This is a genomic window from Caulobacter sp. S45 (genome assembly GCF_009765965.1).
Classification (GTDB): Bacteria; Pseudomonadota; Alphaproteobacteria; order Caulobacterales; family Caulobacteraceae; genus CAHJWH01.
Genome location: NZ_LMUL01000014.1, coordinates 314557 through 372227, shown reverse-complemented (window position 1 = coordinate 372227; position 57671 = coordinate 314557). Strand labels below are relative to the sequence as shown.

Genomic DNA, 57671 nt, shown 5'->3' with positions numbered 1-57671 from the left:
GCGAGGCGCGCATCGCCTACGACTTGCCGTCGACCTTGATGAGCCATCTGCACAACGACGCCGTCGATGCAGCCGCCCGTCCCATCGACGAGAAGGTGGTGGCTTTCTTCACCGACATGGCCGGTGCGCCCGCCTGAATCCAAAGTCACCTATCCAAGTCCCGCTGACGCGCCCGCGCCGATGGGATCGCCCCAAGCGATCGAAAGGCTGAGAAGGCTATGACCCAATTGCACGCGCCCGCCGTGCCGGCGGACTTCGAAGGCGTCGGCTACACCAAGAGCCGCGACGGCTTCCCTCTCGAAGCGGTGAAGGTTCCGGTTCCCAAGCCCGGCCCGGATCAGGTTCTGATCCACGTCGTCTGCTCCTCCCTCAACCCGCTGGAATACAAGCTCGCCCAGTTGAACTTCTTCGGCCGGTCTCCTCCGGTCGTCCTGGGGTTCGATATGGCTGGCGTGGTGGTCGCGGTCGGTGAGGGCGTGACCCGCTTCTCTGTCGGCGATGCGGTCGCCGCCATGGCGGATTCGAACGGGGATGGCGGCTGGGCCACGGGCGGGCAGGGCGGCTACGCCTTGGCGCGGGAATGCTTCACCGCCTCCAAGCCCGGCTCGCTGAGCTTCAGCGACGCCGCCGCGCTGCCCTTGTGCTTCATCGCCGCCTATCTCGGGCTGCAACCCAACATCTCCAAGGGCGACACGGTCTACATTCCCGGCGGCGGCGGGGGCGTGGGACACCTTGCAGTGCAGATGGCGGCCCGTACGCTCGGGGCCGGTCTAGTCGTCAGCAGCGCGGGCGGCCCGCAATCGCTGGCGTTGGCGCGGGCCTCCGGTGCGCACCAGGTGTTCGATTACAAGCAGGAGGATGTCGCCGCCGAGATCGATCGGTTGACAGATGGCCGCGGCGTCGACCTGGTGTTTGACGCGACCTACAGCGAGAAGGGCTTTGTAGAAACGGCGGCCATGGTGCGCGAGGGCGGGACCTGGGTGGTGCTCGGCGTCGGACCCGGCAAGACCACGCGGACCGGCGAGACCGAAAGCCCCGTCGACGCCATCCTGGCCGAACGCGGCGCGCGGCAGGTGAACGCCAACATGCTGCGCTACTTCTCCCAGCCGGAGCTGATGGACGCCGCCGCCCAGGCCTTCTTCGGCCAAGCGATGCAGGCGGCCATGGCCTGGGCGCTCGATGGCCGTGTGACGCCGCACATAGGCAAGCGGATCGATAGCGGCCCGGCCGAGATCAATGCGGAACTCGCGGCGATGGCGGCCGGACACGGCCCCGTCGGCAAGGTCGTGGTGAACGTCGACCGAGAGCGGGCCGCCTGATTTAGTCCCAAGCAAACAAGGGAGCGTTTGCAATGATCTACATGTGCGTCATGGACTATGGCGATCTGGCCGCCATAGCGCGGGTCCGGCCTGAGCATCGCGCCTACATGCACCAACTCATCGGGGAGGGGCGGGTGATCTGCGCGGGCTCCTTCGTCCCTGAGGACGATGGAGGCCTGTTCCTCTACGACGCCGCCACCCTGGAAGACGCCCAACGTCTCGTGGATGAGGACCCCTATATCCGCGCCGGTGCGATCCGCAGCTACAAGCTGCGGGCATATGAAGTCCATGGCGCCGATCCCACGCGCCTTCACGTTACCGAGTAGGGTTAGATGTCCGACCTACTTGAGCTTGTGCTCGACGCCCACGGTGGACTCGTCAATTGGCGTGAGGTGACGACGATCGACCTTAGGTTGACGTTGAGGGGGCGGCTTCTCCAGGTGAAGCAGCAACCGCAGGGTTTGCAGGGGGCTTTGGTGAAGATCGCTACCCAGCGGCCCCGGACGCTGATCTCGCCGTTCCCCCATCCGGGCGCACGCGGTCTGTTCGAGAACCGCGCTGTGGCGATCCAAACGAGTTCCGGCCAGTCGATCGCCGCTCTAGATCGGCCACGGGAGACATTCGCCGGGCACGAGCGAACGACCCCCTGGACGCAGCTCCAGCTCCTCTACTTCATTGGCTATGCTTTCTGGAATTACTTCACCACGCCTTTTCTGCTAGCCGTTAATGGTGTCTCGGTCGTTGAAATTGAACCATGGGAGGAGAACGGCGAGACGTGGCGGGTGCTGCAGGCGAATTTTCCAGAGGACTTGGACACGCATTGCGCAATCCAAAACTTCTACTTTAACGACAAGGGTCTTCTACAGCGGCATGACTATTTCACCGACGTCGGACGTGGAAGCGCCGCCCACTACGTGTTCGATCACGCGACCTTCGACGGGTTCATCTTCCCTACTCATCGGCGAGTGGTTCCGCGCGGAGACGGAAACATCGCGACGCTGAGCGCGCCATCCACATTCATGATCGACCTGGAGTCTGTAATCGTCTCTACGGGCTGAGGGAAGCATCTCGCCCATTTTCGGATTTTGGCGCACGGGCAGAAGGCGGCCATGGCGGATGCTGAGCTGCGGGTGCGGCCGACTTAGGTAGACGTTTCCGTCCACGTCATATCAAGATGGAAAACCCGTCAGACGCGGACGGCGCCTGCAGCGAACCGCGGCTCGCATCGTGTCGCATCTCGTTGCTCGGACAGGAATTTAAGGACGAGAGATCGCATTATGTCTGTCGTCCAAACCAACGTTCTTGAGATCGCCTACGAAACGGGAGGCCCCCGGCCCACGCGGAGGTGGAACGGGTCGAAATCATCTCCTGCCGACCTGCGTGAAGTGCAACACTGCACCCGGGGCGGCCCACGAGACCCTGCATGGGCGAGCCATCTTCGCGCTCGACCCATAGGCACCGGCCAATGCACGCATTATCGATCTGAACAAAGCCCCTCGCGACAACCGTGGACGGGCGGTGTTCTCTACCGATTTCACGGTGCTGCGCCCAGTCCACCCCACAGCCGATTCCACCCTGCTGTACAGCGTGAGCAATCGAGGTGAGTCGGTCGCCGACGGCTTGGACTATGCCCTCGCGATTGTGGAAAGCGCAGCCACGCTGCCAGATATCGATCCTCGACGTATCGTCGTTGTCGGTCAGTCGGCCGGCGGTTTCGGCGCGATCGCTCTGGCCGACGCGCCCCCTCCAGGTGTGTTGGGGGTTATCAGTTTTACCGGCGGCCGGAGCGGTGATGATCACGAAAATATCTGCGGCGGGGCCGCTCGGTTGATCGAGGCGACCGCGACGCTTGGAAGAGCCAATCGCGTTCCGCAGTTGTGGCTCGTCGCGGCAAACGATCACTTCTTTCCGCCGCCTTGGCGCATGCCTATCAGGCGGGGTCGGCGCCCACGATCAAGTTTGTCGACCTGCCGCCCTTCGGCGATGACGGTCACAAGACTTTCGCTCAAGAGGACGCCTCGGTCTGGGATTCCGCTGTCGGTGCTTTCCTCGCCGAAGTGACGGCCACGCCGAAGAGGCGGCCATAGAAGGGGGGCAACCTGATTGATTGATGAAGGCCGAGGGTGGCACGTATCTTCGCCTTAGGATAGCATCGCCGAGTGAGCGGGTACGTTATGGGCGACCGTTGGGTATGCATCGGGCACAGTCATGTCGCGGCTCTCGCGCGGTCGGGTGATCCCGAGCTCGATAGCATCAACTTTTGGGACACGGGTGATCCGTGGCGGTACGACGGAGGAGCGACTCACCTCCGTCACGACTTGGCTGAGCGCGTTCTGAGGGGCCGCCGCGTGCTTTCCCTGATTGGCGGGTCGGCCCATACGGTACTTGGCATGGTGGAGCATCCCCGGCCATTCGATCTAATCGTGCCATCTGCACAGGATCTGCCACTTGATGAAACAAGAGAGCTAATTCCCGCCGATGCCGTGCGGGCGAAGTTGAGTGAGATGTCTGAGCCGTATCTTGCCATGCTTCCGGCTGTCGCGCGGCTTTGCGCGACGCCATTGGTTCACATCGGGCCCCCGCCGCCTGTAGCGGCCGAGGATCGCATAGCGCCTCACGTGCCTTGGATACTGTTTCCTGGACAACCCCATGCTATTGCCCCCAAGTGGGTACGCTACAAACTCTGGCGCGTGCATTGCGAGGTTATCGCGGCAATCTGCACCCGCCTCGACATACAATATGTGCCTGCGCCTGAGCGATCTAAGGACGAGGAAGGTTTTCTCCATCCTGATTATGATCGGGATGGCGCACATGCGAATGCTTCTTATGGGGCGTTGGTGCTGGAAGAATTGCGGGGCGCCATTTGAAGCATCCGTATATAGATGCTCTTCCGCATCAACGTTGGCGATCGGCAATGACGCGGGGGAGTCCGGAGGAAATTGATCCCGTCGTCGCGCAATCGTGGCGGATATCTGCACATGACCGCATTGCAACTGCTGGAAGTTGCTTTGCGCAGCACGTCTCTCGCCGCCTCCGTGGATCGGGCTTAGATCTACTGGATGTGGAGCCGGCGCACCCAATACTTTCTGCCGAGACGGCGGACGCATATGGGTATGGCCATTTTAGCGCAAGATTTGGTGCAATTTACACTGCCAGGCAGTTATTGCAGCTTCTTCGGCGCTCATTTGGCCAATTCGTCCCCGAGGAAGACGTTTGGTTCGGAATGGAAGGCCGGTTGTTCGACCCTTTCCGGCCAACAATACAGCCTAGAGGCTATCCTACTAGACGGGAATACGACCTTGATCGGGCTGGGCATTTCCGCGCTGTCCGGAAAATGTTCGAAACTGCGACGGTCCTCATCTTCACCTTGGGGCTTACAGAATGTTGGCGCTCAAAGCTTGATGGCGCAGTCTATCCGCTGTGCCCTGGGGTCGCCGCCGGTCAATTTGACCCTGAGCGACATGAATTCCACAATCTCAGCGTATCAGATACAATAGGAGATCTGGATGCGTTTGTGACGGAACTGCGCCGAATAAATCCGGACATCCGTATAATCCTCACTGTGTCGCCGGTGCCGTTAGCCGCGACGGCTGAACGTCGTCACGTTTGGACGTCCACTACTGCCTCCAAAGCTGTTCTGCGAGTTGCCGCCGAGGAGATGACGCGAACACAAAACATCATATATTTCCCCTCGTATGAAATCATTACCTCACCTACTGCTCGGGGGCGATATCTCGAAGAAGACCTCAGAACTATATCGGCAGCGGGCGTCGACCACGTGATGCGCCTTTTCTTCAAACACATGGTGGAAGGAGCGAGCGCCTTCGCGCCACCTTCCCATACAACTACCGATCCCTTCCTGCAGCGCGCAGAGCGGGCGGTCGATGTCATTTGCGACGAGGCGCGGCTTGATCCTGCGGATTGAGTGGTCGCGGTCGCGCGCCTTGATGAAGTCGGCTCCCTGGGGCCGCTTGTCGAAATTGGACGATTAAATCATTTATACTGTTAAGGGCGCACAGATGTGGGGCTTCAAACGCAAGTCGCGGGAAAGCCGGGAAATGATCGCCGAAGACTCGCAGCTGGCGGCTGCGAGCTTTGCGGACAAGGCGCGTCTCCTAGCCCGGGCGGGTCAATTTCGTGAGGCGATCGATCTCCTCTCCGCCCAGCCTGCTGGAAGCCTTGATGCGCCAACGCTTCGCGATCTGGTGCGGTGGCGCAATGCGGCGTTCGATCCGCAGCCGGGCCGTACGATATGGCCGCCTCGTTTTTCTGATCCGTTCCCGGGTGTCAAGGAACCCCCTGAGATTTCGGCCGCCGATCTTGATGTGGAAATCCTAGGCGGCGCCATTCAGCACCACGGCTGCCTTCTCGTCCGGGCGATGATCAGCCCGGAGCAAACAGGGCAGTTGACGGAAGTGGTTAGGAAGGCGTTCGATACGGCCGAACCCATCCGGTCTGGCGCACGGCAGGCAGAAATATCCCCGTGGTATTCGCCATACTCTCTAAGCCCCGAAGACGGCATGACAGAAGCTGGGCGTGAGTTTGGGAATGCGTGCGGAGCGATCTGGACTGGAGATTCTCCGCACGCACTGTCGAACTTTATTGCCTTCCTTAAGACGCACGAGATAATCCGGCTGATCGAGGATTATCTTGGGGAACGTGCCTTTCTCTCGCTCGGCAAGGCTACCCTCAGGATCGTGCCGCCGACTACCGGCACGAATTGGCACTAAGATGGGGCGTTCCTGGGCCCGGACATTAGAACAGTGAACGTTTGGCTGACATTGTCCGACTGCGGCGAAGATGCGCCTGGATTGGACATTTTCCCTCGACGCCTAGATCATCTAGTCGAAACGGGAACGAAGGGGGCTGTGGCCTGGTGGACCGTCGGTGAAGGGTTACTCGAGGAAATGACCCAGACGGTTCCTATGTTACGCCGCTGTTCAAGGCTGGCGATGCGATGCTGTTTGATCAACTCTTCCTGCATCGTACTGGCGTACGCCCGGGGATGACCCGAGAGCGTTTGGCTATTGAATCATGGTTTTTTTCCGGTTTCACATTCCAGATTAAGCAAATTCCTTTCGTGATATAAGAATTTAACCGGCAATTTCAAAGCAAACGGGCTTCTATCAGCTCAAATGTATCTTGCGGTGAGCGCGGCCGGGGGCAGGGAAGGGGCATGCCGCGCCGAAAACCCCCCGCCCAGCCCGTTTCGCTGGTTCGACTCATCGCCGGAAGTGATCCCGGCTGGTGGTAATGCTTTACGTCAAATACCCGCTGTCGCTCCGCAAAGTGGAGGATCTTCTGCACGAGCGGGAGATCGACATCTGCCATGAGACAGTGAGGCTGTAGTGGACCCGCTTTGGTCCGACGTTCGCCTCGGAGATCCGTAAGAAGCGGGTCGGGGCGATGCGCCAGCACACCCATTAGCGCTGGCGCCTGGATGAGGTCTATGTCCGCATCAACGGTGAAATGCGCTACCTCTGGCGAGCCGTCGATCATGAGGGCGAGGTGCTGGAATCCTTTGTCACCAAGGAGCGGGAAAAGGCTGCGGCGCCGAAATTTATCAGGAAGGCGATGAAGCGGCACGGCTGCGCCAAGACCATCACCACCGATGGATTGCGCTCCTACCGGGCCCCATAAAGGAACTGAACATCGCTGATCGCCAGGAGATAGGCCGGCGGGCCAACAACAGGGCGGAGAACTCCCACCAGCCGTTTCGACGAAGAGAGCGGGCGATGCTGAGGTTTCGGAGGATAAAGACACTCCAGTAGTTCGCCTCGGTCCATGCATCCCTTCCACAACCACTTCAACCAGGAGCGCCACCTTATCAGCCGCACAACCTACAAAGACCGACGCTCGGCCGCCCTGGCCGAGTGGCGGCAGGTCGTGGGGTAGAGCTGGCTCGGGTTTGGGCGAGCGACGTCCAAGTGGAGACAAGTTCGCGTTGGACTGACAGCACCCTCCGACGTCATGCCGCGGTTCAGGCGACAACGGCGCGCTCAAGCGGATCGGGTTCGAGCCGGGGGCTGCTGCTCGGCGAACCGTGGGGCGCTCCAACCTTGATCGTCAGCCTAACCGGACGAGGCGCGCTGGAAGGCAGTCCAGCTGTATCTACCAGTAGATACAAAAAATATGCGTATATTAAAGGTTATGAAGCTGACGGTTTCTCGACGCAGTGCTGACATGTCATGCGGGTTAAATTGCATAACGCTCTGGTTGTGTCTGTTGAAAATCCAATCGCCCGTCTAGTGGAGGTAAGTCGCGCTCAAGCCTTCCACGTTAGCGGGGCTGAGGCCCGCACCACATTACAAGTCGCCCTGTTTGTGGGGTTTTCCCATCCTGAATCGATTTGAGTGACCGAGGAATCGTTTCGAATGACGGCCGACAAATCGGTGTTGGATGTCATAGGGACCGATTCTGGCTGAGCCGCTAACCGATTGTTTTTTCAGGCAAGAAATTTAAACGATCAAACTCAAGATCGATTCAAATACCATTTGATTCGACTCGATCATGGCTTTCCGTCACCGCCATCGATTCGGTGCGATGCCAATGTCGCCTTTCCGGAGTGGGACTGATATCCACAGTGGCCGCTGTTTCGCATTTCGCCGACCCCACCCTGATCGTCTGGAGTGTCCGAACTCCTCGCTGGGAGTTCATTCGTTGCGCTTTGCTATTCACGGTCCGCGGCGCGCTCAGATTTCGTGTAGCTATGGTTAGATGCCAAAGCCCTGGGTTTCCAAGCTACGGACGTGGAAGACATGCGCACTCTGACATTTCTGCTCATCACCGCGAGCTTGGCCTGCACCACTCGTCTGGCGGCGCAGCCTGCGCCCTCGATCACCGGGGCCGGCGGGCCGGCGATGGCGACCGTCGCCCGTGAGATGACGTGGCGAATGATCGGCCCCTTCCGCGGCGGCCGAACTCGCGCGGTGACCGGTGTCGCGACGCAGCCGAACGTCTTCTACATCGGCGCCGTCAACGGCGGCGTTTGGAAAACCGAGGATGCGGGGAACACCTGGCATTCGGTCTTCGACGACCAGCCCACCCAGTCCATCGGCTCGATCGCGGTGGCGCCGTCGGATCCGAACATCGTCTATGTCGGTAGCGGCGAGGGACAGCATCGGCCCGACCTGTCCATAGGCGACGGCATCTACAAAACCACCGACGCGGGCAAGACCTGGACGCATCTTGGGTTGCGCGATGGACAGCAGATCCCCGACCTGGCGGTCGATCCAAACAATCCAAATCGCGTTTTCGCCGCCGTGCTCGGCCATCCCTACGGCCCCAATGCCGAGCGGGGCGTGTATCGCTCACTCGATGGCGGCAAGACCTGGGAACGGGTGTTGTTCAAGGATGAGGACACCGGCGCCTATTCGATCGCGATCGATCCCAGCCAGCCGCAGACCGTCTACGCCAGCCTGTGGGAGGATCGGCATGGCCCGTGGGAAGACAGGAACGCGTATCAAGGGCTCAACGGCGGCCTGTTCAAGTCCACCGACGGCGGCGCCACTTGGCGCAAATTGACGAACGGTCTTCCGGAGAACACCGCGCAGCTCATCGTCACCGTCAGCAGCGCCAACCCGAAGCGGCTCTTCGCGACGGTGTCGACCCGCTCCGACACCGGCGGAAAGGGCGCTTCAGGCAGTGGACTCTACCGGTCAGATGACGCGGGAGAGAGCTGGTCGCGCATTACCGACGATCCCCGACCGCTGCCGAGCATTGCGGACAATGATCTGCCGACAATGCGTCCACATCCGACCAATCCCGACATCGTCTACATGTCCGGTATCATGGCCATGAAGTCCGTCGATGGCGGCAAAACCTGGGGGCCAGTGCGCGGCGCGCCGGGTGGTGACGATTATCAGAACGTCTGGATCAATCCGGTCAATCCGGACATCATCATCTACGGCGTCGATCAGGGCGCCACCATCACGCTGAATGGCGGCAAGACGTGGAGCACCTGGTTCAACCAGTCCACCGGCCAACTCTATCACGTCACTACCACGACCAACACCTTCCCGTACCGCGTCTGCGGCGGCTATCAGGACAGCGGCTCGGTCTGCATCTCGAGCCGCGGCAACGATGGCGCCGTGACGGTGCGCGACTGGCATCCGGTCGGCGCCAGCGAATATGCCCAGGTGGCGCCGGACCCGCTGGATCCGGACGTGATCTATGGCGCGGGCCGCTCGCAGGTCTCGCGGTTCCACTGGTCCACGGGCCTGGTCGAGAACGTCACGCCCGTTCCCATCCTCACGGGGGCGGATCGTGTGGATCGTACCCAGCCGATCATGTTCGCGTCCTCCGATCCGCACGCGCTCTATTACGCCACCAGCAGGGTCTATCGTACCCGCGACGGCGGTACGAACTGGGAGGTCGTCAGCCCGGACCTGACCCGCGAGAAGCCGGGACTCCCCGCCAGCGTCGGCGCGATGCACGGCCCCGGCATGGAGAACCAGCGTGGCGTCATCTATTCGCTCGGCGTCTCGCCGCGCGACAGCAACATCTTGTGGGCCGGCACGGATGACGGCTTGGTGTGGACGAGCCGCGACGGCGGCAAGGCGTGGGCCAACGTCACCCCGCCAACGATGACGGCGTGGAGCAAAGTCACCCAGATCGACGCCTCGCATTTCGACGGAAACACTGCCTACATCTCGGTCAGCCGGATGCGCGTAGATGATCAGCGCCCCTATGTGTTCCGCACACGCGACGGCGGAAAGACCTGGGCCTCCATCGTCACGGGCCTTCCCGACAACGCCGCCGTCAACGCGGTGCGCGAAGATACGAAGCAGCCAGGATTGCTGTTCGCGGCCACCGAAAAGGCCGTGTGGGTCTCGCGCAATGACGGCGCCAGCTGGGATTCGCTCCAGCTCAACCTACCGCACACCTCCATGCGCGACCTTACGATCCAGGACGACGATCTCGTCGTCGGCACGCATGGCCGGTCCATCTGGATTCTCGACGATATCTCGCCGCTACGTCAGATGAAGGCCGCCACCACCAACAAGGCGACGTTGCTGAAGCCGTCGGCGGCCTATCGCGTGGCCCGCAGCACCTGGACCGACTCGCCGATGCCGCCGGATGAACCGAACGGCCAGAACCCTCCCGCGGGCGCGATGATCGACTATTACCTGCCACAGGACGCAAAGGGACTGGTCACGCTCGAAATCCTGGACGGCCAGGGCAAGCTGGTGCGCCGCTACCGGGGCGATGATCCCGCGGAGATAACCGAGGCGGAGATCAAGCAGGGGTTGGTCCCGCCATACTGGATAGCCCCACACCGGAGCCTGTCGGGAAAGAGCGGCATGCATCGGTGGCTATGGGACATGCACTATACCGCGCCGATGGGCGCCCGGCGGGGCTTCCCGATCTCGGCTGTGCCCAATGCGACGCCGCGTCTGCCCCAGGGCCCGATGGCGATCCCCGGCGATTACACCGTGCGCCTCATCGTTGACGGCAAGACGCTGGAACAGCCGCTGACGTTGCGGGCCGACCCGCGTGTTAGGGCCACCGCCGAAGCGCTGCGACAACAGCTCGACCTCGGCCTCACCATCAGCGACCTGTTGGCCCGATCTTCGTCGATGCTGACCCAAGCCCAGTCGCAACGGGGCCAGTTGAAGGGCGCGAGCGCCAATGATCCGGCCATCAGCCGCCTCGACACCGCGCTCAAGGGCGTCTTGGAAGGAGAGGCGAGCAGCAACCGCGATGGGGTGGCCCGGACGCAGCGTAACCTCGACCAGCTTTATACGCAGGTGACGGGTGGCGCGGCCGCGCCGACCACCGCCCAACTGACCGCCGTGCACGCCGCCGGCGAACAGATCGTGCGGTTGGAGGGCGAGTGGAAGCAGGCGCAGACGAATGTGCCTGAGGTCGACCAGAGCCTGCGAAAGGCGGGCCTCGCCATGTTGCACCCCGGCGCGGCGCCGGCGACCACTCCCGGTGACCAGGACGATGACGACGATCCGGACGACCTCTAAAGAAACCAGGCCTGCCCGGAGGCCGCTGGCGAACTTCGCCTTTCCAGGCCGCGGCCAACGTCTGCAATCCGGCAAGCCGCATGTCGGTAATGGCGCTTAGTAGCCGCCAGCGACCCAAAGGATACCGGCGCGACCTAGTTCTTCCGCCAACGCGCCTTCTAGCTCTAGTGCCTCCCAGCGTCGCAACGGGTTAAGGTGGCCCACCAAGTCGGGCAGTAGGCGCACGCCGAAGCGATTGACCTCGCGGCTGGCGTGGCTCCGGAAACTCGCCCTCCGCCACGTCCGCTATGCGGCTGTAGTGGCGAGTCCGGTTGACCCCCGGCTTCGGACATTAGGCCGGAGCTTGGGGCCTCTCTTCAGGCCCACTGGATGTCGTCTTTCTGGCAGAAGGCTGATGGGGGCTAGCGTCCCCTCCGGAAGCAGCGCTGCGGGGGCAACGCCAAGCGCTTCGGCTGCCCTCACCAAGATCGAAGTGGATATGCGGTTGGATACTTGTTCCTATTTTTAAATCTGTTGAAAAACGATCCCAAGCTTTTCTCCCAAGAACGTCTGGGATATGGCGCCGCGTTTCCGTATCTGGCCAGATGGAGCGCATCTGGTCATTCGTCTTCGGCGGTTCAACGCTGGCGATCTGGGTTTTGAAAGCGACCAGTTTCGTTGGTTCCCCCCGTCATGAGGACTGGGTGCGGACAGTCGCGTGGGTGAATCCCGCCGCGCCGGCTATGGGCAATAGCAGCGTGGTCGTGAGGCTAGCGGCGATCAGCGTACCCATACCGCCTTTGAAGGTGCGGCTGACCGCTAGGAGCCAGCTAGCTTCATCGTCTCGAGACGTCCCCGGGCCGTTGGATTGGAACACGAAGCCGGCGAGGCCCAGCTCCTGCCCATGAAACGCCCGCAGCGAATTTTTATCCACGCGCGCGAACACCGAACGGCAGAACGGCTTAAGGAGAGCGACATCTTCTTTGAGGTGGTCCACCGGTACGCCAGGGTCCAGGTCGGCAATTTCCCAGATTACCGATCTCGTCATTTCAGCTCGACGTTGCGCCGCTTCCCCTAGCAGCCGAGCGCGGGCGCGCGTGTTTGAGAGCGTCAGGTACGACATGGCCAATATCAACGACGGCCGCTCTACGCTGCTTTGCCCATCGCCTAAGCGCGCCAGGGCTCGACGTAGCGCCGCCAAGTCACCTTCCTGAACATCGCGGGGCAGAAGTTCGCTGCGTGCGCTCGGCGGCAGAGGATTTGTACTGTGCTCGAACGTGATCTTTGGCTCGACGCGATGTCCCGCCACCGCGCCCCGCGCCAAGTCGATGATCGGTTCTACGGAGACGGAGAATCGCAGGCGGCGACCTTGCAGCGTCGTTAGCGACCCTCCCGTCTGTGGATGTGGGGGCGCGCCCCTATCTGTGTGGGCGCCTATGAGGCCGGACGATTCATGTTCACGTTCACGTTTGTCGCCGCTCGCAAGCGCCTGCGAGAGGTCGTCACCCGAGAGGGCTCGGCATTGGAGACGCCCGCCATCGAAGCCTGTGGCGACCATGACATCGATATCATGCGTCTCGAGCGCACCCAGAAAGTGGGTCAGAAGATCTTTCAGCACCCGCACAGCCAGCACCCGGGCCACATTCGACCCCAGGGCCGGGGTCAAGATCAGGAAGGCGTCGTCGGTCAGTCGCGACACCAAGCCTTGCTCGCCGAGCCGTCTGCGGATCTGGCTTTCGGCCATTTCCCAAATGGTCGCCTTGCGCTCTCCCCAGCGCGGCCCGAGCGCCTCGCGCACGGCGCGTAGGGAGACGACATGAGCCTTGCCGTCGCCAAGAGCGCCGGCGGTTTGCAGGTCTTGAAGAATCCGGACGTTCTCGACGTCGTCGACGAGGGGAGCCGCATCGTTCGAACCTGTGGCGAGTTCCGCGAGCATGGGAACCTCTAAGCCGCCATCTTACTGCTGCCTGGGGTAGGCGTTTCGGCGCTACCGAGGGCGGCGAACAAGCGCTCGGCGGTGACTGGCTTGGCGACGTGACCATCTGCGCCGGCGGCCCGGCTTGCTTCGATATCTACGGGCGAGGCGTTGGCGGAAACCATGATAATCGGCGTCCTGGTCAATCCACGTTCGCTCTCTTCCGCACGGATCGCGGCTGTCGCCGACAGGCCGTCCAGCACCGGCATCTGGATGTCCATCAGGATGGCGTCGAAGAGGCCGGTCCGCCATTGCGTTACGGCCTCTTCGCCATTGTCCGCCAGCACCGTGCAGATCTCCGCCGCCTCCAGCATCAAAGCCAGGACCCGCTGATTGGTTGGACTGTCATCCACGATCAGAATGTGGGTGCTTTCCGGTTGAATCTGCACGTTTGGCGGAGCGTGCTCGGCGGGGCCGCATTCGCGAAGCGGCAGCGTCAAGGTGAAGACCGACCCGGCTCCCGCTGTACTCTCGCAGACGAGATCCCCGCCCATGCGGAGCGCCAGGTCGCGAGCGATAGAGAGCCCCAGGCCGCTTCCGCCGAACCGGCGCGTGATCGATCCGTCAGCCTGCTCGAAACGTGAGAAAATCCGGTGTCCAAATTCCGGATCGAAGCCGATGCCGGTGTCGGCCACCCGGAAGATCGCCGAAGCGCCATCGTGATCAAGGCTGATGTCGATAGAGCCATGCTCGGTGAACTTGACAGCGTTGGATAGGAGATTGCCGAGGATCTGCTTGATCCTAACCTCATCGCCACGGACGCGGTCCGCCATCTTCGCCGGAAGGCGAAGGCTCAAGCTGACGCCCTTTTCAACGGCTCGGGGCGTGAAGAGTCCGACGATGGCTTTGAGAGCGACAGTCAGGTCGAGTGGCGCTTCGGTGATCTCGACGACTCCCGCCTCCAATGTCGCCCCCTCGAGCAGGTCGCGCAGCACCCGGTCGAGCGTCGCCCCGGAGGCCTGGATGATGGAGACCAACTCGGTCTGTCGCGGCGTCAAGGCTTCCCGAGCCAGCAGGTCGGCGACTCCGAGCACGCCGTTCATTGGCGTGCGAATCTCGTGACTCATATTGGCCAGGAACTCGCTCTTGGCGCGGACGGCGGCTTCGGCGAGGTCTCGCGATGCTGTGAGATCATCCGCCTGCTGCTTAAGCGTGGTGACGTCCGAGACGACCGTGACCAGGCCGCCATCGTCGGTGCGATTGCTTTCGAAGCAGAGGAAGCGCCCATCGGACATGCGTTGGTAACGGGTGTTCGCCGCCCCTGCGCGGGCCGCCATCAGGTCGGCCAGCCACTCGGCCTCGCGATTGACCGCCTCCGGCACGCTACGCAGTTCCAGCGCGCGCTGCAGAATCTCCCGGTAGAGGAGACCCCGCGCGGGTTTGACGCCGTCGGCGCCCAAGCCAATGCGATAAGCTTCGTTTCCAAGGATGAAGCGATCGTCGGCGTCGAAATAGGCCACGCCGTGGGGGACGGCATCGATCACCGAGTGCAAAAGCTTCAACGAAGACCTGTGAGTGTGTTGATCGACCCAGGCGGTGAGGAGAGCCGATAGCAGGATCAGGGCCGCCAGGGCGCTCACCCAGATCGCCATCGTGGCGTGCGGCAGTTGCGCCTTAGGTATCGCGATGGTGGGGTCGGCGGTGAGGGTGACGGCGGCCATGCCGGTGAAATGCAGACTGCAGATCGCAACCGTCAGGCAGAGAGAGGCTAAAATGAACCCTATAAACGTCGACCATCTCAATTGGACGTACAAGGCCGCGGACGAAAGTATTCCGCCCAACAACACAGATGCGACGACATAGGGGATATTCCAAGACATCCGTCCGGGGATGTCCATCGTCATCATGCCGATGTAGTGCATGGCCCCGATGCTTGAGCCGAATAAGAGGCCCCACGCCACCAGGTTCCAGGGTCGCTTCAATCCCGCGGTCCACAGGGTGTTCAGCATCATGCCCGCGACGGCGACCGCCAGCGACGCGAGGGTCCCCGTCAGGTTATACCCGGTGGCGACGCCAGCATCGAAAGCAAGCATGGCGATGAAATGGGTCGCCCACGCGCCCGCCCCGACGATTGCGCCGGCCGCGCCCAGCCAGAACAGTCGCGATTGATGGTGTGAAGCTGCGCCGATGGCCTTCATCCGAAAGGCCGTGGCCGTCGCAACCAGGCACACCGCGCCGGCTAAGCCGACTAGGCGCAGGTCGTGTGCATGAACGACGCAATAGAGCGACTTGAGCATTCCAAGACGCCTCCTTTTTTCTTTATTTCAGACTTGATATAATTTGATACTAACGGCTGTTTGGCGGCACAACGCAATCTGAAAGCGAGTCCCGGTTCGCTGTCTGGCGATCCGTGGGCTCCGGCCGGTCTGGCGAGGCCACCGCTTGTGGCGATTGAAGGGAGAGATTTTTAGCCAGCGCGCAGATGAATAATGCGCCCCAGATGATAGATTTAAGAATCGGATAGAGCGAACGCGCCCAGTATTATCCTACGCGTAGTGGGCTTCGATTTGCAAAATCATTTCCAATGCTCAATATTATGAGTCAAAAATTGACGAAGTTATTTATTAACCTCCTGGGCTGAAGCTCTGCGAGCAAGGCGTGGAGCGCGTATGATGTTCCGAATATTTCTCTGCATCGCAACGCAACATAACTGGTGGCTGGTCGCCGTTGCGGCGATGGTCTGCGCTCCAGCGTCGCTGGCCACCCTGTATCTCTACTCAAAAGTTCCGCCGTTTCCGGCATGGCGGCGCTGGGCGTGGCTCTCCATGACGGGCTTGGTTGCGGGCTCAGGGATCTGGACCACGCACTTCGTCGCCATGCTGGCGTTTAAAACCGGCCTTCCGACGGGATACGCCGCCTTCTCGACGATAGGGTCGCTCTGTATCGCCGTGCTTGGGACAACCGGGGGCTTCGCCGTCAGCTCAGCGGGCGCGGGAAGGGAGCGCACGCCCGTCCTCACGCTTACAGGCGGCGCGATTGTCGGTCTTGGCATGACCCTTATGCACCATGTCGGCATGAGCGGCTATCGAACCGCCGGCTTCCTGCAATGGGACTTATCCTACGTCCTCGCCAGCCTCCTGCTGGGGACGGGGCTGTCGGCGGCCGCTCTTCTGGTGGTCGATTGGGGCAGGGGCTTCTGGCGCTTGCTCGGCGGGGCCGGCCTGTTCTTTCTGGCGATCGTCGCCATGCATTTTACGAGCATGGCTGCGATGACGATTATCCCTGACCGCCACATCGGCGTTCCGAGTTCGCTGATATCGGATTCTGTCATGGTCACCCTCGCCGTCGCGGTGACGGCTGTGATCCTCATCACCGCCATCGGCGGCGTCGCGTTCGACACAGCCAGCCGCAACGGCAACCTGCGGCGTTTGCGAGAGGCCCTGGACGTGATGCCGGAAGGCCTCGCCTTCTACGACGCGTCCGATCGGCTGCTGGCCTGGAACACGCAGTATGCGGATCTATGCCGCCCCTGCGGCGTGACCCTCTTTCTGGGCATGCCATATAGCGACCTGCTCGATTCGAGTATCGTTCACGGCGCCTACGCCGGAATGGCCGGGCGGGAAACGGAGTGGTTGGCGGAGCGTCGCGAGGCGCGCTGGGGCTCCGCGCCAAGCTTGATCCAGGAGATGACGGGAGGGCGATGGCTGCGGATCACCGAGCGTCGAACCGGCGACGGGGGCACCGTATCGGTGAGCGTCGACATCACCGACCTGAAGCGCGCTGAAGCCGCCATCGGAGACGCGAGGGACAAGGCTGAGGAACACGCCCGTCGGGCCGAATTCGCCGAAGCCTTGGCCGGACTTGGGCATTGGCGGGTCGATGCGCGGTCCCGCGAGATCGAATGGTCTGGCCAGATGTACGCCATCTACGGACTTCCGATCGATACGCACCTGGACCTTTCTGTAATCATGGCGATGGCGCATCCCGAGGATGGGGAGGCGGCGAGGGCCCGCATAGCCGGCCAGCTCGAACGGGGTGGGTCCGAGGAACATTTCATCACGCGGATCGTGCGCGCCGATGACGAGATCCGCTTCCTTTCGGGCAACTCCCGCGTTGAGATGGGGCCCGATGGCGAGATCGTCGCGGTCATGGGCACGATCGTGGACGTCACCGAGCAGAGGCTTCTTGAGGATCAACTGCGGTTGGCCCAGGCCGAGGCGGAAGCGGCCGCAGCCGTGAAAGGCGAATTTCTCGCCAATATGAGCCATGAGCTTCGCACGCCGCTCACCAGCATCATCGGCTTTACCGGATTGGCGGCGGAGCAGCCCGATCTAACCGAGTTGACGCGCACTTATGTGGAGCGGGTCGGCGAGGCCAGTCGAGCCCTGTTATGCACGGTCAACGATATTCTCGACTTTTCCAAGCTCGAGGCCGGTCAGGTAAGCTTCGAACCACAGCCTGTGTCCGTGTCGAAGTTGGCTCGAGCGACTCTTGACCTGTTTACACCGCAAGCGGGCGCGAAAGATCTGAATCTGAGCCTGGATATAGATCCGGTTACTGACGAGGCTGTAGTGGCCGTCGACCCGGATCGCATTCGCCAAATCCTTCTCAATTTGGTGAGCAACGCTGTGAAGTTCACATCCGAGGGAGGCGTGACGCTGCGGGTCCGCTACGATCCAACAGCTTTGAACCTAAGCGTCGATGTCGTCGATACGGGCGCCGGTATCTCGCCTGACAAACAGGAGCGCCTCTTCAAACGGTTCTCGCAGATCGATGGGTCGCTGACGCGCGTCCAGGGCGGTACGGGCCTGGGTCTGGCGATCTGCAAAGGGCTGGTCGAGGCGATGGGCGGCGAGATCGGTGTGGAGAGTCGCCCTGGCGAGGGGAGCCGCTTCTGGTTTTCCATTTCCGCGACTGTCGCCATCCTATCGGATACCGGGGTGGTGGACGCAGCCATCGATCGTTTGGCGTTCGAAGGGGTCCGGGTGCTTGTCGCCGATGATCATGCGACCAACCGCGAACTGGTCCGGCTGTTCCTCGCGGGGGTCGGAGCGGACATCACCGAAGCTGGCGATGGCGAGGAGGCCGCTCGCCTGGCGGGGGAGTGGCCGTTCGACGTCATCTTGCTGGACTTGCGCATGCCCGTCCTTGATGGCTTCGGAGCCTTGCAGCGCATACGGAGTTCCGAGGGTCCGAATGACGCTACCCCCATCCTCGCATTCACTGCGGACGCCGATGCGCAGACGCCGGGACGTCTAGAAGCGATGGGCTTCCAGGACGTCGTCTCCAAACCGCTGGAACCGGGCGCGCTCATCCAGGCGATCGCCCGGGCGACAGCGTGGGTCCCCGATATTCAGGCGCGGGAGTTGTCGGATGTCGCCTAAATTTCGTGTGGTGGTCGCCGAGGATGACGCCAGTATTCGCGATCTTATCCGATCCATTCTGGAGATGTCGGGATACGAAGTGCATACCGCCAAGACCGGCTTCGAAGCCGTTCAGAAGGTCGATATGCTGCGCCCGAATGCCGTGATCCTCGACATCAACATGCCTGAGCTGGACGGTTTTGGCGTTCTCGAAGCGCTCAAGGTCCGTCCGCAAGCGACCCGTACGCCCGTGCTCATGCTAACCGCCCGTCACGCAGGAGAGGATGTGCGCCGGGCGGTCGGCCTGGGCGCCAAGGACTACCTGACCAAACCCTTCAGCCAAGGCCAGTTGTTGGCGCGGGTGGCGAGATTGTTGCGTGCTCCCGTAGCGGCGCCATCAAGCCTTTAGCAGGCTCTGAGAGGTGAAATATACCTTGCGGTAAGGATGCGCCGAAGTAGGGGAAGTTACGTGCCCGTAAGAAGGCCCCGCCTGGCCCGTTCCGCTGGTTCGACAGCTCGCGGGAGGTGATCCGTCTGGTGACTGATGTACGTCAAATAACCCTTTTTTAGGGCAGATGGATCAAAATTGCAGGGCCCGTCGGTTGCGTCCCTCCTTGTTCTGCAACAGAATGTGATGAGGATCGCCTCCGAACAGGAAGCAAGCGGGGGCGGAGCCAGGCCCGGAACATTTGCGCTGACAATGCCGGCCGGACAGATGACCGCAACCCGACAGATTGAAAAAGCAACCCACCTTCACTGTTGCAGAGCAGGCCGTCCACAGATGACAGTACCCTCAGAAGCTGACGGTCGCCCGCCCCTGCGCCAGCCAATCGCCATCCCGGGTGCGCAGGCCAGCGGAGAGGACGCGGGCGACGTCGGCCGAGGCGCTGAAATGGGAGCTCAGCTGGTAGTCGGTCCCGACGCCGAGGGAGGAGGGGTGGATATAGGTCTGATGGCTCTGTCAGCGCAAATTCACACATGTCGATTATGAAGGGGTCGCCCAGCGGTCCGACCTCGCCAACGCCTTATGGTGTCCATGTTTTCTGCCCAAACCAAGCCCCGTAACTAAAGAGCGGGCCGCCAGAGGCTACGGAATTTCCAGTTTGGGCTGACAATGCCTTTGGCGGCCTTCTTGGCCTTGGGTCCGGGCTTGCCTTTTGCTGCGGTCTTCGCCGGGGCCTTGGTCGCGACTGGCGCTGGCGCCATCACGTGGGTCGATCAGGGCCATCGTCGAGAACAAGCGGCTCAGCGAGGCGCTGGAGATGTGTCGGGCCATGCAAGCCGAGCTGCCCCCCACAAACTTCGAAGCCGGGAGGCGCCGGCGCGAACGGCGCAGGCGGAGCATATGTTCAATGTTTGACGCCGGACAGCTCTGACGTAGGCTCAGCTTGAAGGAGCTTTCCCGTGGCGCTTTGGAACTTGTTCAAGAAAAAGCGCGAGGAGCGCCTAAACCCTGAGAGCCGCTGGGTGCTTTCTCTTCGGGACGGCGCAGTTGAATTGACTGCTCCGGAGGTCGAATCCCGGCGCGTCCAGCTCAGCGAACTGACCGGGGTCGCGGTAGAAACCAACGACACTGGGCCTTGGGGAGCCGACGTTTGGTGGCTCCTATTCGGCAAAGACGACAAGGTGGCCCTCGCGTTTCCGCAAGGCTCGACAGGCGAAAAGGACGTCGTGGACGCCTTGATGGCGCTTCCCGGATGCGATCACCAAGCCATGATCAATGCGATGACCTGCACCTCCAACCAAGTCTTCCCAATCTGGCGGGCTCCGGGCCTGTAACCTAAGCTTTTCGTAGCGCCCGCAGGGAGCGCCCTAAGTTCTCCCGCGCCTTGGCCTCGAACTGCTCGTAGCCCCACTCAGACATGTAGAGGCGGTCCCGGCTTAGAAAGCGCTCGAGTATTGCGGCTCGACCCTGCCTGAACGCGTCCTCTGGGACGTGCCGGTATTCGTGGCGACCCCCCGCCTCGTAGGCGTCAAACACCTCGTCGTTACTGCCCAAAACCGAGAGATCCATGTCGAGGAAGATGCGACAGTCCTCGGCCTCGTCCGCCGATGAATTTTCCGGGACTAGATGGCGCTCTGTCGCCTCGATCAGTTGTATCGCTCGCCCAACCGTGGGGTCCGGGACCACACCGCAGATCATTTGGCACTGTCAAACCAAACTACCGGAAGCCGCTGTTCACGCCTTTTTAGGGTGGATGGATCAGAATTGCAGGGTCCGTCGCCCGCATACCCCCTTGTTCTGCAACGGAATGCGATGATGGCTGCCTCCAAACAGGAATCAGCCGAGGCGGAGCTAGACCCGGAACATTTGCGCTGACAATGCCTATCCGGCGCCTATGGTCATTCCCGGGCTCGCGAATAGATTCTCGGCGGGGTCACCCGTGATTTGCTCGCGGGGTCGTCGATACCCCTACTTCTGTCGCATTGAGGAGGCGGGCTTTGTCAGAATAGCCGATTGGTAGGGGAGAGCGGCTAGAGGGGGTGGCCATGAACCCGTACCCGTTCCGCTACTTCAACAGCTCGCCGGAGGTGATCCGATTGGTTGTGATGATGCACATCAAGTACTCGCTGTCGCTGCGTAACGTCGAGACCTGATAGCCGATTTTCCTAGTCTAAGGTGCAACGAAGCGTAGCAGAGGTATTATTAATTTGATCGGAACAATTTAGTATTTATAAAAAATAATCTCTAATTTAGGGATGGCGAGCACCGTTAAGGCTTTTCCCAGCTGAATGCCTTCCTTTCCTCGCTCTAATTCTGAAATAAATCTCACTCCCACTCCCGATTTCACGGCTAATTGAATCTGTGTCAGCTTCTACACGATGCGTTCATTACGTATGGCTTCGCCAAATTCCATGGGGGCCACGGTACGCTCCTGCGCTGATGTAACGGAAAGGGATCATCCCGCTCGGGAGTGCGCAATAAGGATTCCAGCTGCCCGATAAACTAATTTCCCTTCGGGCAATCCCGAAACATGAAATCCCCAACAAAAACCCGCTCGAGCCATCCCGCGCGGGAATATTTGGATGATGTTTAGACGGTCGGTTACTCACCTGCTAACTGGCAGTTGGTCGCTGCAGTCCTGACATGTCCTGCAGGTAAGCTGACGGCTGACAGACCCTCAATGCAGTGGCGTCATGTTATCCATGCAAAATGGAACGACGCATTAGTTGCGCTCGTCGTTCTTGCAGCTAAAGGTTTGGCCTGCGCTGGGTGCAATTTCAGACGTATGGAATGGCGATTAGAAAATCCCTCTGTCGCCGATAAGTCCTCTTTTCAAAGGGTTTCCTCAGTGTGAGTCGTTTTGAGTGACCGAAGAATCGATTTGAATGACGCCCGACAGGTAGATCGTCAGGCTAGGCCGGCCCTTACCCGTACGCGCAGGACGTCGATCGGGGCCAAGCCCCGGTCGGTCTTCATGTGCCAGAAGGTCCAGCCGTTGCAGGCGGTGGCTTCGTCCACCAGGGCGCCCAGCTTGTGGATCGAGCCGGACATCTCGCCCGAAATCAGGCTGCCGTCGGCCCGAACGCGAGCCGACCGCTTGCCCTTGGGACAGTAGAGCTCGTCGCCGGCGTGCAGCAGGCCCGCTTCCAGGATCATGCCGAAGGGGATGCGGGGCTCGGACCGCTTGCTGGTGGTGACGGCAAGCTGTTCGGGGGGCGTGGGGATGACGTCGGCGATGCGGGCCTTGGCCACCTCGATATAGGCCTGTTCGCGTTCGATGCCGATGAAGCGGCGCCCCAGCCGCTTGGCCGCCGCCCCGGTGGTGCCGGAGCCGAAGAAGGGATCGAGCACCAGGTCGCCGGGGCGGGTCGAGGCGAGCAGCACCCGGTGCAGCAGGGCCTCGGGCTTCTGGGTCGGGTGGGCCTTGAGGCCGTCTACGCCCTTCAGCCGCTCTTCACCGGTGCAGATCGGCAGGGTCCAGTCCGAGCGCATCTGCACGTCGTCGTTGAACACCTTGAGCGCGTCGTAGTTGAAGGTGTAGCGGCGTTGGCCCTGCGATTTTGCAGCCCAGATCAGGGTCTCGTGCGCGTTGGTCAGGCGGGTGCCCTTGAAGTTCGGCATCGGGTTGGTCTTGCGCCAGACCACATCGTTCAGCAGCCAGAAGCCCAGGTCCTGCAGGGTCGCGCCGACGCGGAAGATGTTGTGATAGCTGCCGATCACCCAGAGCGCGCCTTCGTCCTTCAGCACCCGCCGGCATTCTTTCAGCCAGGCGCGGGTGAAGGTGTCGTAGGCCTCGAAGCTGTCGAACTGGTCCCAGGCGTCGTCCACCGCGTCGACCTTGGAATTGTCGGGCCGGTGCAGGTCGCCGCCGAGCTGTAGATTGTACGGGGGATCGGCGAACACCAGGTCCACCGACTTGTCGGGTAGGCCCGCCAGGATCTCCAGGCAATCGCCCTGCAGGATCGTTTCCGCCGCCTCGACCATAACGTTCTCCGCATACCAGACGTGACGCGACCGCTACGCCTTGGGCAGAGCCGAGGTCGTCGCAGAAGCACAAGGGAGAATCTGGGGCCCGGTTGGTTAAGGGCGATTCACCAAACTTGGCTAAGCAAAGGTTAAAGCGCGCCGACCACGTCGCGGTTGGCGTTGTTCAGCGCCTCGGCGTAGCGGCGGGTGGCGTAGGCCTCCTTGAGCAGGCCGACCACCTGCTTGCTCTCCGCGCCATCGACGACCGCCAGCGTCTCGGCCTCGGCCAAGCCGAAGGTGTCCATGGCCTGCTTGACGTTCATCTCGGGCAGCAGGGCCGTATCCTTGAGCTTGGCCAGGTCCGAGATGGGCCGGGCCAGCTTGTCGTCCAGTTCGGCGGCGAAGGCCTCGGCGGTGGCGAGCAGGCCGGCATAGTGGTCCTGGCTGTCCAGCACGATGACGAAGTTGCGCGACCCCAACGGATAGCGGCGGCGGAACTCGGCGATACTGGCGTTGTCGGGGATGGTGGCGACGTCCTTGCGCATCAGCCGGCCTACGGTCAGCGAGCGCACCCAGCCGACGTCGGCGGCGCTGCGGATGGTCTCGCCGCGCAGGTGAAGCCGCCAAGTCGAGAAGGAGTAGCCGAAGGTCTCGCGCACCGACAGGCTGGTGGCCACGCAGGCGGCGAGCACGGCGCCGGTCAGGGTGAAGTCGCCGGTGGTCTCCAGCACCAGGAAGGACATGGTCAGCGGGCCGCCGACGATGGCCACCGCCATGGTGCCCATGCCGGCCAGGGTGCAGGCGGTGATGTCCAGCCCGAAGTGCGGCATCAGGTGCTGCAGCGCGGTGCCGTAGAGCTTGCCGAGCAGGGAGCCTACGAACAGCGAGGCGAAGAACAGCCCGCCCCGGAAACCCGAGCCCAACGAGATCATCGAGGCGCTGAGCTTCAGCACGATCAGCAGGGCCAGAGTCTGCATCGACAGATTCAGCGGCCAGTCGAGCTTCATCGCTCCGTGACCGGCGCCCAGCACCTGGGGCGTGATCAGGGCCAGGGCGCCGATGATCAGTCCGCCCATGGCCGGACGCAGGGCCTGCGGTGCGCGGGTCCACTCGAACGCGCGCTCGACATAGGCCACCATCCGCATGACCAGCACGCCGATGCCGCTGGCGATCAGGCCCAGCAACACGATGGCGAGGTAGTGGATGTTGTGCAGGGGCGCGATGGGCGGGGCGTGCAGGGAGTAGGGCGCGCCGGAAAGGGCCTGGGTGGTCAGCACCGCCGCCAGGGCCGCCGCCATCACCGAGGCGACATTGGCCACCGAGTAGACGCCGACGATCAGCTCGAAGGCGTAGAAGGCGCCGGTCAAGGGGGCGGCGAAGGCGGCGGCGATGGCCCCGGCCGCGCCTGCGCCGACGATGATGCGCAGGTCGCTGCGGCGCAGGTTCAGAATGATGCCGATGCGCGAGGCCAGGCCCGCGCCGATCTGGGTGTAGCCCGCCTCCAGTCCTACCGAGGCGCCGCAGCCGTTGGAGATCACCGTCTGCAGGCTGACCAGGATGCTGTCGCGAAACGACATGCGTCCGCCGCGCAGGGCGTTGGCCTCCACCGGATCGACCGGCGTGCGCCCGCCGCGCCAGCGCCGCCACATCTCGGTCGCGCCGAGCAGCAGGCCGCCGCCGACCGGGGCCAGTAGGGCGGTGGGGAGATGGACGCGGGCGGTGGCGCTCAACCGTTCGTCCAGCGCGATATGGAAGAGCAGGACATGCGCCGCTTGGGACATGTCGCTCATCAGGGTGACGAAGACGCCGGCCATCGACCCGACTAGTCCGGAGAACAGCACCAGCAGGATCTCGCTGGAGCGGACCAGCGAACGGACCTGGGCCAGCAGTCCGCGCGCGCTGGCCGGCAGTGGGTTGCGGATCGGCAGGCCGCTCGCGGTCGGCCGTCTGGCGTGATCCGCGTCCACGGTCATGTCGGCTCGTCCGCGCCTTCGAGCAACAGCCTAATCGGCGCCCAGCTGCGGCGGTGGATCGGGCAGGGGCCAAGCGTTCGCAGGGCATGGGTGTGGATGGGGGCGTTGTAGCCCTTGTGGGAGGCGAAGCCGTAGCCGGGGTACAGATCGTCCATCTCGGCCATCACCGCGTCGCGGGCGGTCTTGGCCAGGATCGAGGCGGCGCCGATGGAGAGCGATACGCCGTCGCCGCCGATCACCGTGCGCACGGGACAGGGCAGCTTGAACGCATAGTTGCCGTCGACCAGGGCGAAGGCGGCGGCGACCTGTAGGCCCTCCACCGCGCGGCGCATGGCCAGGCCGGTGGCGTGCAGGATGTTGAGCTCGGCGATCTCCTCGACCGAGGCGTAGGCCACGCACCAGGCGATGGCGGAGGCCTTGATCTCGATCGCCAGCCGCTCTCGGGCCTTGGCGGTGAGCTTCTTGGAGTCGTTGATGCCGGGGGGCGTGCGGGCGGGGTCGAGGATCACCGCGGCGGCCGAGACGGGACCGGCCCAGGGCCCCCGACCGGCCTCGTCCACGCCACAGACGGGGGGCGGATGCAGGATCTCGAGCGCCAGGCTGGGCGGCTCTGCGATCCTGACGCCGGGCTTGCCGGCCAGTTTGGCGATTCGGGGGCTCACCCCCCGGTGATACGGCGCCGGCCGCGTGGGCAAAAGCGTGGCGTTGGGTGAGGCCGACTAAGCCGCACGGCATATGCGTCCGGCGCCTCTAAAGGCATTTCGGAATGGGCGGCGCGTTCACCCTCACCCCGACCCTCTCCCCTCGAGGGAGAGGGGGAAGCGCTCTGTTCTCCTTCCCCCTTCGACGGGGGAAGGTCGGGATGGGGGTGAGACCAGGCGCTTTCCGGGTGGGCTAGGTTGGCGCCCTTACACCCAGGCCCCATCCACCAACCGCCGCACGGTCTGTTCGCCATCGCGCATGTAGTCGGGCAGCAGGGCCTGGGGGATGTCCTGGTAGGAGACCGGGCGCAGGAAGCGCTCGATGGCCAGGGTCCCGACCGAGGTCGAGCGGCTGTCCGACGTCGCCGGGAAGGGACCACCGTGGACCATGGCGTGGCTGACCTCGACCCCGGTCGGCCAGCCGTTGGCCAGGATGCGTCCGGCCCGCAGCTCAAGTTCCGGGATCAGGCGCGCGGCCAGGGGCTGGTCGCCCGCATCCATGTGCAGGGTCGCGGTGAGTTGGCCCTCCAACGGCGCGATCACGGTCGGGAGGCTCGCTGCGTCGGGGCAGCGCACCACCAGCGACGAGGAGCCGAACACCTCGTGCGCCAGCGCCGGGTCGGCCTGGAAGGTCGCCAGGTCGGTCTCGAACAGCACGCCGCGGCCCTGGTTGGCCCCGGTGCAGGTCTGGGCGCGCACGCGCTCGCGCACGCCGCCGTGGCCGGCCAGCTTGTCCACGCCCTGCTCATAGGCCTTGTGGATGCCGGGGGTCAGCATGACCGACGGCAGGCTGGCGGCCAGGGCTTGGCTGGCGGCGTCCATGAACCGGTCGAGGTCTGGCCCGTCGACGGCGAAGATCAGGCCGGGATTGGTGCAGAACTGGCCGGCGCCCATGGTCAGGGAGCCGACGAAGCTCTGGCCGAGCGCCTCGGCCCGCGCCTTCAACGCCTCGGGCAGCAGGAAGACCGGATTGACGCTGCTCATCTCGGCATAGATCGGGATCGGCTCGGGGCGCGAGGCCACGATGCCAGCCAGCGCCAGGCCCGCGCCGCGCGAACCGGTGAAGCCCACCGCCTTGATCCGCGCATCGCGCACCAGCGCGCCGCTCAGCTCGTGCGACGGGCCGCCGACCAGGCTGAACACGCCTTCCGGCAGGCCGCAGTCCTTGACCGCCTTCTGGATCGCGCGCCCGACCAGTTCGCCCGTGCCGGGATGGGCGGGGTGGCCCTTGACCACCACCGGGCAACCGGCGGCCAGCGCCGAGGCCGTGTCGCCGCCCGCCACCGAGAAGGCCAGCGGGAAGTTGCTGGCGCCGAACACCGCGACCGGACCCAGCGGGATCTTGCGCAGGCGGATGTCGGAGCGGGGCAGCGGCTTGCGCTCGGGCATGGCCGGATCGATCCGCACGCCCAGCCAGTCGCCCTGGCGCACGACAGTGGCGAAGAGGCGGAGCTGGCCGATGGTGCGGCCACGCTCGCCTTCCAGCCGTCCGCGCGGCAGGCCGGATTCGGCCATGGCGCGCACGATCAGCTCGTCGCCCAGCGCCATGATGTTGTCGGCGATGGTCTCCAGGAACTTGGCGCGCGCCTCGCGGTCGAGTTCGCGGTAGGCGGGGAAGGCGGCCCAGGCCAGCGCGCAGGCGCGGTCCACCTCGGCGGCGCCGGCGGCCGAGAACGGCGGGTCGAGCGCCTGGCCGGTGGAGGGGTCGATGGCCTGATAGGTCTCGGCCCCACGGACGAGCGCGGAGCCGATGATGATTTCGCCGGTGATGGTCACGCTATCACTCCCAATCTTCTTACCGCTCCATATCCGGATATGGGCCTGTTCCGCCATGGGCGATGAAGGCGTCGATGTGGGATTCGAGCACCGGCAGGGGGACCGAGCCCAGTTCGAGCACCGAGTCGTGGAAGGCGCGCAGGTTGAACTTCGGCCCAAGCGCGGCCTCCGCCTTATGCCGGGCCTTCAAGATCGCCATCTCGCCCAGATAGTAGGACAGGGCCTGGCCCGGCCAGGCGATGTAGCGGTCCACCTCGGTCTCGATCTCGTGGCTCGACAGGGCGGTGTTGTCGCGCAGGTAGTCCTGGGCCTGCTTGCGGGTCCAGCCCTGCGTGTGGATGCCGGTGTCCACCACCAGGCGCGCGGCGCGCCAGGCCTGGTAGCTCAGCATGCCGAAGCTGTCGTAGGGCGTGTGGTAGATGCCCATCTCGGTCCCCAGCCGCTCGCAATAGAGCGCCCAGCCTTCGCCGTAGGCGGAGATGTAGACCTCGCGGAACTTGGGCAGGTCCTTGTGTTCCGAGGCGATCGGCATCTGGAAGGCGTGGCCGGGGGCGGACTCGTGCAGGGTCAGGGCCGGCAGGGCGTACAGGCCGCGCGAGGGCAGGTCGTAGGTGTTGACCAGATAGGTCCCCGGTCCGCCTCGTCCTGAGGTGTAGAAGGGCGCCTGGTCGGCCGGCACCGGCACGATGCCGAACCGCTGGCGGGGCAGGTAGCCGAAGTACTTGCCCGACACCTCGTCGAATTCCTTGGCGATCCAGGCGGCGTCCTTCAGCAGCTCGTCGGGCGTCTTGGCGTAGAACTGCGGGTCGGTGCGCAGGAACTGCAGGAACTCGGGGAAGCTGCCTTTGAACCCGGTCTGCTTCATCGTCGCCAGCATCTCGGCGTGGATCTTGGCCACTTCGTCCAGGCCGATCTGGTGGATCTGCTCGGGCGTCAGTTCGGTGGTGGTGAACTCCAGGATCTTGGATTGGTAGTAGGCCTTGCCGTCCGGCAGGGTGTCGGCGGCGAGTGGGACGTGGGCGTGGGGCTCGTACTCGTCGTCGAAGAAATGCAGCAGCTCGGTGTAGGCCGGGACCACCGATTGGCGGATCGCCTGCAGCGCCTGGGCCTTGAGTTGTTCACGCTCGGCGGCGGGGATGCTGTCGGGGAATTTGGTGAAGGGGCGGAAGAAGATCACGTCCTCGGGGGACTTGGCCTCGGCCACCGACTTGATCGAGGAGTCTCGGCCCTGCAGCGTCACCTTGGGCGGGGTGAAGCCGCGCTTCAGACCCGCGCGCATATTGGTCTCTTCCTCGTGGAAGTAGCGCGGGATGTCGTTCATCAGCGAGATGAAGTTGCGGTATTCCTGGGCCGACTTGAATGGCCGACGGGCCTCGCCGACAATGTTGGACCAGAAGGCGGTATCGGCGTTCAGGGGTTTTTCGTATTCCTTGAACGTCTGGTTGTTGATGTTGACTTGGATCTGGGCCTTGTAGACCTCGTAATTCACCTTCTCCTTGGGCGAGAGATCGCCTTCGTGGACGGTGTCGAGCTGGCGCATGACCTTGGTCCAGTAGGCGAGGCGCGCCTGCTGCGTGGCGAGGTCGACCTTGGGCAGGTGGGGATCGATCCCGTGATGGTCTTCGTCGGTCTCGCCGCGCTGGGCCTGCCGCCAGGACCATTCGGTGCTGTAGATGCTCTTGAATTTTGCGTCGGCGGAGGACGGCTGGGCGTGGACGGCCGATACGCTCGCCAGGATGGCGGCCAGGCAGCCGACACCGGCAAAAAACTTGGTCATCTGATCATTTCCCTGCCGACGTCGGCCGTGCGCTTGGTAGAAGTTATACTATCTGGCCGGCTGGAGCCGGCAATAGCTGAGATTGGGACGCAGGTGCGCCCATTGTGAAGGAGCAGTCGTTCGTGTCGTCAGTCGAGCAGTTTCGCGGTGTCGCCTTCTACGGGTGCGGGTCCATGGGCTCGGCCCTGGTGCGGGGGTTCGCGCGGGACGAAGGCGCGCCCCGGATGGTGGTGATCGCCCGGGATCGCGAGCGGATGGCGGCGCGCCTGGCGGGTACGCCGGCGGTGATCGTCACCGACGCCACGGCGCCGCAGGTCGCGGACTGCGATGCGGTGATGATCGGTGTGAAGCCACAGATCCTGCGCGAGATTGTCGGAGACCTCGCGCCGCTGTGCGCGGGCCGGGCGGTGATCTCGATGGCGGCGGGTGTCAGTTGCGCCTTCCTGCGCGAGGCGCTGCCGGAGGCGAGCACGGTAATCCGCTGCCTGCCCAACCTGGCGGTGGCCAAGGGCGAAGGCCTGACCGCGCTATGCTCCACGGCTGACGCCGGCTCGGCGCGCAACGTTTCCGACCGGACCAAGACCGACGCCCTGTTCGCGCCCGCGGGCGGCGGCGCCTGGGTGGAGACCGAGGACGAATTGAACGTGGTCACCGCGATCTCGGGCAGCGCGCTCGCCTTCTATTTCGCCTTCACCGAGGCCTTGGCCGCCGTGGGCGAACGGACGGGCCTGGACGGGGAACTGGCCAAGCGGTTCGCGGTGCAGACCCTGATCGGCGCGGGCGCGATGGCGGAGACGCTGGACCAGGTCACAGCCCTCAAGCACGCAGTCACCAGCAAGGGCGGGACGACGGCGGCCGGCTTGGCGATCCTGGAAGGCGAGCATGGCTTCACGCCGCTGCTACAGTCCGCGGTGGACGCCGCCATCGCCCGCGCCCGGCAGCTTTGAGAGAGGGGACGCAGATGAACGCCAAGGAGAGCCGCGAGGGCCTCGCGGCCACCGAGGAAGCCGGCGTCGCTCGGCAGCGGCGGGAACGAGGCGGCGCCCTGACCCTGCTCGCCGGCGCGTTCGGCGTCGCCGGCCTGGCGGGCGGCGCACGCGCGGCGCCTGGACCGGTGTGCTCGCCATCCGGTCCGGCCGACCCGGCGGCCGAGGAGCGGGCCATTCGCAAGGTGATCGCCGACATGGAGACCGCCTGGAACCACAGCGACTTCCGCGGCTACATGGCCGGTTTCCTGAACCCCGGGGTGGTCTTCGTCTCCAAGGGCAAGATCCAGACAGGCTGGCAGGGCACGCTGGACCACTACATCCGCGACTACGGCAAGCCGGGGACGCGGGGCGACCTGCACTTCTACGATATGACCGTCGAGTTCCTGGCCCCGGACGCCGCCCAGCTCGTCAGCCATTTCCACCTGAAGAAGGCGATCGATCCTCAGCTCGGGGTCAACACGCGGCTGATGCGCAAGGTCGATGGGCGCTGGGTGATCGCCGTCACCCACGTCTCCTCGGTCGACCCGACCAAGGCGGCCTGAGGCGGGCGAACGCTATGCGGGCGTCCCCGCTGCGACAGCTTCCGCCACCTTGGTAAGGGCGGCGCTCAACGCGGGCAGCTCGATGGGCTTGCGCAGCACGCCGTCCGCACCGGCGGCCAGGTAACGGGCCACATCGTCCTCGAACACGTTGGCGGTGAGCATGTAGATCGGCGTCCGCCGGCCGGTCCCCGCTTCGACGGCGCGGATTGCGGCCAGAGCGCCGACGCCGTCCAGCACCGGCATCAGGGCGTCCATCAGGATCATGTCGTAGCGACCCTCGGCATGGGCGTTCACCGCCGCTTGGCCGTTCTCCGCAAGGGTCGCGTCGGCGCCTAACTGCTCCAGCAACAGCGACAGCAGCATGCGGTTGGCCGGATGATCCTCGGCGGCCAGCACGCGCACGGGCCGGTCCAGGACCGGCTCGCCGGGCGATGTCGGAGGCGTGGGCGTGGGGGCTTCCTCCATGAGGGTCGGCTCGGCCGGGAACTCGAACCAGAAAATCGCGCCGTGAGGGGATTTGTTCTCGACACCCAGCTGGCCGGCGAGACTTTGGACGTTCGCGCGGCAGATGGCGAGGCCCAGCCCCGCACCGCCCGCGGCCCGGCCCTCCTCGAGCTGCTCGAACGGTTCGAACACCTTCTGGCGATAAGCCTCGGGCACGCCGGGCCCTTCGTCGTGGACCTCGATCCGCACGACGACGCCGTTCGCATCCGGCTTGGCGCTGGCGTGGATCTCGATCTCGCCCTTGGGGGTGAGCTTCAAGGCGTTGGACAGGAAGTTGATAACGGTCTGCTCGATCTTAGCGCCGTCGGTCAGCAGGCGGAAATGCTCGGGCGTCCCATCGAACGCGACGGTCAGGGTCAGTCCCAGCTCCTGCACCCGCAGCTTCCAGACGCGGGCGATGGCGTTCAGGCATTCGCGCAGGTCGACCGGCGCAGATATCAGAACCGCTTCGCCGGACTCGATCTTGGACAGGTCCAGGGCGCCGTTCAGCAGGCGCAGCAGCATACCGCCGGCCGCCTCGATCTCCTGGACCAGTTCGCTCTGGCGTGCGTCCACGACCTGGGGCTTCAGCACTGAGGCCATGCCGAGCACTACGTTTAGCGGCGTGCGCACCTCATGGCTGATCATGGCCAGGAACTTGGACTTGGCGCGGTTGGCCTCGTCGGAACGGATGCGGGCCTGCTCCGCCGCTTCCAGCGCGTGGCGAAGCTGTTCGGCCGCTCCGGCGCGTTCGGAGCGCGCGAGCGCCGACCAGAGGTCGGACTCTTGCTGACGCCAGGCGGCGGCGATCACCGCGACTTCGAACACCAGGGTGCACACGACCACGCCGGGGTCGCCGTGCGAGAGGCTGACCATCATCGGCACCAGCACGATCGATGGCGGCACTGTGGCCAGCAGGAAGCCCCGCCACCTCATGTGCACCTGCAGTCCGCCCAGCACCATGTTGCCGACGATCAGCAGCAGGCATTCCAGCAGCAGGCGCGGGTGGACCTGCCAGACGATGTAGACGAAGGCCGCCACATGTCCGGTCAACACGATGGTCAGGACCTCGGTCCATCCCCGCAGCCGGCCCAGCGCGGAGGGGTCGTCGACGGCTTTCCCGGCCTCGGCGACGACCCGGATGAAGACGAGGTAGGCGGCGAACTGGATCGCGACGAACAACCCGCCCCACACCGGCGACAACAGCACCGCGGTCGCGACACCGATGGCCGCCACCGACAGCAGGCGCACCGGGAACATCTCCCGGTAACGCTCTAAATACGCTGTCAGAAACTCCGCTGCTTGATCCACGTCGCCCCCGCCCATTCGGCCGCCGTTTAGGCGGAGAGTCTGGGTCTTGGTCAACCTCGACCGTGGGGCGCTCGGCGGGCTGTCAGTAGGCGAGCGCACACCCGTCCGCACGCATCTCGGAAGCCGCGCTGTAGACACGGTCCGCGCCGTTCATGCGGTGCTCGATGCACTCGTAACGACCGAAGCCGCCATCGCTCTCGGCCATCGGCCAGCCCATGGCGATCAGGGCCTCGCGGGTGGCCTTCGGCACACCGGACTCCAGCCGCAGGATGCCCTTGGGGCCGAGGTTCGGCGGGTCCTCGCCCATCGATTGGGACGACCCCTCGTGGTGCCAGCGAGGGCTGTCGCCGGCCGCCTGGATGTCGAGACCGTAGTCGACCCGGTTGATGATGATCTGCGACTGGCCCTGGGGCTGCATATCCCCGCCCATGACCCCGAAGCCCATCCACGGCACGCCATCCTTGGAGGCGAAGCCCGGGATGATGGTCTGGAACGGCCGCTTGCCGGGTGCATAGATGTTGGGGTGGCCGTCCTGCAGCGAGAACAGCTCGCCGCGGTCCTGGAACATGAAGCCCAGACCGTCGGCGACCAGGCCCGAGCCCATGCCGCGGAAGTTGGACTGGATCATCGACACCATCATCCCGTCGGCGTCGGAGGTGGTGAAGTAGGTGGTGTCGCCGTGGCTGGGCGCCTGGCCGGGATAGGCGGGGGTCAGGATGCGGTCGAGCCGGATCAGCTTGGCGCGCTCGGCGGCGTATTCCTTGGACTTCAGCCACTCCACCGGCACCTTGGAGAAGTGCGGATCGGCGTAGTAGCGGGCGCGGTCCTCGTAGGCGAGGCGCTTGGCCTCGGCCTGGATGTGGATCGACTGGGGCGACTGGAAGCCCATGCCCTTCAGGTCGAAGTGCTCGATGATGTTGAGCATCTGCAGGGTGGCGAGGCCCTGCGTGTTGGCGGCCATGGCGTAGACGTCCACGCCGCGATAGCCGGTGACCAGCGGCTCCAGCCATTCGGAATGGTGGTCGCGCAGGTCCTCGTAGGACAGCCAGCCGCCGATCCGCTTGAAGTAGGCGTCGATCGTGCGGGCGATCGGGCCGGCGTAGAAGGCGTCGCGGCCCCCTTCGGCGATCATGCGGTAGGTGCGCGCCAGGTCGGGATTGCGGAACACGTCGCCTTCACTCGGCGCCTTTCCGTTCGGCATGTAGGTGTGCTGGGCGTTGGCGGTCTCTTCCACGCCGGAGCCCGGCTTGAGGAAGTTGGCCATGTTGCGCTTGATGTAATAGCCGATGATCTGGGGCACCGGCGCGCCGTGCTCGCAAAGATGGATCGCCGGTTCGAACAGCTCAGCCCATTTCAGCTTGCCGTAGCGCTGGTGCAGGGTCCACCAGCCGTCGAGCGCGCCGGGGGTGGAGACGGCGGGCGCGCCATAGGGCGGCGGCGCGCCGTTCTTGGCCCGTGCGCGCGCCGTCTCCAGGCTCAGGCCGCGCGGCGACTTGCCCGAGCCGGCCATGCTGACCAGCTTGTTCAGCTTGGGGTCCCAGACGAAGGCGAAGCAGTCGCCGCCCAGGCCCGAGCTGGTCGGCTCCAGGAAGCCCAGGCAGGCGTTGGCGGCGATGGCGGCGTCGACGGCCGAGCCGCCCTTCTTCAGGGTCTCGATAGCGGCCATGGTGGCCAGCGGCTGGGCCGTGCCGGCCGCGCCCGACAGCCCAAAGGCGGCTGAACGGCTAGCGAAGCTGGCGCCGGACGGCCGGTCGCCCGCGTGTACGTCGGGGCGGACGAACTTTTCAGCACCTGGCGGCTGGAACTTGGGCAGCGCTTCTTCGCCTTCGTTGGCGATGGGCGGGGGGCGGTTCTGAGCTGAGACCTGGGAGGCTGCGCCCGCGGCTGCGGCGACGGGCAGGGCGGCGAGGAAGGAACGACGGCGCAAAGGTTAGCCCCCCGGAACGCGCATCGGCTGCGCTGGATGTTGCAGCCCCATACAACAGCGGTTTGAGGCGGATGTAACTAGCGGGAAATATGATCGAGCTAGCGATGCGGCGCCGAAAGGGTGGGCGTCAGTCGCCCTGGACGAACAGCACGTCGAGCCGCCTCGGCCCATGTACGCCGACCACCCGGTCGAACTCGATGTCGGCGGTGGCCGAGGGGCCGGAGAAGAAGGTCAGCGGACGACCGTCGCGGACGGCGCCGATCAGGTTCTGCAAGGCTTCGGGGATGGTCTCCACCAACTGGTGTTCGAACACGACGCAGACGTGGTGGTCGGGCAGCAGGGTCAGGGCGCGCCGGCCTTGATGCGAGCCGGCGTCCAGCACCACCGTGCCGGTTTCGGCGACGGCGAGCGCGCAACCGGTCACGACGCTGGGCGTGGCTTCCAGCTGGGCGTGAGAGAGCGGTGCGCCGTCGACCTCCTCCAGCGCCTCGACCCCCGCAGGCCGCCAGGCCGAAGGCAGGTCGGCGGGGGCGACGTAGCGGGTTGCGCCGTTGGCGGCCAGGCGATCGGCTAGGGCGGCGGGGATTTCCGCTTCATTCCGTAGACGGACGATATGGACGTTGTAGTCGGCCAGTCGGTCGAGGAACCGTGCGCGCAGCTCCTCGCCCGTCATCTCGCCGGCGCGGCGATAGGCGAACGGCGGGAGAACGGGTGGGGTCGAGCCGGCCAGGGCCGAGCGGATGTTGGCCAGGATGGCGTCACGCGCGTTCATGAGCGAGGCTCCCGCTTGGCCCACCAGTCGCGGAAGCTCTCCGGCGGCAGGGCCGGGAAGTCGCGCGAGAGGCTCCAGCCGGACAGGGGCGGAGGCAGGTGGGTGACGCGCCCGTCGCGAACCAGCGGCGCCTGGCCGATCCGTCCGGCGGCCAGCGCCATGGCCAGCAGGGTAGGGTGGTCGAACATCGCCTTGGCCGCCTGCATGGCCAGGTTTTCGCCGTTCAGCGCGCCCAGGCCCTGGCGCTTCTCCGCCACCACCTTGGCCCGCAGGTGGGTCAAGATGTTGGGGATGGGGATGCGGACGGGGCAGGCTTCCTGGCAAGCCCCGCAGAGGGTGGAGGCGAAGGGCAGCGAACCGGCCTCCTCGAACCCCCGAAGTTGAGGCGTGACGATGGCCCCGATCGGCCCCTGGTACATGCTGTCGTAGGCGTGGCCGCCGGCGCGCTCATAGACCGGGCAGACGTTCAGGCAGCGCGAGCAGCGGATGCAGTTCAAGGTGTCGCGCGTCACCTCGTCAGCCAATATCTTCGAGCGGCCATTGTCCAGCAGCACCAGGTGGAACACCTGCGGCCCGTCGCCGGCCCGCGCTTCGGCGGCGCGATTCCCCGTCCACACCGAGGTGTAGGGGTTCATCCGTTCGCCGGTGGCGGAGCGGGGCAGCAGTTGCAGGAACACCTCCAGGTGCTCCCATTTCGGCAGCACCTTTTCGACCCCCATGATCGAGATCAGCACGTCGGGCAGGGTCAGGCACATCCGCCCGTTGCCCTCGCTTTCCACGATCACCACCGAGCCGGTCTCGGCAATGGCGAAGTTGGCCCCGGAGATGGCGACCTTGGTCGAGAGAAACTTGGCGCGCAGGTGGGCGCGGGCGGCCTTGGCCAGGCTGGAGGGATCGGCGTCGAGCCGGCCGCCGGGGATGGCGGCGGGGTCCAGCTCGCGCAGGAACAGGTCGCGTATCTCCGCGCGGTTCTTGTGGATGGCCGGGACCAGCAGGTGGGACGGCTTTTCCTTGGCCATCTGCACGATCATGTCAGCCAGGTCGGTCTCGTAGGGCGTGATCCCGGCGGCGGACAGGGCGGGGTTCAGCTCCACCTCGTCGGTGGTCATCGACTTGATCTTGATGACGCTGCCGGCCTGATATTGCCTGGCGAGGCCGACGATGATGGTGCGGGCCTCGGCCGCGTCGCGCGCCCAGTGCACCACGCCGCCAGCGGCGGTGACGCTGGCTTCCAGGGCGACCAGATGGCGGTCCAGCTCGGCCATGGTCTGGCGCTTGATCGCCTGGCCGGCGTCGCGCAGCGCCTCCCAGTCCGGCAGCTCGCCCGCTACCCGCGCGGTCTTGGCTCGGATGGTCGAGGTGGCCTTGGCGATGTTGCGGCGCAGCTGGGAGTCGCGCAGCGAGGTGCGCGCGCGGGCGGTGAAATCGAGCGCGGTCATGACGCCGCCTGATCGGTGGAGGCCAGGATCTCGGCCAAGTGCACGGTGCGCACCCCGGTCTGCTGGCGCGACAGCCCACCGCCGATGTGCATCAGACAGGAGTTGTCGCCGGCGGTGCAGATCTCCGCTCCGCTATCGAGCACATGGCGCATTTTGTCGGTCAGCATGGCGGTGGAGGTCTCCGCGTTCTTGACCGCGAAGGTCCCGCCGAAGCCGCAGCATTCCTCGGCCCGCGCCAACTCCACCAGCTCCAGCCCCTTGACGTTGCGAAGCAGCCGAAGCGCCCGGTCGCCCAGCTTCAGCGCGCGCAGCGAGTTGCAGGACGAGTGGTAGACCACCTTGTGGGGATAGTAGGCGCCGACGTCCTCCAGCCCCAGCCGGTCGATCAGGAATTCGGAGAACTCGAACACCCGCGGCGCGATCGCCTCCACCCGCGCGGCTAGGGCTTCGCCGCCCGCGGCCTTGGCCAGGCGCGGATACTGGCTGCGGATCATGGCGGTGCAGGAGGTGGATGGGACGACGATGGCCTCGGCGCCCTCGAACACCTCGACAAATCGGCGGACCAGGTCGATCGCCTCCTTCTGGTAGCCGGAATTGTGATGCATCTGGCCGCAGCAGGTCTGGGCCTCGCGGAACTCCACCTCGCAGCCGAGCCGCTCCAGCACGTTCACCACCGCCTGGCCCGTCTGCGGGAACAGGGCGTCGTTGAAACAGGTGATGAACAGACTGATCTTCAAGGGCGAATGGTCCCCAGGTTCATGCACGGGCCACCGTTCTCAGACGCAGGTGCGCTGTCGACGCGAGAGCCGGCCCATCTTCGGAATAGACACATCTCGTACGTGGATATGCAACACAAGCCTTGGCCTTACCGCGCGTCGGCCGAGACGCCGGCCTGTTCCCGAGCTTCCGCCAGGCGGATCAGGTGCAGGGCCTCCAGGATCAGGGCGCGCATGGCCTCGGCCGCTGCTTCGCCGTCGCCGGCCAGCACCGCGTCGGCGATGCGCTTGTGATCCAGGGCCGTGGTCATCAGCCCTTTGAAGTCGTGGGTGCGGCGGATGCTGAAGCGCAGCGCCGCCTCGATCATGTCGCGCAGCTGGATGTAGAAGCGGTTGCCGGAGGCGTTGAGGATGGCGACGTGGAAGGCGATGTCGGTCTCCAGCGGATCGGCCTCGCCGCGTTCGGCGGCGAACATGCCCTCGATGGCGTCCTGGATCTGCTTGCGTTCGGTGGGATCGGTGGAGCGGGCGGCTAGCGCCGCCGCACCGGGCTCGACCGTCAGGCGGATCTCGGTGAACTCGACCAGCAGGCCGTAGGAGAAGTTGCGCTCCAGCAGCCATTGCAGCACGTCGGGGTCGAGCAGATTCCATTCCCGCTCGGGCCGGATGCGCGCACCCAGCCGGGGCCGCACCACCAGCAGCCCCTTGGCGGTCAGCATCTTGATCGCTTCGCGCAGCACGGTGCGGCTGGCGCCGTAGTGGCGGCAGAGCTCGACCTCGGTGGGGAAGGGGTCTTCGCGCGCGATCCGGCCGGCGACGATGGCTATCCCCAGATCCTGCGCCACCGACGCGGAGATGTTCATCGTCTTTTTCGGCGATTTCAAAGCGTGTCGGCCCCCATCACGAAGAAGCTTAGGGCCTCGGCGCGCAGGGGTGAACCCTTTCGGCCCACAAGGGTCTGCATCGCCTTGGCCCGCTCAGGCCGCCTGGGGGGCGGCCAGAGTGGACGGCGCGTGGGCGATGGGGCGCTTACGCACATACAGGGCGAAGTAGAGGATGAAGAGATAGCAGAGCGCCGGCGCGATGAAGGCGAGCTTCAGGCCGATATGGTCGGCCAAGGCGCCCTGGATCTCCGGCAGTATGCCGCCGCCGCAGATGGCCATGACCAGCAGCCCCGATCCCTTCTCGGTCAGCGGTCCCAGGCCCTCGATCGACAGGGTGAAGATGGTCGGGAACATGATGGAGTTGCACAGTCCGACCAGGATGATGGTCCACATCGCGGTCATGCCGGTGGTCAGCATCGAGGCGCCGATCATCACCATCGCGCCGGCCCCCACAACGGCCAGCAGCGTCGCCGGCCGGATGTGGCGCATCAGGAAGGCGCCGACGAAGCGGCCGACCATCAGTCCCATCCAATAATAGGTGACGTACTTGGCCGCCGAGGCTGGCGACATGTCCCCTACACCCGGCGAGGAGATGTAGTTGATCAGATAGGTGCCAACCGCCACCTCGGCGCCGACATAGACGAAGATGCCGACCACGCCGAGCATCAGCCGCTTGTGCCGCCAGATGCTGGTTCCCGCCGAGCGGGTCTCGTCGGTCTGGGCCTGCAGCTTGGGCAGGTGGGTGATGAAGATCAGCCCGGCCAGCGCCAGCAGCACCAGGGCGATGATCACGTAGGGACCCTTCACCGCCGCGGCGTCGGTCAGCTTCTGGTGGGCGGTGAGCACGACGGCGGTGCGGCTCGCGCCGCTGGTGCTGTGGGCCAGGATCAGCAGGCCGCCGAAGATCGGGGCCACGGTGTCGCCTAGCGAATTGAGCGCCTGCACCAGGTTCAATCGGGCCGAGGCGGTCTCGGGCGATCCGATCACCGCCACGTAGGGGTTGGCGGCGACCTGCAGCAGGGTGACGCCGGTGGCCAGTACGAACTGGGCGGTCAGGAACACCGGGAAGGAGGGCAGGGCGGCGGCAGGGACGAACAACAGGGCGCCGAGCGCCATCACCGCCAGCCCGACCATGATCGAAGCCTTGTAGCCGATGGTCTCGATCACCTTGGCCGCTGGAAGCGACATGATGAAGTAGGCGGCGAAGAAGGTGAACTGGACCAGCGCCGACTGTGTGTAGTTGAGCTCGAACACGGCCTTCAGATGTGGGGCCAGGATGTCGTTCAGGACGGTGCAGAAACCCCACATGAAGAACACCGAGGCCAGCACCGACAGGGCCAGGGTGTAGCCGCCCTTGGGCGCTCCGACAGCGCTAACATCGTTTGCACGCACGTCCACATCTTCCTCCCGCGCCCACTCGGGCATCTTTATGTTTTTGGTTGCGGCGCCAGCCTAGCGCGCCGGATCGTAAAAGGCTTCGGTCTCGATGCGTCGGCCGAGCAGGAAGGCGTCGGCCACCTGTTGCAGCGGCCGCACGTCCGCGTCTAATTCACCCGCCTCGACCACGTCCGCAAAACGGTCGTAGAGGGCGCCGTATTCGCGCTCGGGGCCGACATCCACCGCGTGGCCGTCGATCGTCAGTTCCGTTCCGCCCTTCGACAGGCGAAGCGCGCCGCCGTCCTGGGTGTCGACGCGGATGTCCCAGGTCTGCGGGCCGGTCTGGCGCCAGTCGAAATCGGAACTCATCGGGCCGCCGCCGTCGAGCTCGTAGTCGATCCGCGCGGCGATGGGCGCCTCGCAGTTGCTCGGGAACTCCAGGTCGGCCTTGCGCACGAAGAAGGGCGGCAGGATGCGGGTGGCGATCGACAGGGCGTTGATCCCCGGATCGAATACGCCCAGCCCGCCGGCCTTCCACACCCATTCCTGGCCGGGATGCCAATGGCGCACGTCCTCGCGCCAGACGATCTCGACCTCCTTCAGCTTGCGGCCCTTCAGCCACTCGGCGGCGGGTTCGACCCCCGGCGCCTGGCGCGAATGCCAGGAGGCGAACAGGGACAGGCCCTTGTCCTTCGCCGTCTGGGCCAGGTCCTCGACCTCGCTGACCGTGGCGCCGGGCGGCTTTTCCAAGAACACATGCTTGCCGGCCAGCAGCAACTGGCGCGCCAGGCCGTGGCGAACCTGCGGCGGGGTGCAGACCGCCGCCGCGTCGAACTCGGTTCCGCTCGCGAACAGAGCGTCCAGGTCCTTGAACATTGGGGTGTCTTCAAGGATCGAGTGCGGGCTGACCCCGCCGGCCAGCACGAAGCGTGGGTTCTTCTCGATATTGGGGATGTGCTGGTCGCGGACGATCTTGCCGATGCCGACGATGACGAGGCGAATGGGGGACATCAGACCTCTCAGAGCGCCCGGACGACGGCTTGGAGCGCTGGCGCCACGGCCAGGGCGTTGCGTAGCGGCCTGCCGAACGCCTCCACCTCGATCTCGAACACGTCGCCCGGCTCCGCCTTGATCCCGTCGTTGAAAGACAGGGTGGCGGTGCCGAAGAAGTGGACGTGCACGTCGCCCGGCCTACGGAATTGGGCGTATTTGAAGTGGTGGTGCTCCAGGTTGGCGATGGTGTGGGACATGTTCTCTTCGCCGGAGAGGAAGGGCTTTTCCCATATCACCCTGCCGGCGCGGCGGATGCGGCTAGCGCCACGCACATCGCCCGGCAGCTCGCCAAGACGAAGTTCTGGCCCGAACGAGGCGTTGCGCAGCTTGGAATGGGCCAGGAACAGGTAGTTCTGGCGCTCGGTCACGTGATCGGAGAACTCGTTGCCAAGGGTGAAGCCCAGGCGGCAGGGCGTCCCGTCGGGGGCGATGACGTAGACGCCCGCGATCTCGGGCTCCTCGCCGCCGTCCAGCGCGAAATTGGGGCTCTGGAACGAAGCCTCCGGCGCGATGACGCTGGAGCCGTCGCCCTTGTAGAACCACTCCGGCTGTACGCCGACCTCGCCAGCGGCCGGCTTTCCGCCTTCGAGCCCCATGCGGAACATCTTCATCGAATCGGTCAGCCCCTCGGCCTGGGCCGTCGACCTGTGCATCCTGTCGCGTGCGTCGGCGGAGCCAAGGTGGGTCAGGCCGGTGCCGGTCAGCTGCATGTGGGCGGGATCGGGATGATCGATCGGCGCCAGCACCCGGCTCTCGGCCAGGGCGGCGTCCAGGTCCACAGCTTCGCCCAGCCCGTGCGCCTGGACGATCTGCGTCAGGGTCTCACCCTCGGCGATCGCCTCTATGGCCAACGCGTAGACGTTCTCCACGCCCTTCACGCGCCGCGCGCCCGATGGATCGGAGACCACCACGGCGCGCTCGCCCCCCACCGTTTTAAGCTGCACCAGACGCACGCGGTCTTCCTCCAACCTAACTCGCCGCTATCCCCTCGACAGGCGAGGCGGACGGCCTTATCCAATCATCATACAAAACGAGCGAGGGCTAGGGTCAAGTCGAAGCTTCATCCCATTTCGCGAGCGGGTGGTGCAAAGATCGAGGTCCTGGTCCCGGTTCACGATAGGCCGACATGTACGATTCCACTGTTCCGTCAGACGCCCATCCTCGCCGGCTGCGTTCGCGCGCCTGGTTTGACAACCCCGCCAATCCGGACATGACCGCGCTCTATCTGGAGCGCTACCTTAACTATGGCCTGACCCGCGAGGAGCTGCAGTCCGGCAAGCCGATCATCGGCATCGCCCAGACCGGCTCGGACCTGTCGCCTTGCAACCGGCACCACATCGTCCTGGCCGACCGTATCCGCGAGGGCATCCGCGAGGCTGGCGGCATCGCCATCGAGTTCCCGGTCCATCCGATCCAGGAGACGGGCAAGCGCCCGACCGCGGGACTGGACCGCAACCTGGCCTATCTGGGCCTGGTCGAGGTGCTCTACGGCTATCCGCTGGACGGGGTGGTGCTGACCATCGGCTGCGACAAGACCACGCCCGCCTGCCTGATGGCGGCGGCGACGGTGAACCTGCCGGCCATCGCGCTGTCGGTCGGGCCGATGCTGAATGGCTGGCACAAGGGCGAGCGCACCGGGTCGGGCACCATCGTGTGGAAGGCGCGCCAGATGATGGCGGCGGGCGAGCTCGACTATCCAGGCTTCGTGGAGCTGGTCGCGTCGTCCGCCCCCTCCACCGGCTATTGCAACACCATGGGCACGGCCACGACCATGAACTCGCTGGCCGAGGCGCTGGGGATGCAGCTTCCGGGCTCAGCCGCCATTCCCGCCCCGTACCGCGAGCGCCAGCAGGTGGCCTACCTGACCGGCAAGCGGATCGTGGACATGGTGCGCGAGGACCTGAAGCCGTCCGACATCATGACCCGCGACGCCTTCCTCAACGCCATCGTGGTCAACTCCGCCATCGGCGGCTCGACCAACGCGCCGATCCACTTGGCGGCGATCTCCCGGCACATGGGCGTGCAGCTCGACCTTCAGGACTGGCAGGACTACGGCCACAAGGTGCCGCTGCTGGTGAACCTGCAGCCGGCGGGCGAGTACCTGGGCGAGGACTATCACCACGCGGGCGGGGTGCCGGCGGTGGTCAACGAGCTGATGAAGCATGGGCTGATCCGCGAGGACGCGCTCACCGCCAACGGCAAGACCATCGGCGACAACTGCCGTGGGCGCGAGATCGTCACCCCCGAAGTGATCCGCAGCTTCGACAAGCCGATGAAGGCCGAGGCCGGCTTCGTGGTGTTGCGCGGCAACCTGTTCGACAACGCCATCATGAAGACCAGCGTGATCGCGCCGGAATTCCGCGAGCGATACCTGTCCAATCCCGACGACCCGGAGGCTTTCGAAGGGCCGGCGGTCGTTTTCGACGGGCCCGAGGACTACCACCACCGGATCGACGATCCGGCGCTGAAGATCGACGAGACCACCCTGTTGTTCATGCGCGGGGCGGGCCCGATCGGCTATCCGGGGGCGGCCGAGGTCGTGAACATGCGCCCGCCCGCCTACCTGATCAAAAAGGGCGTGACCTCGCTGCCGTGCATCGGCGATGGGCGCCAGTCGGGCACCTCGGCCTCGCCCTCGATCCTGAACGCCTCGCCGGAGGCCGCCGCCGGGGGCAACCTCGGCGTGCTGCGGACGGGCGACCGGGTGCGCATCGACCTGGGGAAGGGTCAGGCCAATATCCTGATCTCCGACGCCGAGCTCGCCGAGCGCCGCAAGGCCTTGGAAGCGGCCGGCGGCTATCCGTATCCGGCGTCGCAGACCCCCTGGCAGGAGATCCAGCGGGGGCTGACGGGCCAGATGGGCGACGGCATGGTGCTGGAGACCGCAGTGAAGTTCCAGCGGGTGGCCGAAACCTTCGGCGTGCCGCGGGACAATCACTGAGTATCTTATCCCTCTCCCCTTGCGGGAGAGGGAGGGGCCCAGCCTTGGGCTGGGAGGGTGAGGGGTCGCGCCGCCATAAGCCGATAAGCGTGCGTCGACCCCTCAACCTTCCCACGCGTCTGTCGACATGCGGGCCCCTTCCTTCTCCCGCAAGGGGAGAAGGAGAGCTGGGGGCCTCGAAGCACGCAGCTCCTTCTACCCTCGCCGGAAGATGAACTCGTGGTCGCGCCAGGCGCCGACGGGGAATTCGTACTCGCCTGCCTTGGTGAACCCATAGGCGGCATAGAGGCGCTGGGCCTTCACGTTGCCCGACCAGACGCCCAGCCATAACGGCCCTTCGAACGTCTGTTCCAGCCACGCCAGGGCGATATCGAGCAAGGCGGTTCCCACGCCCAGGCCCTGGGCGTCGCGGGCGACATAGATCCGGTACAGCTCGCCGTGACCGCCCTGCGCCTCGGGGTGGGGCAGATGGCAGGGGCCCGCATTGGCGTAGGCGATGGGCGCCCCGTCGACCTCGGCGATCCAAGTGATCTGGGCCGGGTCGGCCAGACGCTCCACCGTCGCCTCCAGGCTGTAGGAAGCCTCCACGAACACCTCCATGTCCTCGGGTGGGTAGGGGATGGCGAACCCCTCCAGGAAGGTCTCGCGGAAGGTCAGGTGGGAAAGTTCGGACAGCCGCGCCGCATCTTCCGGCGTGGCGAGGCGGATGACGAACTTGGACAGGAGCGCGCTGGACATGGGCGCGCTTTATCGGCTCCCTCGACGCCATGCTAGATTGCCTGAAAGCATCACGTTCAGTCCGCGTCGCGGCGAGAGGGTGTCTGTGAGCCTGCCCGTCTTCACCCATCCCGATATGCTGGGCCACCATCCAGGCCCCGGCCACGCCGAACGGCCCGAGCGGCTGAAGGCCGTGCTGGACGCCCTGGCCGACGCCCGGCTGGACCTCGACATGGTCGAAGCGCTTCCGGTTTCGCGGGCCGACCTGGAGCGCGTGCACCCCACGGCCTACGTTGATCGTCTCTACGCCGAATCACCCGCCGAGGGACTGGCGGCGCTCGATCCCGACACCTTCATGTCGCCTGGCAGCCTGAACGCGGCGCTGAGAGCGGCGGGTGCGGCGACGGCGGCGGTGCGGCGGGTGGGCAAGGGCGAGGCGACGCGCGCCTTCTGCGCGGTTCGTCCGCCGGGCCACCATGCCGAGGCCGCCGCGCCGATGGGATTCTGCCTGTTCTCGACCGTCGCCATCGCCGCGCGGGTCGCCCAGGCGGAAGGTTTCCGGCGGGTGGCGGTGGTGGATTTCGACGTGCACCACGGCAACGGCACCCAGTCGGTGTTCGAGACCGATCCGAAGCTGATGTTCGCCTCCATCCACCAGTCGCCGCTCTATCCCGGCACCGGCGACCCTTCCGAGACCGGCGTGGGCAATGTGGTCAACGCCACCACGCCGCCGGAGGCGCCGCGCGAACTGTGGCGGCGGCTGTTCGCCGACAGGCTGATGCCGGCGGTGGACGCTTTCGCGCCGGACCTGATCCTGGTCTCGGCCGGGTTCGACGCCCACCGCCGCGACCCCCTGGCGCAGCAGACCCTGGAGGCGGAGGATTTCGCCTGGGCGACCCGCGCCATCCTCGAGGTTGCGCGGAGCCGTTGCGGGGGAAGGGTTGTGTCGTCGCTGGAGGGCGGCTACGACCTCGAAGCGCTGGGCCGTTCGGCCACGGCGCATGTGCGGGCCTTGGCGGAGGGGTGAGGGCTTGAACGCCTCGGCGCTCGACGGCGGGCCCTCAACGCCTACCGGGGCTGTGCCTTTCGCGACATGACCAGCCCGACCGATCCCCCGACGCAGACCCGCGCCGCGACCGGCCCATCCGGCGTGTCCGGGCCCGGCGAATCAAATTCCGAAGGTTCCAAATCCGGCGCCATCGTCTTGGCGCGCCACGGCGAGCCCGCCCTGTCTCGCCGGTTGAAGCTGGACGCGCGCGGCTATGACCGCTGGTGGGCCACCTACGAGGCCGGGGGCATCCTCACCGGTCAGGTCCCGCCGCAGGAGCTGATCGACCATGCGCTGCGGGCCGATGTGATCTTCGCCTCCATACGCCTGCGCGCCATAGAAACCGCCCGCGCCGTGGCCGGCGGCAAGGCCGTGCGGGAAGATCCGATGTTCATCGAGGCCCCGCTGCCCGCGCCCGCCACGCCGCGATTCGTCAAGCTCAGCCCCAAGACCTGGGGGGTGGTGTCGCGTTTCTTGTGGTGGTTCGGCTATCACCGCGGGCAGGAGACGCGGCGTCAGGCCCAGGCGCGGGCCCGCACTGCGGCTGAGCGCCTGATCGTGGAGGCCGAGGCGGGGCGGAACGTCCTGGTCCTGGCCCATGGCTTCTTCAACGGCATGGTCGGCGTGGAGCTCAGCCGTCGCGGCTGGCGCTGCGTGCAGGATCGCGGGTTCAAGTACTGGGCGACCCGCCGGTTCGAGCGCGAATAGGCGCGAATAGGCGCGAATAGGAACGCGTGACGCCTGAACGCCTGGAGATACTTGGCGTGGGAAGCCTTGGTCGTTAGGGTCTGCCCATGACCGATGCGGCCAAGGACATCTCCGAGCTTTCGTTCGAGCAGGCGCTGGAGCAGCTTGAGCGGATCGTCGCCGAACTCGAGTCCGGTCAGGCCCCGCTTGAACGTTCGATCGAGATCTACGAACGCGGCGCCGCCCTGAAAGCCCATTGCGAAGCGCGTCTGGCCAGCGCCAGGCTGCGGGTTGAGAAGATCGTCGTCGGACCCCAAGGCGAGGCCGTCCGGGCCGAGCCGGCGGACTTCGCCTGATTCGCATGTCGACAGGGGCGACATTCCGGCTACCCGCGCGCCCCGAATCGCTGGGCCGGGGGGTTCCGTCGTGAAGACCCTCGATCAGAGCCACACCACCATCCAGCAGCGCATGGCCGAGGCGGCCGACGTCGTCACCGTAGCCCTTGACGCCCTGCTGCCGCGCACCGACGGACCGGAAAGCCGGCTGGTCGAGGCCATGCGCTACGCCGTGCTGGGACCCGGGCGGCGGGTGCGGCCGTATTTCGCCCTGGAGACCGCGCGCCTGTTCGACGTGGCGGAGCGTTCGGTGCTGCGCGCCGCCTGCGCGCTGGAATGCATCCACGCCTACAGCCTGATCCACGACGACCTGCCGGCGCTCGACGACGATCCAGTCCGTAATGGACGACCCACTGTTCATGCAGCCTATGACGAGGCCACCGCCGTGCTGGCCGGAGACGCCCTGCATTCGGCGGCCTTCGAGATCATGGCCCACCCGGACACCCACCCGGAGGCTGTGGTGCGCTCCCAGCTCGTGCATAAACTGGCCCTGGCGGCTGGGGCGAAAGGGCTGGCGGGCGGCCAGATGCTCGACCTGCTGGGCCTGGGCGCGGACCTGCGCACCGTGGCGCGAATGCAACGGATGAAGACCGGCTCGCTGATCGCCTTCGCCGTGGAGGCGCCGCTGGTGCTGGCCCGTGCGACCGAGGCCGAGCGCCACGCCTTGCTGGGGTTCGCCCATGACTTCGGTCTGGCCTACCAGATCGTCGACGACCTCACCGATCATGAGCGCGACACTCGCCCCCGCCGGGGGAGCCGCAGCGAAAAGCGGGGGGCCGAAAAGGCCAATTTCGTAACCCTTCTCGGGCGCGAGGCGGCAGGCGAGCGGGTGGAGATACTGTCGCAACAATGCCGCGCCCATCTGGACCTTTTTGGTCCCAAGGCGGCATATCTTCGAGCGAGCGTGGATTTCGTGCTAGACCGCACCACTTGAGTCCGCAATTAAGCTCGGTTTTTTCCGGCGCAGAGATCCGATGCCACCGCATACGCCCCTTTTGGATACCGTTCAGTACCCCGTCGACACGCGTAAACTGACCCCGCCCGAACTTCGCCAGCTTGCCGACGAGTTGCGCGCGGAGATGATTGACGCGGTGTCCACCACCGGAGGCCACCTGGGCTCCGGCCTGGGCGTGGTCGAGCTGACGGTCGCCCTCCACCACGTGTTCGAGACGCCCAAGGACATCCTGGTCTGGGACGTCGGCCACCAGGTCTATCCGCACAAGATCCTCACGGGTCGTCGCGACCGAATCCGCACCTTGCGTCAGGGCGGCGGCCTGTCCGGCTTCACCAAGCGGGCGGAGAGTGAGTACGACCCCTTCGGCGCCGCGCACGCCGCGACCTCGATCTCGGCCGCGCTGGGCTTCTGCGCCGCGCGCGACGCCAAGGGCGAGGACAACAAGGTCATCGCCGTGATCGGCGACGGCTCGATGAGCGCAGGCATGGCCTACGAGGCGATGAACAACGCCGCCGAGACCACCAAGCAGCTGATCGTCATCCTCAACGACAACGACATGTCGATCGCGCCCCCGGTCGGCGGCATGAGCGCCTATCTGGCGGGCCTGGCGTCGGGCGGCGCCTACCGCACCATCCGCCGCTTCGGCAAGAACGTGGCCGACCACCTGCCGCGTCCCTTCAAGGAAGCCGCGCGCAAGGCCGAGGAGTACGGCCGCGGGATGGTCACCGGCGGCACCTTCTTCGAGGAGCTGGGCTTCTACTATGTCGGGCCGATCGACGGGCACAACCTCGACCAGCTCGTGCCGATCCTGAAGAACGTCCGCGACATCAAGGACCAGCCGGTCGTCGTCCACATCGTGACCCAGAAGGGCAAGGGCTACGCCCCGGCCGAGAACGCGTCCGACAAGTACCACGGCGTGAACAAGTTCGACGTCGTCACCGGCCAGCAGGGCAAGGCCAAGGCCAATGCGCCGAGCTACACCAAGGTGTTCGGCTCGGAACTGGTCAAGCAGGCCCAGAAGGACGACCGCATCGTCGCCGTCACCGCCGCCATGCCCTCGGGCACGGGCCTGGACATCTTCGCCAAGACCTTCCCCAAGCGCACCTTCGATGTGGGCATCGCCGAGCAGCACGCCGTGACCTTCGCGGCCGGCATGGCGGCGGACGGGATGAAGCCGTTCGCGGCTATCTACTCCACCTTCCTGCAGCGCGGCTACGACCAGGTCGTGCACGACGTGGCGATCCAGAAGCTGCCGGTGCGCTTCGCCATGGACCGCGCCGGGCTGGTGGGCGCCGACGGGCCGACCCATGCGGGCTCCTTCGATATCGGCTTCATGGGCGCCCTGCCGAACATGGTGCTGATGGCCGCCGCCGATGAGGCGGAGCTGGCCCACATGGTCGCCACCGCCGTGGCTATCGACGACCGCCCCTCCGCCTTCCGCTATCCGCGCGGCGACGGGGTGGGCGTGGAAATCCCCGAGTTCGCCACGCCGCTGGAGATCGGCAAGGGCCGTATCGTGCGCGAGGGCACGGCGCTGGCCATCCTCTCCTTTGGCACGCGCTTGCAGGAAAGCCTGCTTGCCGCCGAGCAATTGGCTGCGCGCGGCCTGTCGACCACGGTGGCGGACGCCCGCTTCGCCAAGCCGTTGGACGAGGAGATGATCCTGCGCCTGGCCCGCGAGCACGAGGCGCTGATCACCATCGAGGAAGGCGCCATGGGCGGCTTCGGCGCCTTCGTGCTGCAATTCCTGGCCAGCAGGGGCGTGCTGGATCGTGGCCTGAAGGTGCGCACCATGACGCTTCCCGACCACTTCCAAGATCAGGACAAGCCGGAAGTGATGTACGCGGAGGCGCAACTCGACGCCGAAGCGATCGTGAACGTCGCCCTGCAAACCCTCGGCGTGGATCGCGCCAAGACGGGCGGCCTGCGGGCCTAACCTCCTTCGGGTTTGACGCTCCCCTCAAAACGACGCCTCCCTCTCCGGAAAGGAGAGGGAGGCGTTTTGCGTTAGAACGGGGAGTATTGCGCGACCAGGGCCTGGCCGGCCGGGGTCTTCTGGACCTGGGTGATCTGGCCCTTGCCGCCGTAGGACACCCGCGCCTCGGCGATCTGGGTATGGTTGATGGTGTTGCCGCTGCTGATGTCCTCGGGACGCACGATGCCGGCCACGGTCAGCTCGCGCAGCTCGTTATTGACCCTCACTTCCTGGCGGCCCTGGATGGTCAGGTTGCCGTTGGGCAGCACGCCGGTCACCACCGCGGCGATGGTCATGGTCAGGTTTTCGGAGCGCTGCACCGTGCCCTTGCCGTCGTGGGTCAGGGTCGAGTTGGTGTTCACCAGGTTGGAGGTGCTGAGTCCCGGTATGGCGTGGGCCAGCAGGGTCTCCAGCCCGAACAGGTTGGAGAAGCCGACCTGGGCGGTGTCGGCCCGGTTGGCGGTGGTCTCGTTGGAGAGCTGGGCGTTGTCGGCGATGGTGACGTTGATGGTCAGGATGTCGCCGACCTTGGACGCCCGCTGGTCGTGGAAGAAGGTCCGCGCGCCGTTGCGCCAAAGCGAGTTGGCCGAGGCGGGGCGGGGGCTGTCGTCGTGCGAGCCCAGGACCTCTTGCGCCTTGGGCACCAGCGCCGCGGGATAGGTGATCGGGCTCATATCGGGCGTGCCCGTGGCGTTCTTCATGGCTGTACAGGCGGCCAGCGGCGCCAGGGCGGCGACGGCGAACAGGAGGGTGCGGCGGGAGGACATGGCGGGGCCTCAGGTCTCAGGGCAGGGCGGCGGTGCGGAAGATGGGATTGGCGCGGACGGCCTCGGCGGCGGGGCCGACGACGGCTCGGCCCGGGGCGACGACGATGGCCTGGATGATCTTCTTGGAGCTGGTGTTCATCACCTCGATCGGGTCGCCGGCCGAGGCGTCGCCCATGGCCTTGCCGATCAGGCTGAGGGTCACTCCGTCGCTTGAGAAGTCGACCGAGATCATGTCGTTGCGGCGGACTACCTTTGGATTGACCAGTTCGTGGATGGTCACAGCCGCGCCGGCGCGGAGCGGTCCGCGCGCAGCCTTGCCGATGACGGCTTGCGCGTCGTGGGGGGTGTCGTCGGCGGCGACGGCTTCGGCGCTCCACTCCAGGTCGGAGGCGGCGACCACATCGCCCGCCATCATATTGTGCGCATAGACCAAGACCTGGGCCGGGGCGCGCAGGTGATGGGCCGTACGGCTTGAGCCTGCGCTCGTCGTGCGGGGGGCGGCGACGATGTTGACGATGATCCGCCGCAGGCCCTGGGTGTTGTCCCAATCCAGACCGGCCGCGTGGGCGGCGCGCTGGACGTCGCCGGAGTCGAGCACGGCCTGGGTTCCGGGCGCCGAGCGCGCCACCACCACCGTGGCCGACGATCCCGCTGCGCCGTCGAACAGGTCGCCGAGCGTGACCACCCCGCCGTGCCCAAGCGCATTGCTGCGCAGGCTGACCGGCTCGCCGGCCAGGGCGGCGGACGCGGCGAGCAGGACCGATCCGGACGCCAGGAGGAAAAGAAGCTTGGTCATGACCTCACGACTTCATCTGGTTGGTGGTCTGGAGCATCTGGTCGGCCGAGGTGACGACCTTGGAGTTCATTTCGTAGGCGCGCTGGGCGACGATCAACGACGAGATCTCGTTCACCGGGTCCACGTTGGAGGCTTCGGTGAAGCCCTGCTGGACGGTGCCGAAACCCACCGCGCCGGGATTGCCGGTGACCGGATTGCCGGATGAACCGCTCTGCAGGAACAGGTTGTTGCCGGTGGCTTCGAGCCCCGCCTCGTTGAAGAAGGTGGCGAGCTGGAGCTGGCCGATCTGCTGGGTCTGGACCTGACCGGGTATGGTGACCTGGAACTGGCCTGTGGCCGATATGGAGATGTCGGTCGCGGTCTGGGGAACGGTCATCTGCGGGATGACCTGATAGCCGTCCGCCGTCACGATCTGGCCCTGGTCGTTTTGGGCCAGGTTGCCGGCGCGGGTGTAGGCGATGTCGCCCGAGGGTAGCTGGACCTGGATGTAGCCGCGCCCGTTGATGGCGATGTCCAGCTTATTGCCGGTCGAGGTCGGCGAGCCCTGGGTGGTGATCCGGTACACCGTGCCGGTCTTTACACCCGAGCCGAGCTGGATGCCGGTCGGCACCACCGTCCCGGTGTCGGAGGACTGGGCGCCGGGTCGCTGCACGTTCTCGTAGACCAAGTCTTCGAACTGGGCCCGTTGCATCTTGTAGCCGACGGTGTTCATGTTCGCGATGTTGTTGGAGATCACCTCCACGTTCATCTGCTGGGCGGCCATGCCGGTGGCGGCGATTCGAAGGGCTCTCATGATCTAGGTTCCGCCTGTTCAGTTCATCTTGCCGAGGGCGTCGATCGCCTTGGTCGACAAGTCCTGGGTGGAGGTGATGAGGTTCTGCACGCGCTCGTAGGCGCGGGTGATGTCGATGAGGCTGGTCACTTCGACCACGGCGTTGACGTTGGATTTCTCCACGAAGCCCTGGTCCATGGTGACGTCGCGCGCTGTCTGGGCGCCGGCCTGGCCGCTGGAGTCGCTGAAGCGGTTGCCGCCCTCCTTGGAGAGCGCGCCGCGGTTGTCGAAGCGGGTCACTCCGATGCGGCCGATCACGTTCAGATGGCCGGTGGCGTCCTGCTGGCTGACGGTGCCGTCCTTGCCGATCACCGGCGCCGCCTTGGTCGGATCGACCGAGATCGCCCCGCCGCTATTGTCCAGCACGGTGTTGCCGTCGTGGTCGACGATCTGATTCTGCGCGTTGGTCCCGAATCGGCCGTCGCGGGTGTACTGGACGCCCTGAGGGGTCTGGACGCTGAAGAAGCCGGCGGCCCCGTCCAACGCCACGTCGAACACGGCGCCGGTATGTTCCAGGGCGCCTTCGCTGAAATCGCGGCCGACTCCGTTGTCCAGCGCGTATTTGATCGCGGCGCGGCCAAATCCAGCGGAGGCATGAGGCGCCGTTTCCGGATCGGTGACGACGCGAAGGTGCTCCACCTTGAAGCCGGCGGTGTCCATATTGGCCATGTTGCTGGCGGCGACGTCGAGCTGGCGTTGCAGAGTCATCTGCCGCGACAGTCCGACGTAGATTGCGTTGTCCATGCCGAGGGCCTCCTTGATAAGGGGTCATGCAAGGCGTGGGCCAACAAATAATGATATTTATCAATGATCTAAAAGGTTAATTCTGGCGCCTAGGGCGCTTTCGGCCCCGGCAGAAGATTCCGCCCCTCAGGCGGTTTGAAGCCAATTCCAAACCGAACGTTAACCATGACGGGGCCTAGATGCTCTTCGACGGCGCGGCGCTCTATCTCCGCGCGTACGGGCCCGATGCATGTCCAAGGAAAAGAAGCCGCCGGCGGAGGCCGAGACCGATGGGGCGCCGGAAGGCGAAGCGGTCGAAGGCAAGAAGAAGCTGCCGATGAAGCTCGTCATCATCGGGGCCGCTGCGGCCGTGGTGGTGCTGGGCGGCGGCGGGACGGCGGCGGTGCTGATGATGGGCGGCGGCGGGGCCAAGGCGCACGCCGCGCCCAAGAAGCCCGCGAAAAAGCCTGCCGCCAAGGGCGCCGAGGGCAAGAAGGATGGTCCCAACCCAATCAGCCAGGGTCCCGACGGCGTGGTCTACTACACCATGCCCGACATGGTGGTGAACATTCAGTCCCCTGACGGTCGCCCGACCTATCTCAAGCTGAAGCTGGCGTTCGAGGTGTCCGACGAGGACGCCGCCGAGGCGATCGCGCCCGAGACGCCGCGCCTGAACGACATGTTCCAGAGCTTCCTGCGCGAACTGCGTCCTGACGACCTGGCCGGCAGTCAGGGGAGCTATCAGCTCCGCCAGGAGATCCAGCGCCGGGTGAACCTCGTGATCGCGCCGGCCAAGGTGAATGCGGTGTTGATCCAGGAAATGCTGGTTCAATGACCGACGCTCTCTCACCGGAAGCCTGGGACGCCGCACAGGCGGAAGCGTTCGACGGCGCGCCCGAGCGCGTGTTGAACCAGGACGAGATCGACAGCCTGCTCGGCTTCGAGATGAACGAGGAGGACGCCGGGGAACGCACCGGCGTCCGGGCGATCATCAATTCCGCCCTGGTCTCCTACGAACGCCTGCCGATGCTGGAGATCGTGTTCGACCGGCTGGTCCGGTTGATGACGACCTCGCTGCGTAACTTCACCTCCGACAACGTCGAGGTGAGTCTGGACAACATCTCCTCGATCCGGTTCGGCGATTATCTGAACTCCATCCCCATGCCCGCGATCCTGTCGGTGTTCCGGGCCGAGGAGCTGGACAACTACGGCCTGCTGACCGTCGATTCGAACCTGATCTACTCCATCGTCGACGTGCTGCTGGGCGGCCGTCGCGGGGCCGCGGCCATGCGGATCGAGGGGCGGCCCTACACCACTATCGAGCGGATGCTGGTGCAGCGGTTGGTCGAGGTCGTGCTGGCCGACTGCCAGGCGGCGTTCGAACCCCTGACGAAGGTGACTTTCAAGCTCGACCGGCTGGAGACCAATCCCCGCTTCGCCGCCATCGGCCGTCCCGCCAACGCCGCCATCCTGGTCAAGCTGCGCATCGACATGGAGGATCGCGGCGGCCGGCTGGAGCTGTTGCTGCCCTACGCGACGCTCGAGCCGATCCGCAAGATGCTGCTGCAACAATTCATGGGCGAGAAGTTCGGCCGCGACCACATCTGGGAAAGCCATCTGGCGACCGAACTGTGGACCACCCAGGTCGAGGTGCGCGCCGTGCTGGAGGAACAGCAGATGGACCTGAAGCGGGTGCTGGACCTGAAGGTCGGCGACGTGCTGATGCTGGGCGCAACGCCGGACAGCCCGGTGCAAATCCGGGCCGGCCTGGTGCCGCTCACCCACGGACGGATGGGGCGGCGAAACCAGAACATAGCGGTCAGGGTCGAGGCGCCGCTGACGCTGGCGGCGCGCAACGCCATCCGGGCGCGCGGCCGATGAGCCCGATCGCCCTCGGCCTGGATGCGCTGCTGGCTGCGCTGCTGATGAGCGCGCTGGTGCTTGGGATGCGGCTCAACGGACGCCTGAAGGCGCTTCGCGATAGCCAGGCGAGTTTCGTCAAGGCCGTGGCGGACGTGGATCAGGCCGCGGCGCGCGCCCAGGCGGGTCTGGCCGACCTGCGCGCCGCCTCCGAGAGCACCCACGACCAGCTGCTGACCCGGATCGAGACCGCGCGAAGCCTGATCCTCAAGCTGGAGCATGCGAGCCTGTCCGCCGAGCGCGTATTGAGCGCCGCGCCGGCGCCTCAAGCCGCGCCGGGCGGACGCTCGCTGGCGGCTATCGCCGCCCTGGCCGAAGGGCGCACGCCGCCACCGCCATCCGTCAGCCGCAGAAGCGAGTCGGTTCGGTCGCCGCTCACGCCGCCGCCTGCACGAACCCGTCCGCCAGCCCGCTCCGCCTTCGACGAAGACCTGTTCGATCCGGACGCACCGCTCGATCTCGGCCCCCTGCGCGGCCGCAAGGATGACCGCCGATGAAGTCCATGCCTCGCCTGCTGCCGCTGATCGCCGTCTCCATCGGGGGCGTGCTGGCGGTCAAGGCGCTGAACGGCGTCCAGGCCCTGCCGGACCTGATGGCGGTCGCGTCCGCCCACGCGGAGGCGCCCAAGGGCGTCGCCGGCGCAAAGCCCGCGCCCAAGGCCGCCATGCCGCCCCAGGTCGCCGTCGTCGCGCCCAAGCCGCCGCCCGTCTGTGCGGTCAGCCCGGCGGAACTGGCGCGCGAGGCGGGCTTGTCGGCGGGGGAGCTGCAGACGCTGCAGAACCTGCAGACGCGCCGAGGCCAGCTCGACGACCGGGAAAAGGTGTTCGACACCCAGCTCCAGCTGCTCGCCGCGGCCGAGGCCAAGGTCGACGCCAAGATCAAGGCGATGAACGGGGTGAAGGGCCAGATCCAGGCCCTGCTCGGGCAGGCCGATCAGCAGCAGCAAGCCGATGTCGACCGGCTGACCAGCGTCTATCAGAAGATGAAACCCGCCGACGCGGCGGCGGTGATGGCGACGCTGGACGACAAGGTCCGTATCGCCGTGGTCGCCAAGATGAAGGATGCGGCCCTGGCCGCGATCCTGGCCAAGATGCCGACGGTCGAGGCCAAGAAGCTGACGGAAAGCCTCGCCCAGCGCGCCCAATCGGCGAAGACCGCCATGCAGGCGGCCGAGCATGCTTCGGCTCCTGTGGTGGCGACGGCGGCTACGCCCGACCCGACCGCACCGACGCCGACACCGGTGGTAAAGGCCAGGGCCAAGCCCCGGCGCGAAGCAAGTGCGCGACGCAAGACGCCGCATGAGGTGGTCGCGGCTCAGATCAAACCCGCGCCCGTCGTCGCGACGCCTCCGTTGAAGAGCGCCGCTGTGGCTAAGGTCGTATCCCCGACGACCCTGCTGGCGCCAACGCCGACACCGGCGAAGGACGCCAAGACACCCGCGACGACGGTCGCTCCGAAAAGTGTCGCCTCCGCGCCGAAGGTCGGTTGATCCACAAAGGGTAGAGTAGGGCGGCCGTCAGGCCGCCCTTAGCGGCTAGCGCCACATGCAGACGCGATGATGGTGACGCATGCTGCAGATGCGATGGCCATGGTGATGCATCGGGCCGGCCGAGGCGGCGGTGGCGGTTAGGGCGGCGACGGCGACGAGGGCGGAAATGAACAATTTCACGTCTAAGGTCTCCCAATTGGTCGGTGATTCGACCGCCCTTTGGTTAGCCGCCGGGCATCTCTCAAATGTGTCCATAGCGATAAATTGTCACGACAACGCCATGTGGCGGCCACCGTCCTGTTAACCCGCCTTAAGGGCGGCGTGCGCAATTGTGCCAAAGTTCCGTTCGGAGTTCAGCCCCTAGATGCGTTCGCAGACCGCGATCAGTCTTGTCCTGAGCGCGAGCCTCGCGCTCGGTGGCGGATTTGCGTCCGTGGCTACGGCGCAGGCGCCGGGCCTGACGATCAAGGTCGGCCAGGCCAAGGATTTCTCCCGTATCGAATTCGACGGCCTGCAGCCCCGCTCGGTCCGTCGAGAAGGCGCGGACCTGGTGCTGCGGTTCGCCAACGCTGCGCCGCCGAACCTGGCCCAGCTCCGGGTTGCACCGCCGCGCTTCCTGAAGGGCGCCTCGGCTGTGCGCACCGCCCAGGGTCTGGAGCTGCGCCTGACGCTGGCCTCTGACGCCTTGGCCAAGATCGGTCGCGCCGACGGGGGGACCTATATCAACCTGTTCGCCGATCCCGCCGCTTCCACCGCCGCCGACCAGACGCCGCAACGCAGCAGCAACCCGATCCCCGCGTCCGGCGTCGTGAAGCTGCGGCCCGAACTCAAGCACGCGACCCTGTTGTTGCACTTCGACTGGCGCGCGCCTCTGGGGGCCGCGGTGTTCCGGCGGGGCGACGCGATCTGGGTGGTGTTCGACGCCAAGGCCGAACTCGACCTTTCCGAAGCGCCTCACGGGCTGCCACAGGCTGGGCGCATCACCGACGTGGGTGATGCGAATGTCACCGCGATCAGGATCACCGCGCCGGAGTCGGTGCAGACGAGCGTCTCAGTGCAGGGTGGGGCATGGACGTTGGCCTTGGGCCCGAACGTCGACAGCCTTCCCGCAGCGATCGCCCTCAAGGCCGACGTCGCCGCCAGCCCGGCTGAGCTGACCGCCCAGATGCCGGGCGGCACCGGGGTGTTCTGGATCAAGGACCCTTCGGTCGGGGATCGTCTGGCGGTGGTCACAGCCCTTGGTCCGCCAAAAGGCCTGACCCAGGCGAGGCAGTTCATCGAGGCGGACGTGCTCGCCTCGGCCCAGGGTCTGGCCCTGGCGCCGCGAACCCAGGACCTGACTGTCCGCAACGACGGCGACATCGTCCACATCGGCCGACCCCAGGGTATGGCGCTGTCTTCGCCCGTGGTCGCGCCCACGCCGGCCGTCCCGTCCATATCCGTCGCGGCCAAGCAGCTCGACCTGCCCAAGACGGCCGGCATGCCGGCGCTGATCGATTTCGACGGCTGGTCCAAGACCGACCAGGGCGGCTTTCTCGCCCGCTACCATGCCCTCCAGCAGGCCGCCGCCGAGGAGGGCTTCAAGGGCAAGGGCGCTCCGCTGCAGGCGCGATTCGGTCTGGCCCGGTTCCTGGTGGGGTCGGAGCTGGCGTTCGAGGCCATCGGCGTGCTGGACCTGATGGCCAAGACCGATCCGGGCGTGCTGGCCACGTCCGAGTTCCGCGGACTGCGTGGCGCGGCGCGGG

Annotated in this window: 48 protein-coding genes and 2 pseudogenes (1 of these 50 running past the window's edge); 26 read left to right on the top strand and 24 right to left on the bottom strand. The window is 65.5% G+C overall.

What is annotated here, in order from left to right; genetic code table 11:
- The 10 genes and pseudogenes from GSQ87_RS08950 to GSQ87_RS08905 form a co-directional block, all read left to right on the top strand.
- Positions 1-137, top strand: the end of a protein-coding gene (locus tag GSQ87_RS08950; RefSeq protein ID WP_158915134.1) for a DUF302 domain-containing protein. 361 nt of this gene lie to the left of the window's left edge; only the last 137 of its 498 coding nucleotides appear in the window; the start codon falls outside the window, past its left edge; its stop codon occupies positions 135-137.
- 81 nt (positions 138-218) lie between these two features.
- Positions 219-1319 carry a zinc-binding dehydrogenase gene (locus GSQ87_RS08945; RefSeq protein WP_158915133.1) on the top strand — a complete coding sequence of 367 codons (1101 nt, stop codon included), beginning with the start codon at positions 219-221 and terminating at the stop codon, positions 1317-1319.
- 32 nt (positions 1320-1351) lie between these two features.
- A complete protein-coding gene (locus GSQ87_RS08940; protein ID WP_158915132.1) occupies positions 1352-1645 on the top strand; it encodes a YciI family protein in 294 nt (97 codons plus the stop codon).
- Positions 1646-1651: 6 nt separating this feature from the next.
- Positions 1652-2377 (top strand): hypothetical protein, encoded by a 726-nt coding sequence (locus GSQ87_RS08935; RefSeq protein ID WP_158915131.1) that lies wholly within the window; start codon positions 1652-1654, stop codon positions 2375-2377.
- Between the two features lie 460 nt (positions 2378-2837).
- The gene (locus GSQ87_RS08930) at positions 2838-3380 is read left to right on the top strand and encodes an alpha/beta fold hydrolase (RefSeq protein WP_158915130.1); all 543 of its coding nucleotides are present in this window, start codon (positions 2838-2840) and stop codon (positions 3378-3380) included.
- Positions 3381-3667: 287 nt separating this feature from the next.
- Positions 3668-4186 (top strand): hypothetical protein, encoded by a 519-nt coding sequence (locus GSQ87_RS08925; protein WP_158915129.1) that lies wholly within the window; start codon positions 3668-3670, stop codon positions 4184-4186.
- Between the two features lie 47 nt (positions 4187-4233).
- A complete protein-coding gene (locus GSQ87_RS08920) occupies positions 4234-5244 on the top strand; it encodes a GSCFA domain-containing protein (RefSeq protein ID WP_158917488.1) in 1011 nt (336 codons plus the stop codon).
- 133 nt (positions 5245-5377) lie between these two features.
- Positions 5378-6049 (top strand): hypothetical protein, encoded by a 672-nt coding sequence (locus GSQ87_RS08915; RefSeq protein WP_158915128.1) that lies wholly within the window; start codon positions 5378-5380, stop codon positions 6047-6049.
- A gap of 523 nt (positions 6050-6572) precedes the next feature.
- Positions 6573-7214 (top strand): annotated as a pseudogene (locus tag GSQ87_RS08910) (IS6 family transposase).
- 863 nt (positions 7215-8077) lie between these two features.
- Positions 8078-11293 (top strand): sialidase family protein, encoded by a 3216-nt coding sequence (locus GSQ87_RS08905; protein ID WP_158915127.1) that lies wholly within the window; start codon positions 8078-8080, stop codon positions 11291-11293.
- Positions 11294-11963: 670 nt separating this feature from the next.
- Here GSQ87_RS08905 and GSQ87_RS08900 read toward each other — a convergent pair.
- Entirely contained in the window at positions 11964-13208 is a 1245-nt protein-coding gene (locus GSQ87_RS08900) for a hypothetical protein (protein WP_158915126.1), read from the bottom strand.
- A gap of 8 nt (positions 13209-13216) precedes the next feature.
- Positions 13217-15385 carry an ATP-binding protein gene (locus tag GSQ87_RS08895; RefSeq protein WP_371416692.1) on the bottom strand — a complete coding sequence of 723 codons (2169 nt, stop codon included), beginning with the start codon at positions 15383-15385 and terminating at the stop codon, positions 13217-13219.
- 471 nt (positions 15386-15856) lie between these two features.
- On the opposite strand from GSQ87_RS08895, the gene GSQ87_RS08890 reads away from it, so the two are divergent.
- The 3 genes from GSQ87_RS08890 to GSQ87_RS08880 all read left to right on the top strand — a co-directional run bounded on the left by GSQ87_RS08890 (position 15857) and on the right by GSQ87_RS08880 (position 20329).
- Positions 15857-18571: an ATP-binding protein gene (locus GSQ87_RS08890; RefSeq protein ID WP_254062836.1), complete on the top strand. Its 2715-nt coding sequence runs from the start codon at positions 15857-15859 to the stop codon at positions 18569-18571.
- Entirely contained in the window at positions 18561-18959 is a 399-nt protein-coding gene (locus tag GSQ87_RS08885; RefSeq protein WP_158915124.1) for a response regulator transcription factor, read from the top strand. Before GSQ87_RS08890 ends, GSQ87_RS08885 begins: the two co-directional genes overlap by 11 nt.
- Positions 18960-19954: 995 nt before the next feature.
- Complete coding sequence (locus tag GSQ87_RS08880; protein WP_254062834.1) at positions 19955-20329, top strand: hypothetical protein; 375 nt, start codon at positions 19955-19957, stop codon at positions 20327-20329.
- Position 20330: 1 nt separating this feature from the next.
- Here GSQ87_RS08880 and GSQ87_RS08875 read toward each other — a convergent pair whose 3' ends face one another.
- From GSQ87_RS08875 to GSQ87_RS08845, 7 genes are all read right to left on the bottom strand, one after another.
- A complete protein-coding gene (locus tag GSQ87_RS08875; RefSeq protein WP_158915123.1) occupies positions 20331-20693 on the bottom strand; it encodes a hypothetical protein in 363 nt (120 codons plus the stop codon).
- A gap of 523 nt (positions 20694-21216) precedes the next feature.
- Entirely contained in the window at positions 21217-21354 is a 138-nt protein-coding gene (locus GSQ87_RS23085) for a hypothetical protein (protein WP_371416691.1), read from the bottom strand.
- Positions 21355-21902: 548 nt separating this feature from the next.
- Positions 21903-22979: a site-specific DNA-methyltransferase gene (locus GSQ87_RS08865; protein WP_158915122.1), complete on the bottom strand. Its 1077-nt coding sequence runs from the start codon at positions 22977-22979 to the stop codon at positions 21903-21905.
- Positions 22980-23110: 131 nt separating this feature from the next.
- On the bottom strand, positions 23111-24934 hold the full coding sequence (locus tag GSQ87_RS08860; RefSeq protein ID WP_158915121.1) for a chloride channel protein: 1824 nt from the start codon (positions 24932-24934) through the stop codon (positions 23111-23113).
- The gene (locus tag GSQ87_RS08855; RefSeq protein WP_254063127.1) at positions 24931-25551 is read right to left on the bottom strand and encodes a ribonuclease HII; all 621 of its coding nucleotides are present in this window, start codon (positions 25549-25551) and stop codon (positions 24931-24933) included. The genes GSQ87_RS08860 and GSQ87_RS08855 overlap by 4 nt, the downstream gene beginning before the upstream one ends.
- A gap of 291 nt (positions 25552-25842) precedes the next feature.
- Entirely contained in the window at positions 25843-27411 is a 1569-nt protein-coding gene (locus GSQ87_RS08850; protein ID WP_254062832.1) for an aldehyde dehydrogenase (NADP(+)), read from the bottom strand.
- Positions 27412-27430: 19 nt separating this feature from the next.
- Entirely contained in the window at positions 27431-29188 is a 1758-nt protein-coding gene (locus tag GSQ87_RS08845; protein ID WP_158915119.1) for a DUF885 family protein, read from the bottom strand.
- A gap of 122 nt (positions 29189-29310) precedes the next feature.
- Between GSQ87_RS08845 and proC the strand changes: the two genes are divergently transcribed.
- Positions 29311-30135 carry a pyrroline-5-carboxylate reductase gene (gene proC, locus GSQ87_RS08840; protein WP_158915118.1) on the top strand — a complete coding sequence of 275 codons (825 nt, stop codon included), beginning with the start codon at positions 29311-29313 and terminating at the stop codon, positions 30133-30135.
- A 14-nt stretch (positions 30136-30149) separates the two neighbouring features.
- Positions 30150-30719: an SgcJ/EcaC family oxidoreductase gene (locus tag GSQ87_RS22450; protein ID WP_216839151.1), complete on the top strand. Its 570-nt coding sequence runs from the start codon at positions 30150-30152 to the stop codon at positions 30717-30719.
- A 12-nt stretch (positions 30720-30731) separates the two neighbouring features.
- On the opposite strand, the gene GSQ87_RS08830 is transcribed toward GSQ87_RS22450, so the two are convergent.
- The 9 genes from GSQ87_RS08830 to araD1 form a co-directional block, all read right to left on the bottom strand.
- Positions 30732-32462, bottom strand: coding sequence for an ATP-binding protein (locus tag GSQ87_RS08830; protein ID WP_158915117.1), 1731 nt, complete (start codon positions 32460-32462; stop codon positions 30732-30734).
- Positions 32463-32595: 133 nt separating this feature from the next.
- Positions 32596-34440, bottom strand: coding sequence for a gamma-glutamyltransferase family protein (locus GSQ87_RS08825; RefSeq protein ID WP_158915116.1), 1845 nt, complete (start codon positions 34438-34440; stop codon positions 32596-32598).
- Positions 34441-34567: 127 nt separating this feature from the next.
- Positions 34568-35212: a lactate utilization protein C gene (locus tag GSQ87_RS08820; protein ID WP_158915115.1), complete on the bottom strand. Its 645-nt coding sequence runs from the start codon at positions 35210-35212 to the stop codon at positions 34568-34570.
- Entirely contained in the window at positions 35209-36651 is a 1443-nt protein-coding gene (locus GSQ87_RS08815) for a lactate utilization protein B (RefSeq protein ID WP_158915114.1), read from the bottom strand. The genes GSQ87_RS08820 and GSQ87_RS08815 overlap by 4 nt, the downstream gene beginning before the upstream one ends.
- On the bottom strand, positions 36648-37388 hold the full coding sequence (locus GSQ87_RS08810; RefSeq protein WP_158915113.1) for a (Fe-S)-binding protein: 741 nt from the start codon (positions 37386-37388) through the stop codon (positions 36648-36650). The genes GSQ87_RS08815 and GSQ87_RS08810 overlap by 4 nt, the downstream gene beginning before the upstream one ends.
- Positions 37389-37516: 128 nt before the next feature.
- Complete coding sequence (locus GSQ87_RS08805; RefSeq protein WP_158915112.1) at positions 37517-38230, bottom strand: FadR/GntR family transcriptional regulator; 714 nt, start codon at positions 38228-38230, stop codon at positions 37517-37519.
- Between the two features lie 114 nt (positions 38231-38344).
- Entirely contained in the window at positions 38345-39643 is a 1299-nt protein-coding gene (locus tag GSQ87_RS08800) for a sugar MFS transporter (protein WP_216839146.1), read from the bottom strand.
- Between the two features lie 60 nt (positions 39644-39703).
- Positions 39704-40639 carry a Gfo/Idh/MocA family protein gene (locus GSQ87_RS08795; RefSeq protein ID WP_158915110.1) on the bottom strand — a complete coding sequence of 312 codons (936 nt, stop codon included), beginning with the start codon at positions 40637-40639 and terminating at the stop codon, positions 39704-39706.
- Between the two features lie 8 nt (positions 40640-40647).
- Complete coding sequence (gene araD1, locus GSQ87_RS08790; RefSeq protein ID WP_158915109.1) at positions 40648-41634, bottom strand: AraD1 family protein; 987 nt, start codon at positions 41632-41634, stop codon at positions 40648-40650.
- 173 nt (positions 41635-41807) lie between these two features.
- On the opposite strand from araD1, the gene GSQ87_RS08785 reads away from it, so the two are divergent.
- Positions 41808-43622: an IlvD/Edd family dehydratase gene (locus GSQ87_RS08785; protein ID WP_158915108.1), complete on the top strand. Its 1815-nt coding sequence runs from the start codon at positions 41808-41810 to the stop codon at positions 43620-43622.
- Between the two features lie 195 nt (positions 43623-43817).
- Here the strand turns inward: GSQ87_RS08785 and GSQ87_RS08780 are convergent, their stop codons facing one another.
- A complete protein-coding gene (locus tag GSQ87_RS08780; protein WP_174241418.1) occupies positions 43818-44360 on the bottom strand; it encodes a GNAT family N-acetyltransferase in 543 nt (180 codons plus the stop codon).
- A gap of 85 nt (positions 44361-44445) precedes the next feature.
- Between GSQ87_RS08780 and GSQ87_RS08775 the strand changes: the two genes are divergently transcribed.
- The 5 genes from GSQ87_RS08775 (at position 44446) to dxs (ending at position 49360) form a co-directional block, all read left to right on the top strand.
- Positions 44446-45366: a histone deacetylase family protein gene (locus tag GSQ87_RS08775; RefSeq protein WP_158915107.1), complete on the top strand. Its 921-nt coding sequence runs from the start codon at positions 44446-44448 to the stop codon at positions 45364-45366.
- A 66-nt stretch (positions 45367-45432) separates the two neighbouring features.
- Positions 45433-46095 (top strand): histidine phosphatase family protein, encoded by a 663-nt coding sequence (locus GSQ87_RS08770; protein ID WP_158915106.1) that lies wholly within the window; start codon positions 45433-45435, stop codon positions 46093-46095.
- Positions 46096-46181: 86 nt separating this feature from the next.
- Positions 46182-46430, top strand: coding sequence for an exodeoxyribonuclease VII small subunit (locus tag GSQ87_RS08765; RefSeq protein WP_158915105.1), 249 nt, complete (start codon positions 46182-46184; stop codon positions 46428-46430).
- A gap of 112 nt (positions 46431-46542) precedes the next feature.
- Complete coding sequence (locus GSQ87_RS08760; protein ID WP_158917476.1) at positions 46543-47403, top strand: polyprenyl synthetase family protein; 861 nt, start codon at positions 46543-46545, stop codon at positions 47401-47403.
- Positions 47404-47443: 40 nt separating this feature from the next.
- Entirely contained in the window at positions 47444-49360 is a 1917-nt protein-coding gene (dxs, locus tag GSQ87_RS08755; RefSeq protein WP_158915104.1) for a 1-deoxy-D-xylulose-5-phosphate synthase, read from the top strand.
- 71 nt (positions 49361-49431) lie between these two features.
- Here dxs and flgH read toward each other — a convergent pair whose 3' ends face one another.
- The 4 genes from flgH to GSQ87_RS08735 are packed head-to-tail and all read right to left on the bottom strand — an operon-like array spanning position 49432 to position 52538.
- Positions 49432-50166: a flagellar basal body L-ring protein FlgH gene (flgH, locus tag GSQ87_RS08750; RefSeq protein WP_158915103.1), complete on the bottom strand. Its 735-nt coding sequence runs from the start codon at positions 50164-50166 to the stop codon at positions 49432-49434.
- A gap of 16 nt (positions 50167-50182) precedes the next feature.
- Positions 50183-50962: a flagellar basal body P-ring formation chaperone FlgA gene (gene flgA / locus GSQ87_RS08745; protein ID WP_158915102.1), complete on the bottom strand. Its 780-nt coding sequence runs from the start codon at positions 50960-50962 to the stop codon at positions 50183-50185.
- A gap of 4 nt (positions 50963-50966) precedes the next feature.
- A complete protein-coding gene (flgG, locus tag GSQ87_RS08740) occupies positions 50967-51755 on the bottom strand; it encodes a flagellar basal-body rod protein FlgG (protein ID WP_158915101.1) in 789 nt (262 codons plus the stop codon).
- A gap of 18 nt (positions 51756-51773) precedes the next feature.
- Positions 51774-52538, bottom strand: a complete 765-nt coding sequence (locus GSQ87_RS08735; RefSeq protein ID WP_158915100.1) for a flagellar hook-basal body complex protein — start codon at positions 52536-52538, stop codon at positions 51774-51776.
- 229 nt (positions 52539-52767) lie between these two features.
- Between GSQ87_RS08735 and GSQ87_RS08730 the strand changes: the two genes are divergently transcribed.
- From GSQ87_RS08730 to GSQ87_RS08715, 4 genes are read left to right on the top strand one after another with little or no spacing between them, the layout of a single operon-like run.
- Positions 52768-53352 (top strand): flagellar basal body-associated FliL family protein, encoded by a 585-nt coding sequence (locus GSQ87_RS08730; protein WP_158915099.1) that lies wholly within the window; start codon positions 52768-52770, stop codon positions 53350-53352.
- Entirely contained in the window at positions 53349-54398 is a 1050-nt protein-coding gene (gene fliM / locus GSQ87_RS08725; protein WP_158915098.1) for a flagellar motor switch protein FliM, read from the top strand. Before GSQ87_RS08730 ends, fliM begins: the two co-directional genes overlap by 4 nt.
- Positions 54395-54934, top strand: coding sequence for a DUF6468 domain-containing protein (locus GSQ87_RS08720; RefSeq protein ID WP_158915097.1), 540 nt, complete (start codon positions 54395-54397; stop codon positions 54932-54934). The genes fliM and GSQ87_RS08720 overlap by 4 nt, the downstream gene beginning before the upstream one ends.
- Positions 54931-55926, top strand: coding sequence for a MotE family protein (locus GSQ87_RS08715; protein WP_158915096.1), 996 nt, complete (start codon positions 54931-54933; stop codon positions 55924-55926). Before GSQ87_RS08720 ends, GSQ87_RS08715 begins: the two co-directional genes overlap by 4 nt.
- 45 nt (positions 55927-55971) lie before the next feature.
- Here GSQ87_RS08715 and GSQ87_RS22940 read toward each other — a convergent pair whose 3' ends face one another.
- The gene (locus GSQ87_RS22940) at positions 55972-56106 is read right to left on the bottom strand and encodes a hypothetical protein (RefSeq protein WP_256375880.1); all 135 of its coding nucleotides are present in this window, start codon (positions 56104-56106) and stop codon (positions 55972-55974) included.
- A gap of 253 nt (positions 56107-56359) precedes the next feature.
- On the opposite strand from GSQ87_RS22940, the pseudogene GSQ87_RS08710 reads away from it, so the two are divergent.
- Positions 56360-57671: pseudogene (locus tag GSQ87_RS08710) on the top strand (endoglucanase); the annotation flags it as partial.

Coding starts and splice junctions, on each gene's coding strand:
- GSQ87_RS08945 (WP_158915133.1), top strand. CDS start 219: ATGACCCAATTGCACGCGCCCGCCGTGCCGGCGGACTTCGAAGGCGTC.
- GSQ87_RS08940 (WP_158915132.1), top strand. CDS start 1,352: ATGATCTACATGTGCGTCATGGACTATGGCGATCTGGCCGCCATAGCG.
- GSQ87_RS08935 (WP_158915131.1), top strand. CDS start 1,652: ATGTCCGACCTACTTGAGCTTGTGCTCGACGCCCACGGTGGACTCGTC.
- GSQ87_RS08920 (WP_158917488.1), top strand. CDS start 4,234: ATGACGCGGGGGAGTCCGGAGGAAATTGATCCCGTCGTCGCGCAATCG.
- GSQ87_RS08915 (WP_158915128.1), top strand. CDS start 5,378: ATGATCGCCGAAGACTCGCAGCTGGCGGCTGCGAGCTTTGCGGACAAG.
- GSQ87_RS08905 (WP_158915127.1), top strand. CDS start 8,078: ATGCGCACTCTGACATTTCTGCTCATCACCGCGAGCTTGGCCTGCACC.
- GSQ87_RS08900 (WP_158915126.1), bottom strand. CDS start 13,208: ATGCTCGCGGAACTCGCCACAGGTTCGAACGATGCGGCTCCCCTCGTC.
- GSQ87_RS08895 (WP_371416692.1), bottom strand. CDS start 15,385: ATGAAGGCCATCGGCGCAGCTTCACACCATCAATCGCGACTGTTCTGG.
- GSQ87_RS08890 (WP_254062836.1), top strand. CDS start 15,857: ATGATGTTCCGAATATTTCTCTGCATCGCAACGCAACATAACTGGTGG.
- GSQ87_RS08885 (WP_158915124.1), top strand. CDS start 18,561: ATGTCGCCTAAATTTCGTGTGGTGGTCGCCGAGGATGACGCCAGTATT.
- GSQ87_RS08875 (WP_158915123.1), bottom strand. CDS start 20,693: ATGATCTGCGGTGTGGTCCCGGACCCCACGGTTGGGCGAGCGATACAA.
- GSQ87_RS08865 (WP_158915122.1), bottom strand. CDS start 22,979: ATGGTCGAGGCGGCGGAAACGATCCTGCAGGGCGATTGCCTGGAGATC.
- GSQ87_RS08860 (WP_158915121.1), bottom strand. CDS start 24,934: ATGACCGTGGACGCGGATCACGCCAGACGGCCGACCGCGAGCGGCCTG.
- GSQ87_RS08845 (WP_158915119.1), bottom strand. CDS start 29,188: ATGACCAAGTTTTTTGCCGGTGTCGGCTGCCTGGCCGCCATCCTGGCG.
- GSQ87_RS22450 (WP_216839151.1), top strand. CDS start 30,150: ATGAACGCCAAGGAGAGCCGCGAGGGCCTCGCGGCCACCGAGGAAGCC.
- GSQ87_RS08830 (WP_158915117.1), bottom strand. CDS start 32,462: ATGTTCCCGGTGCGCCTGCTGTCGGTGGCGGCCATCGGTGTCGCGACC.
- GSQ87_RS08820 (WP_158915115.1), bottom strand. CDS start 35,212: ATGAACGCGCGTGACGCCATCCTGGCCAACATCCGCTCGGCCCTGGCC.
- GSQ87_RS08815 (WP_158915114.1), bottom strand. CDS start 36,651: ATGACCGCGCTCGATTTCACCGCCCGCGCGCGCACCTCGCTGCGCGAC.
- GSQ87_RS08805 (WP_158915112.1), bottom strand. CDS start 38,230: ATGAACATCTCCGCGTCGGTGGCGCAGGATCTGGGGATAGCCATCGTC.
- GSQ87_RS08795 (WP_158915110.1), bottom strand. CDS start 40,639: ATGTCCCCCATTCGCCTCGTCATCGTCGGCATCGGCAAGATCGTCCGC.
- GSQ87_RS08785 (WP_158915108.1), top strand. CDS start 41,808: ATGTACGATTCCACTGTTCCGTCAGACGCCCATCCTCGCCGGCTGCGT.
- GSQ87_RS08780 (WP_174241418.1), bottom strand. CDS start 44,360: ATGTCCAGCGCGCTCCTGTCCAAGTTCGTCATCCGCCTCGCCACGCCG.
- GSQ87_RS08770 (WP_158915106.1), top strand. CDS start 45,433: ATGACCAGCCCGACCGATCCCCCGACGCAGACCCGCGCCGCGACCGGC.
- GSQ87_RS08765 (WP_158915105.1), top strand. CDS start 46,182: ATGACCGATGCGGCCAAGGACATCTCCGAGCTTTCGTTCGAGCAGGCG.
- GSQ87_RS08760 (WP_158917476.1), top strand. CDS start 46,543: ATGGCCGAGGCGGCCGACGTCGTCACCGTAGCCCTTGACGCCCTGCTG.
- dxs (WP_158915104.1), top strand. CDS start 47,444: ATGCCACCGCATACGCCCCTTTTGGATACCGTTCAGTACCCCGTCGAC.
- flgH (WP_158915103.1), bottom strand. CDS start 50,166: ATGTCCTCCCGCCGCACCCTCCTGTTCGCCGTCGCCGCCCTGGCGCCG.
- flgA (WP_158915102.1), bottom strand. CDS start 50,962: ATGACCAAGCTTCTTTTCCTCCTGGCGTCCGGATCGGTCCTGCTCGCC.
- flgG (WP_158915101.1), bottom strand. CDS start 51,755: ATGAGAGCCCTTCGAATCGCCGCCACCGGCATGGCCGCCCAGCAGATG.
- GSQ87_RS08735 (WP_158915100.1), bottom strand. CDS start 52,538: ATGGACAACGCAATCTACGTCGGACTGTCGCGGCAGATGACTCTGCAA.
- GSQ87_RS08730 (WP_158915099.1), top strand. CDS start 52,768: ATGTCCAAGGAAAAGAAGCCGCCGGCGGAGGCCGAGACCGATGGGGCG.
- fliM (WP_158915098.1), top strand. CDS start 53,349: ATGACCGACGCTCTCTCACCGGAAGCCTGGGACGCCGCACAGGCGGAA.
- GSQ87_RS08720 (WP_158915097.1), top strand. CDS start 54,395: ATGAGCCCGATCGCCCTCGGCCTGGATGCGCTGCTGGCTGCGCTGCTG.
- GSQ87_RS08715 (WP_158915096.1), top strand. CDS start 54,931: ATGAAGTCCATGCCTCGCCTGCTGCCGCTGATCGCCGTCTCCATCGGG.